This window comes from Streptomyces sp. NPDC057253, assembly GCF_042669125.1.
Classification (GTDB): Bacteria; Actinomycetota; Actinomycetes; order Streptomycetales; family Streptomycetaceae; genus Streptomyces.
The window spans coordinates 1-57671 of record NZ_JBHUXV010000021.1 but is presented as its reverse complement, the minus strand read 5'-3'; the positions used below and the strand labels follow the sequence as shown (position 1 = coordinate 57671).

At 71.2% G+C, this 57671-nt stretch carries 42 protein-coding genes and 1 tRNA gene (1 of these 43 running past the window's edge); 25 read left to right on the top strand and 18 right to left on the bottom strand.

What is annotated here, in order from left to right; translation table 11 throughout:
- Nucleotides 1-149, bottom strand: partial view of a 30S ribosomal protein S1 gene (gene rpsA, locus ACFULQ_RS14365; protein WP_055718046.1) — the 5' portion only. The gene continues 1348 nt to the left of window position 1, outside the view; the window shows 149 of its 1497 coding nt (coding positions 1-149); the start codon lies at nucleotides 147-149; its stop codon lies off the left edge, out of view.
- A gap of 367 nt (nucleotides 150-516) precedes the next feature.
- Here rpsA and ACFULQ_RS14360 point away from each other — a divergent pair, with 367 nt between their 5' ends.
- Nucleotides 517-1365: a class I SAM-dependent methyltransferase gene (locus tag ACFULQ_RS14360; RefSeq protein WP_383543030.1), complete on the top strand. Its 849-nt coding sequence runs from the start codon at nucleotides 517-519 to the stop codon at nucleotides 1363-1365.
- A 39-nt stretch (nucleotides 1366-1404) separates the two neighbouring features.
- Entirely contained in the window at nucleotides 1405-3930 is a 2526-nt protein-coding gene (hrpB, locus tag ACFULQ_RS14355) for an ATP-dependent helicase HrpB (protein ID WP_383542881.1), read from the top strand.
- On the opposite strand, the gene ACFULQ_RS14350 is transcribed toward hrpB, so the two are convergent.
- The 3 genes from ACFULQ_RS14350 to ACFULQ_RS14340 all read right to left on the bottom strand — a co-directional run bounded on the left by ACFULQ_RS14350 (nucleotide 3920) and on the right by ACFULQ_RS14340 (nucleotide 6960).
- Nucleotides 3920-4903 carry a DUF3068 domain-containing protein gene (locus ACFULQ_RS14350; RefSeq protein ID WP_383542878.1) on the bottom strand — a complete coding sequence of 328 codons (984 nt, stop codon included), beginning with the start codon at nucleotides 4901-4903 and terminating at the stop codon, nucleotides 3920-3922. The genes hrpB and ACFULQ_RS14350 overlap by 11 nt on opposite strands.
- Nucleotides 4904-4924: 21 nt before the next feature.
- Entirely contained in the window at nucleotides 4925-5059 is a 135-nt protein-coding gene (locus ACFULQ_RS14345; protein ID WP_107121043.1) for an SPW_0924 family protein, read from the bottom strand.
- 149 nt (nucleotides 5060-5208) lie between these two features.
- On the bottom strand, nucleotides 5209-6960 hold the full coding sequence (locus tag ACFULQ_RS14340; RefSeq protein WP_383542874.1) for a lytic transglycosylase domain-containing protein: 1752 nt from the start codon (nucleotides 6958-6960) through the stop codon (nucleotides 5209-5211).
- A gap of 309 nt (nucleotides 6961-7269) precedes the next feature.
- On the opposite strand from ACFULQ_RS14340, the gene ACFULQ_RS14335 reads away from it, so the two are divergent.
- Nucleotides 7270-8115, top strand: coding sequence for a DUF4184 family protein (locus ACFULQ_RS14335; RefSeq protein WP_383542871.1), 846 nt, complete (start codon nucleotides 7270-7272; stop codon nucleotides 8113-8115).
- Between the two features lie 900 nt (nucleotides 8116-9015).
- Here ACFULQ_RS14335 and polA read toward each other — a convergent pair.
- Nucleotides 9016-11745, bottom strand: coding sequence for a DNA polymerase I (gene polA / locus ACFULQ_RS14330; RefSeq protein WP_383542869.1), 2730 nt, complete (start codon nucleotides 11743-11745; stop codon nucleotides 9016-9018).
- 392 nt (nucleotides 11746-12137) lie between these two features.
- Here polA and ACFULQ_RS14325 point away from each other — a divergent pair, with 392 nt between their 5' ends.
- From ACFULQ_RS14325 to ACFULQ_RS14290, 8 genes are all read left to right on the top strand, one after another.
- Nucleotides 12138-14417: an FdhF/YdeP family oxidoreductase gene (locus ACFULQ_RS14325; protein WP_383542866.1), complete on the top strand. Its 2280-nt coding sequence runs from the start codon at nucleotides 12138-12140 to the stop codon at nucleotides 14415-14417.
- Nucleotides 14418-14472: 55 nt separating this feature from the next.
- Nucleotides 14473-14934: a PaaI family thioesterase gene (locus tag ACFULQ_RS14320; protein WP_383542863.1), complete on the top strand. Its 462-nt coding sequence runs from the start codon at nucleotides 14473-14475 to the stop codon at nucleotides 14932-14934.
- Between the two features lie 779 nt (nucleotides 14935-15713).
- A complete protein-coding gene (locus ACFULQ_RS14315; protein ID WP_383542860.1) occupies nucleotides 15714-16430 on the top strand; it encodes a hypothetical protein in 717 nt (238 codons plus the stop codon).
- A 201-nt stretch (nucleotides 16431-16631) separates the two neighbouring features.
- On the top strand, nucleotides 16632-17861 hold the full coding sequence (locus ACFULQ_RS14310) for a branched-chain amino acid ABC transporter substrate-binding protein (protein WP_383542857.1): 1230 nt from the start codon (nucleotides 16632-16634) through the stop codon (nucleotides 17859-17861).
- 132 nt (nucleotides 17862-17993) lie between these two features.
- Nucleotides 17994-18923, top strand: coding sequence for a branched-chain amino acid ABC transporter permease (locus ACFULQ_RS14305; RefSeq protein ID WP_330267610.1), 930 nt, complete (start codon nucleotides 17994-17996; stop codon nucleotides 18921-18923).
- A 5-nt stretch (nucleotides 18924-18928) separates the two neighbouring features.
- Nucleotides 18929-20698 (top strand): branched-chain amino acid ABC transporter permease, encoded by a 1770-nt coding sequence (locus ACFULQ_RS14300; protein WP_383542854.1) that lies wholly within the window; start codon nucleotides 18929-18931, stop codon nucleotides 20696-20698.
- 5 nt (nucleotides 20699-20703) lie between these two features.
- A complete protein-coding gene (locus ACFULQ_RS14295) occupies nucleotides 20704-21549 on the top strand; it encodes an ABC transporter ATP-binding protein (RefSeq protein WP_383542851.1) in 846 nt (281 codons plus the stop codon).
- A complete protein-coding gene (locus ACFULQ_RS14290) occupies nucleotides 21546-22262 on the top strand; it encodes an ABC transporter ATP-binding protein (protein WP_383542849.1) in 717 nt (238 codons plus the stop codon). Before ACFULQ_RS14295 ends, ACFULQ_RS14290 begins: the two co-directional genes overlap by 4 nt.
- A gap of 74 nt (nucleotides 22263-22336) precedes the next feature.
- Here the strand turns inward: ACFULQ_RS14290 and ACFULQ_RS14285 are convergent, their stop codons facing one another.
- Nucleotides 22337-22990 (bottom strand): ANTAR domain-containing response regulator, encoded by a 654-nt coding sequence (locus ACFULQ_RS14285; protein ID WP_383542846.1) that lies wholly within the window; start codon nucleotides 22988-22990, stop codon nucleotides 22337-22339.
- A 101-nt stretch (nucleotides 22991-23091) separates the two neighbouring features.
- Between ACFULQ_RS14285 and ACFULQ_RS14280 the strand changes: the two genes are divergently transcribed.
- A tRNA-Leu gene (locus ACFULQ_RS14280) sits at nucleotides 23092-23166 on the top strand.
- 105 nt (nucleotides 23167-23271) lie between these two features.
- Nucleotides 23272-24018: a helix-turn-helix domain-containing protein gene (locus ACFULQ_RS14275; RefSeq protein WP_383542844.1), complete on the top strand. Its 747-nt coding sequence runs from the start codon at nucleotides 23272-23274 to the stop codon at nucleotides 24016-24018.
- 4 nt (nucleotides 24019-24022) lie between these two features.
- On the opposite strand, the gene pyk is transcribed toward ACFULQ_RS14275, so the two are convergent.
- Nucleotides 24023-25459, bottom strand: a complete 1437-nt coding sequence (pyk, locus tag ACFULQ_RS14270; protein ID WP_383542841.1) for a pyruvate kinase — start codon at nucleotides 25457-25459, stop codon at nucleotides 24023-24025.
- A 143-nt stretch (nucleotides 25460-25602) separates the two neighbouring features.
- On the bottom strand, nucleotides 25603-26295 hold the full coding sequence (locus ACFULQ_RS14265; protein ID WP_383542838.1) for an SIMPL domain-containing protein: 693 nt from the start codon (nucleotides 26293-26295) through the stop codon (nucleotides 25603-25605).
- Nucleotides 26296-26422: 127 nt separating this feature from the next.
- On the opposite strand from ACFULQ_RS14265, the gene ACFULQ_RS14260 reads away from it, so the two are divergent.
- On the top strand, nucleotides 26423-28222 hold the full coding sequence (locus ACFULQ_RS14260; protein WP_383542835.1) for a bifunctional metallophosphatase/5'-nucleotidase: 1800 nt from the start codon (nucleotides 26423-26425) through the stop codon (nucleotides 28220-28222).
- A gap of 42 nt (nucleotides 28223-28264) precedes the next feature.
- Here the strand turns inward: ACFULQ_RS14260 and ACFULQ_RS14255 are convergent, their stop codons facing one another.
- From ACFULQ_RS14255 to ACFULQ_RS14230, 6 genes are all read right to left on the bottom strand, one after another.
- A complete protein-coding gene (locus ACFULQ_RS14255; RefSeq protein WP_383542832.1) occupies nucleotides 28265-29686 on the bottom strand; it encodes a lysine N(6)-hydroxylase/L-ornithine N(5)-oxygenase family protein in 1422 nt (473 codons plus the stop codon).
- The gene (locus tag ACFULQ_RS14250) at nucleotides 29683-31041 is read right to left on the bottom strand and encodes a pyridoxal phosphate-dependent decarboxylase family protein (RefSeq protein WP_383542829.1); all 1359 of its coding nucleotides are present in this window, start codon (nucleotides 31039-31041) and stop codon (nucleotides 29683-29685) included. The genes ACFULQ_RS14255 and ACFULQ_RS14250 overlap by 4 nt, the downstream gene beginning before the upstream one ends.
- Nucleotides 31042-31157: 116 nt before the next feature.
- Nucleotides 31158-33644 (bottom strand): aminopeptidase N, encoded by a 2487-nt coding sequence (gene pepN / locus ACFULQ_RS14245; protein WP_383542826.1) that lies wholly within the window; start codon nucleotides 33642-33644, stop codon nucleotides 31158-31160.
- 56 nt (nucleotides 33645-33700) lie between these two features.
- Nucleotides 33701-34249: a two-component system response regulator gene (locus ACFULQ_RS14240; protein ID WP_383542824.1), complete on the bottom strand. Its 549-nt coding sequence runs from the start codon at nucleotides 34247-34249 to the stop codon at nucleotides 33701-33703.
- A 138-nt stretch (nucleotides 34250-34387) separates the two neighbouring features.
- Entirely contained in the window at nucleotides 34388-34738 is a 351-nt protein-coding gene (locus tag ACFULQ_RS14235; RefSeq protein ID WP_383542822.1) for a chorismate mutase, read from the bottom strand.
- A 1077-nt stretch (nucleotides 34739-35815) separates the two neighbouring features.
- The gene (locus tag ACFULQ_RS14230; protein ID WP_383543028.1) at nucleotides 35816-36688 is read right to left on the bottom strand and encodes a helix-turn-helix domain-containing protein; all 873 of its coding nucleotides are present in this window, start codon (nucleotides 36686-36688) and stop codon (nucleotides 35816-35818) included.
- A 166-nt stretch (nucleotides 36689-36854) separates the two neighbouring features.
- Between ACFULQ_RS14230 and ACFULQ_RS14225 the strand changes: the two genes are divergently transcribed.
- Both ACFULQ_RS14225 and ACFULQ_RS14220 read left to right on the top strand, forming a co-directional pair.
- Nucleotides 36855-38624 carry a beta-galactosidase family protein gene (locus ACFULQ_RS14225; RefSeq protein WP_383542819.1) on the top strand — a complete coding sequence of 590 codons (1770 nt, stop codon included), beginning with the start codon at nucleotides 36855-36857 and terminating at the stop codon, nucleotides 38622-38624.
- Between the two features lie 37 nt (nucleotides 38625-38661).
- Nucleotides 38662-39546, top strand: coding sequence for a hypothetical protein (locus tag ACFULQ_RS14220; protein ID WP_383542816.1), 885 nt, complete (start codon nucleotides 38662-38664; stop codon nucleotides 39544-39546).
- A gap of 18 nt (nucleotides 39547-39564) precedes the next feature.
- Here the strand turns inward: ACFULQ_RS14220 and ACFULQ_RS14215 are convergent, their stop codons facing one another.
- Complete coding sequence (locus ACFULQ_RS14215; protein WP_383542813.1) at nucleotides 39565-40287, bottom strand: vWA domain-containing protein; 723 nt, start codon at nucleotides 40285-40287, stop codon at nucleotides 39565-39567.
- 97 nt (nucleotides 40288-40384) lie between these two features.
- On the opposite strand from ACFULQ_RS14215, the gene ACFULQ_RS14210 reads away from it, so the two are divergent.
- On the top strand, nucleotides 40385-41302 hold the full coding sequence (locus ACFULQ_RS14210; RefSeq protein WP_383542810.1) for a rhomboid family intramembrane serine protease: 918 nt from the start codon (nucleotides 40385-40387) through the stop codon (nucleotides 41300-41302).
- Nucleotides 41299-42231 (top strand): chitosanase, encoded by a 933-nt coding sequence (locus ACFULQ_RS14205; RefSeq protein WP_383542808.1) that lies wholly within the window; start codon nucleotides 41299-41301, stop codon nucleotides 42229-42231. The genes ACFULQ_RS14210 and ACFULQ_RS14205 overlap by 4 nt, the downstream gene beginning before the upstream one ends.
- Before the next feature lie 99 nt (nucleotides 42232-42330).
- Here ACFULQ_RS14205 and ACFULQ_RS14200 read toward each other — a convergent pair whose 3' ends face one another.
- From ACFULQ_RS14200 to ACFULQ_RS14190, 3 genes are all read right to left on the bottom strand, one after another.
- A complete protein-coding gene (locus ACFULQ_RS14200) occupies nucleotides 42331-43791 on the bottom strand; it encodes a glutamate synthase subunit beta (protein ID WP_383542805.1) in 1461 nt (486 codons plus the stop codon).
- A complete protein-coding gene (gene gltB / locus ACFULQ_RS14195; protein ID WP_383542803.1) occupies nucleotides 43784-48379 on the bottom strand; it encodes a glutamate synthase large subunit in 4596 nt (1531 codons plus the stop codon). Before gltB ends, ACFULQ_RS14200 begins: the two co-directional genes overlap by 8 nt.
- Nucleotides 48380-48759: 380 nt before the next feature.
- Nucleotides 48760-49491 carry a VIT1/CCC1 transporter family protein gene (locus ACFULQ_RS14190; protein WP_383542800.1) on the bottom strand — a complete coding sequence of 244 codons (732 nt, stop codon included), beginning with the start codon at nucleotides 49489-49491 and terminating at the stop codon, nucleotides 48760-48762.
- 256 nt (nucleotides 49492-49747) lie between these two features.
- Here ACFULQ_RS14190 and ACFULQ_RS14185 point away from each other — a divergent pair, with 256 nt between their 5' ends.
- The 7 genes from ACFULQ_RS14185 to ACFULQ_RS14155 all read left to right on the top strand — a co-directional run bounded on the left by ACFULQ_RS14185 (nucleotide 49748) and on the right by ACFULQ_RS14155 (nucleotide 57589).
- Nucleotides 49748-50764: an ADP-ribosylglycohydrolase family protein gene (locus ACFULQ_RS14185; RefSeq protein ID WP_383542797.1), complete on the top strand. Its 1017-nt coding sequence runs from the start codon at nucleotides 49748-49750 to the stop codon at nucleotides 50762-50764.
- A complete protein-coding gene (locus ACFULQ_RS14180; protein ID WP_383542794.1) occupies nucleotides 50761-52059 on the top strand; it encodes an ADP-ribosylglycohydrolase family protein in 1299 nt (432 codons plus the stop codon). Before ACFULQ_RS14185 ends, ACFULQ_RS14180 begins: the two co-directional genes overlap by 4 nt.
- Nucleotides 52060-52067: 8 nt before the next feature.
- Nucleotides 52068-53234 (top strand): ADP-ribosylglycohydrolase family protein, encoded by a 1167-nt coding sequence (locus tag ACFULQ_RS14175; protein WP_383542791.1) that lies wholly within the window; start codon nucleotides 52068-52070, stop codon nucleotides 53232-53234.
- Nucleotides 53222-54577 (top strand): ADP-ribosylglycohydrolase family protein, encoded by a 1356-nt coding sequence (locus ACFULQ_RS14170; RefSeq protein WP_383542788.1) that lies wholly within the window; start codon nucleotides 53222-53224, stop codon nucleotides 54575-54577. The genes ACFULQ_RS14175 and ACFULQ_RS14170 overlap by 13 nt, the downstream gene beginning before the upstream one ends.
- A 101-nt stretch (nucleotides 54578-54678) precedes the next feature.
- Nucleotides 54679-55572, top strand: a complete 894-nt coding sequence (rbsK, locus tag ACFULQ_RS14165; RefSeq protein WP_383542785.1) for a ribokinase — start codon at nucleotides 54679-54681, stop codon at nucleotides 55570-55572.
- Nucleotides 55569-56759 carry a CaiB/BaiF CoA transferase family protein gene (locus tag ACFULQ_RS14160; protein WP_383542783.1) on the top strand — a complete coding sequence of 397 codons (1191 nt, stop codon included), beginning with the start codon at nucleotides 55569-55571 and terminating at the stop codon, nucleotides 56757-56759. The genes rbsK and ACFULQ_RS14160 overlap by 4 nt, the downstream gene beginning before the upstream one ends.
- Entirely contained in the window at nucleotides 56756-57589 is an 834-nt protein-coding gene (locus ACFULQ_RS14155; protein ID WP_383542780.1) for an HpcH/HpaI aldolase/citrate lyase family protein, read from the top strand. Before ACFULQ_RS14160 ends, ACFULQ_RS14155 begins: the two co-directional genes overlap by 4 nt.
- The last annotated feature ends 82 nt before the right edge of the window (nucleotides 57590-57671 follow it).

Here is a 57671-nt window from a genome sequence, read left to right as displayed (position 1 = left end):
TCGACCTTCACGATGACGCCGTCGACGATGTCGCCGTCGTTGAAGTACTTGATCGTCTCGTCGATCGCGGCGAGGAAGGCTTCCTCGTTACCGATGTCGTTGACCGCTACCTGCGGGGTGGTGGCGGTGGTCTCGGTGCTGCTCGTCATGTGGGAAAGGGCTCCGGTACGGACATTGAAGTCGTAGGTACTGCTACGCCGGGAGCCCGTGTCGCTCTGAAGAAGCCGGACAGCCAAGGAAGCGCCCCACCGGAATCCGGTGATGGCGCCTCGACAACCGAGGGGACATACGACAGATGCGAGCGCAGCCTGCTACGTCTGAGGTGCGCAGGCTCGCAGCGCAACTTGTAGCATACGGGGGCAGCCGGACAGGGTCAATGCGCGAAGGCGCACACCCGGGGCGGATCGCCGCATACCCGGCACAAAACCTGTCTCACGAGGCCACGCGCGCGTGACGGCGCCCCATTTATGACGGCCGCCGCGACGGGTTGGACGGAAGAGTACGACGAGGGAGCCGATCATCCAAGGGCCCGCATCACACCCGCAGGACACCGCGCAGGACACCGCGCAGGAATCCGAACCCGAGGCCACCCGCCGCGACGCCGACGTCACCGAGAGCGCCCGCGCGAACCGGGGCTGGTGGGACCGCAACGCGGACGAGTACCAGGTCGAGCACGGCACGTTCCTCGGCGACGACCGCTTCGTGTGGGGCCCCGAGGGCCTCGACGAGGTGGAGGCCGAGCTGCTGGGCCCGGCCGAGGACCTCAAGGGCAAGGAAGTCCTGGAGATCGGCGCGGGCGCGGCCCAGTGCGCGCGCTGGCTGGCCGCCCAGGGCGCCCGCCCGGTCGCCCTCGACATCTCCCACCGCCAGCTCCAGCACGCCCTGCGCATCGGTACGTCCTTCCCCCTGGTCTGCGCCGACGCGGGCGCCCTGCCCTTCGCGGACGGCTCCTTCGACCTGGCGTGCTCGGCGTACGGCGCGCTGCCGTTCGTCGCCGACCCGGTGCTGGTCCTCAGGGAGGTGCGCCGGGTCCTGCGCCCGGGCGGCCGCTTCGTCTTCTCGGTCACGCACCCGATCCGCTGGGCCTTCCCGGACGAGCCCGGCCCCGAGGGCCTGTCGGTCTCCGCGTCCTACTTCGACCGCACGCCCTACGTCGAGCAGGACGAGGAGGGCCGCGCGGTCTACGTCGAGCACCACCGCACGATCGGCGACCGGGTCCGTGACGTGGTCGCCGGCGGCTTCCGCCTGGTCGACCTGGTCGAGCCGGAGTGGCCGGCCTGGAACACCTCGGAGTGGGGCGGCTGGTCCCCGCTGCGCGGCAACCTGATCCCGGGCTCGGCGATCTTCGTGTGCGAACGGGACTGACGTACGCGCGCGTTCGGGCGGTCGTACGACACTAGGGGCGTGATCCGTTACGACGCCCTGGACGCCCTTCCCGTACGCGGTGCCCTGCCCGCGCTGGGCGACGCCCTGGAGGGACACGGCACGGCGGTCCTGGTGGCGCCGCCCGGCACCGGCAAGACGACCCTCGTCCCGCTGGCCCTTGCGGGTCTGCTGGACCCGGGGGCGCCCGCGCGGAGGGTCGTCGTCGCCGAGCCCCGCCGGATCGCCGCCCGCGCGGCCGCCCGCCGGATGGCGTGGCTGCTGGGCGAGAAGACCGGCGCGAGCGTCGGCTTCACGGTGCGCGGCGAGCGGGTGGTGGGACGGCACACACGCGTGGAGGTCGTCACGACGGGCGTGCTGCTGCAACGGCTCCAGCGCGACCAGGAACTGGCGGGCGTCGACGTCGTGGTGCTCGACGAGTGCCACGAACGGCATCTGGACGCGGACACGACCGCGGCCTTCCTGTGGGACGTACGGCAGACCCTGCGCCCGGAGCTGCGCCTGCTGGCGGCGTCCGCGACGACGGACGCACAGGGCTGGGCCCGGCTGCTGGGCGACGCGCCCGTGGTGGAGGCGGCGGGCGTCTCGTATCCCGTGGAGGTCGTCTGGGCGCCGCCCGCCCGTCCGGTACGGCCGCCGCACGGCATGCGGGTCGATCCCGCGCTGCTCGCGCACGTGGCGTCGGTCGTCCGGCGGGCCCTGTCCGAGCGGGACGGGGACGTGCTGTGCTTCCTGCCCGGCGTGGGCGAGATCGCGCGCGTGGCGGGGCAGTTGGGCGGCCTCGGTGACGTGGAGGTGCTCCAGGTGCACGGCCGGGCGCCCGCCGCCGTGCAGGACGCGGTGCTGGCGGGCGGGGAGCGGCGCCGGGTGGTGCTCGCGACCTCGGTGGCCGAGTCGTCCCTGACCGTGCCCGGGGTGCGGGTGGTCGTCGACTCGGGGCTCGCGCGGGAACCGCGGGTCGACCACGCGCGCGGGTTGAGCGCGCTGGCGACCGTGCGTGCCTCGCAGGCGGCCGGGCGGCAGCGGGCGGGCCGGGCCGGGCGGGAGGCGCCAGGTGCGGTGTACCGGTGCTGGGCGGAGGCCGAGGACGCCCGTCTGCCGCGTTTCCCGGCCCCGGAGATCAAGGTGGCCGACCTGACGGCGTTCGCGCTCCAGGCGGCCTGCTGGGGCGATCCCGACGCCTCCGGGCTCGCGCTGCTGGACCCACCGCCGGGCGGGGCGATGGCGGCCGCCAGGGCCGCCCTCGCGGCGGTGGACGCCGTGGACCCGGCCGGACAGGCCACACCGCGGGGCGTCCGGCTGGCCCGGCTGGGGCTGCACCCGCGGCTGGGGCGGGCGCTCCTGGACGCGGCGGCCTCGGTCGGGGACGAGCGTGCCGCAGAGGTCGTCGCGCTGCTGAGCGAGGAGGCGCCGCGGGAGTACGGGGACGATCTCGTGGGCGCCCTGCGCACCGCCCGCCGCGGCGGAGACGCCTACGCGGGGCGATGGCGGGCGGAGGTGCGTCGGCTGCGGGCCGTCGCGACGGAGTCCGCGGACGCGCCCGCCCCCGGTGGCCCCCGGCCGGCGGTCGCCGGCGAGGACGGCGTCGCCGGGCTCGTGGCCGCCCTGGCCTTCCCCGAACGCGTGGCCAGGAAGGACGGCGGCTCCTACCTCATGGCCTCCGGCACCCGCGCCGAGCTCTCCGACTCCTCTCCGCTGCGAGGCGCCCCCTGGATCGCCGTCGCCGTCGCGGACCGTCCCGTCGGCAAGGGGCACGCACGCGTGCAGCTCGCCGCCGTGATCGACGAGGACACGGCCCGGTCGGCGGCCGCCTCCCTGCACTCCGAGCGCCAGGAGGTCCACTGGGCCGAAGGGGACGTGGTGGCGCGGCGGGTGGAGCGGCTCGGGGCGATCGAGCTGGCGGTGCGGCCGCTGAGGAACGCCGACCCCGTCCTCGTACGCGAGGCGCTTCTCGAAGGGCTGCGCGACGACGGTCTACGACTGCTGCGCTGGACGCCCGACGCCGACGTCCTGCGGCAGCGGCTCGCGTTCCTGCACCACCACCTCGGCGACCCGTGGCCCGAGGTCACCGACGAAGCCCTCCACGCGCGCGTGGACGAGTGGCTGGAGCCCGAACTGAGCCGCGCCCGGCGGCGGGCCGACCTCGCGCGCGTGGACGCCGGAGAGGCGCTGCAAAGGCTCCTCCCGTGGGCCTCCGGCGAGGCCGCGCGGCTGGACGAGCTGGCGCCCGAGCGGATCGCGGTACCGAGCGGGTCCAGGATCCGGATCGACTACGGGGATCCCGAACAGCCGGTCCTGGCGGTGAAGTTGCAGGAGATGTTCGGGCTGGATGCCTCGCCCCGGGTCGCCGGTGTGCCCCTCCTGGTCCATCTGCTCTCCCCGGCCGGGCGCCCCGCGGCCGTCACGGCCGACCTGGCGTCCTTCTGGAAGGACGGCTACAAGGGCGTGCGGGCGGAGCTGCGGGGCCGGTATCCGAAGCATCCGTGGCCGGAGGACCCGGCGGGCGCCGAGCCGACGCGGCACACCAACGCGCGGCTCAGGCGGTGACCGGTTCCGGCTGCTCGGCCTTCGCCGGAGCCGGGCGGCGGCTGCGGGCCTCCAGCCACAGGGCGAGGACCAGGAGCAGGACGCCCAGGGTCAGGAAGCCCCAGGGGAGGTAGGAGGTCATCAGCAGGACGAGCAGGCGGTTGGACTTCACCAGGTCGACGGTGTGCTCGATGTAGTCCTCGCGCATCTTCACGTGGCCGGCGAAGGCGGTGACCTTCTCGCGGCCGCCGAGGAGGGTGCCGCCGCGCAGCTCCTCCTTGTGGATCTCCTCGCCGTAGACGGGGGCTCCGGTGACCGGTTCGACCCAGAACTTGCGGACCGTGGTGTACCAGCGGGTGGTGCCGGTCTTGGCGACGGTCTCGGGGGTGATGCCCTTGACCGGCATGGTCTTCGGGAAGGGCACCTTGGTCCAGGGGATGGTCTGTTCGAAGTAGTAGACCTTCACTCCGCGGAAGGTCTGGGTGCCCTGGTAGTGGATGGGGTTGGTGGTGCGGGTCTGCGCGTCGAAGTACTGGTAGTCCCGTTTCTCCGTCAGGAAGGGCCACTTGAACTCGATGCCGGTGCGTTTGACGGGGTCGCCGTCGACCATCTCGCCGGGGGCGTGGACGGGGTCCTGGGTGTGGGCGTCGAAGATGTAGCGCTCGGGGATCTCGGAGACCATCTTGCCGTCGGGCCCCTGGACGTAGGACAGCCCGTCCCAGACGACGACATCGCGACCGACCGTCTTCTCGATCTTGTCGGAGGCCGCCACATCGCCCTTGAGGGTCTGCACGATGGTGACCTTCGGGACCTTCTTGGCGGTCATCGTGCCGTAGTCGAGGAGGGTGGCGTCCTTCGCCTCCAGGACCATGTCCTGGTACTGGTTCGCGGGGATCTTGGCCAGGCGCGGGAAGGCGTACCAGCGCAGGAGCGGGGACAGCGCCGCGAAGAACACGGCGAGGGCGAGCAGGACCAGGCTGGTCTTGCGGCGCATCTCGGCCTCCCGGGCGGACGGTTACGGGTGGGCGGGCACTGTCGTCAGCAGGGGCTTGGGCGATGTCCGGCCCGTCTGCTGTCCCATCGCGGTGATCGCGAGGACCAGGGCGAACGCGAGGACGAGACCGGTCGTGGCGGCGATCAGGGCGCGCATGCCTGCCTCCCTGCGGACGGGAACTGATACATCGTCAGGTCCGGCACCGTAGCAACGCCCGGGCGAGATGAGAACAGGTCGCACACGGACGGAGGGCGCCCTGTCCGCCGTAGCGGAAAGGACGCCCTCCGGGGTGGGTTCGCTGCCGGTTACGAACTCGCGCTGGGACTCGGGCTCGGCGCGGGGCTCGCGGAGGTGTCCGTGGTGGGTGCCGCCACGGTCAGGGTCACGTCGAGGGTGGCGCCGCCCGCGGTGGTGATGCGGAGCAGGAAGGTGCCGGTGGTGTCGTCGGAGTAGAGCTGCGGCAGCTTCAGCAGGCCGTCCGCGTCCGTCGCGAGGCCCGTCAGGGTGCGCACGGTCTTGCCGTCGGCGTCCTTGAAGTAGGGGCCCTTGGCGTTCTCGGTGGCGTCGTCGGCCGATGTGATCAGGGTGGCGGTGGCGGCGACCTTGTCGGCGACCGCGCCCTTGTAGGTGGCCTTCACCTGGACCGCTTCGGCGAACTCACCGCTCGGGGCGCAGGTCAGGTCGGTGGTCGTGGTGCGGACGAGGGTGTCGGCGACGCGCTCGGTGACGGTGGCCGTGTAGTCGGGGGCGGTCACCGTACGGCCGATGAGGGTCGTGCGGACGGTGAAGGTGCCGGTGGTCTCGCCGGCCTGGAGCGCGGGCGCGGTGGCCACGCCGGAGGCGCCGGTGAGCGCGGTGGCGACCTTCTCGCCGCCTACGAACGTGGCGTCGGTGTCGCCGACGATCGTGAAGCGGATCCGCACCTTGGGGACGCCCATGCCGGCGGCGTTCTCGGCCCTGGTGCTGATCTTGTCGCTGAACGCGTCGCCCGCCATGGCGGTGAGCTTCGCGGTGCCCGAGTCCTCCAGGTGGTCCACCGACTGGGTGGGCGTGACGGGAGGCGTCGACGGCGGGGTGGTGGGGCCGCCCGACGGGGGCGGGGTGGTCGCGGGCGGCGTCGCGGGCGGCTTCGGCTTCGTCGGGCCGGTGCCGGGCGCGCTCGGCGAGGCGCTGCCCGGGTTCGACGTCGACGGCGCCGAGGGGGTCGAGCCGCCGGTGCTGCCGTCGCTGCGGCTGCCCGGGACGGTGCCGGTGCCGTCGGGGATCTCGTGGGTGCCCTTGCGGTAGTACTCCAGCCACGACAGGACGGTGTTCAGGTAGTGCCGCGAGGGGTTGTAGCTGAGGATCGCGTCCTCGAGGCCCCCGCTGGTCGACAGGTCCCAGTTGTTGCGGCACAGGTAGTGCCCGGCGGCGAGGGAGGCGTCGTAGATGTTGTTCGGGTCCTTCACCCCGTCGCCGTTGCCGTCGCGGCCGGCCCACGCCCAGGTGGACGGGATGAACTGCATGGGTCCGACGGCCGAGTCGTAGGTGCTGTTGCCGTCGTAGGCGCCGTGGTCGGTGTCCTTGATGAGCGCGAAGCCGTTGCCGTCGAGCTGCGGGCCGAGGATCTTGGAGGTCGTGGTGCCGTCGGCGTCGACGCGGCCGCCGCGCGCCTGGCCCGACTCGACCTGACCGATGGCGGCGAGCAACTGCCACGGCAGGTTGCAGCCGGGCTTGGACTGCTGGAGCTCGGCCGCGGCCTTCTTGTAGGCGTCGAGGACGGTCGCCGGTATGCCCGCCTCGCTCTCCACCGGGGAGATGGACGGGGTGCTGCCGTCGGTCGGCGCGGGGCTCGGGGTGTTCAGCGGCGGCAGGTCCGTGTAGTACGGCGAGTTGCCCGTCGCGCCGTTCCCGGCGGTCGGGTCGGGAGAGGCCTCGGCACCCGTGGCGGTCGATCTGCCGTTGTCGTCGGCCGTGACCCCAGGAGCCTGGGAGGCGGACAGTGCCGCGACCGCGAGTGCTGCCACGGCGGTGGTCGTCGCCCCTTTGGCCAGCCTCCTGCCGAATTGCGCCGCCATAAAGTGAACCCCTCCTGTGGACGCCCGAACGCCCGTCTCCGTCTGTCGCTCTCGTCCAGTTGTGACGGTCGAAACACCCTGGAGGTTGCCCCTGTGACGCGCGGCAATTCCTTGTTCGCACGTTCGACCGAGCTCCCCGGCGCGGCGACCCGTGCGACCCTACGACAACTTCCTTTCCATGGACACCGGTTCGTGCCCGATATTCACCGGTTGGCCATGTTCGATCGATGGCGGCCCGCGTCACCCATACTGGACGGAAGCGATCACCCGCACCGCCGTCCCGGCCAACACCCTTCGTAAGGAGCCCCGTTGCCGTTCACCCTGAGCCACGCGGCGGCGGCGCTGCCCGCACTGCGCCCCGACGGAACCGGCCGGGGCGGACTGGTTCCGGCCGTGCTCGTGGCGGGAACCTTCGCACCGGACATGACCTACTTCGCGGCAAGTGTCCTGTCCGGAGCAATGGAGTTCGGCACCGTCACACACTCCCTGCCGGGCCTCCTCACCATCGACGTACTGATCGCCTGGACCCTGGTGGGCCTGTGGCTGCTCCTGCGCGAGCCACTGGTGGCCCTGCTGCCCCGCTCCCGGCAGGCGGCTCCGGCGACCCTGCTGCGCTGCGGAACCCCCCGCGAGCCGCTCCGCCCGGCGCTGGCCCTGCGCTGGTACGTCTCCGCCGCGCTGGGAGCCCTCACCCATGTCGTGTGGGACGCGTTCACCCATCACGACCGGTGGGGTCTACGACTCTTCCCAGCCCTGGACCGAACCGTGGCGGGCTTCCCCCTGTACTGGTACCTCCAGTACGGCAGTTCGGCGGTGGCGGCCCTGCTCATAGCGGCGTTCTGCGTGCGCGCCCTGCGCCGAACGCCGGCCTCGGCCCACCCGGTGGGCGTCCCCGTCCTTTCGACGCGGGACCGGTGGTGGGCGCTGGCCGTAATCGGCGGCTGTGTGACGGTGGGCGCGCTGGCGCGGGCCTCGCGGTGGTGGGCGTACTGGGGCTCCACCGCGAAACCCTGGGAACTGATCCCCACGCTGTGCTTCGGAGCGGGCGCCGGTCTGGTGCCGGGGGTCCTCGCCCACACCGCGTTCGTCAGACTGCGCCGCCCGGCCCCGACACCGGATGCTCCGCGGGAGACCGACGTCCCGCTCCCTCGCTGACGGTGCCGGTGCCGGTGGTCGCGACGAACACCGTCATGGTGGACACGGGGCGGGACGTGGGCAGCAGCGTGAGAACGAGCGCCAGATAACGCAGGGCCAGCTCGGGGAGCCGCCCCTGCCATGCCTCCCCTCGCCACAGCTTCACGCTCCCCCGCCGCAGGCGTGTCGCAAGCCGGACGGGAACGCGGGGGGTGCTGGCGCCGGCCGCGTGGGCTGGCACCGGGTGCCGCAGGGGGGACGGGGCCTGACCGACGTGCACCTGTGCGGGGGTCCTCCGGCGGTGGAGCATGCGTATACCCATGAGCGCATCCTGGCGGGGGGTGGGGTGGGGGGCGCTGTGGCGACGTCCACGCGAGTGACGCCCCGCTGCTCTGGGCTTGGGCCGGGCGCCTCAGGGGGTGCCGGGTTCTGTTGTCGGGCGGGTGCGGGTTCGTCGTGGCTGGTCGCGCAGTTCCCCGCGCCCCCGCTGCGCTGGACCTGGGCCGGACGCCTGCTGGAGTGCCGGGTCCTGTTGTCGGGCGGGTGCGGGTCCGTTGTGGCTGGTCGCGCAGTTCCCCGCGCCCCTAGGGGGTTGCAGTCACGCCCGCCCCACCGGACCGTTGGACGCGTACGGCGCGAAGGGGACGGGGTGGGGGGTGTCCGCCCGCAGCGGCCGGCGTCCAGAACAGGGCACTGTTGAAGCGACCTAGCCGCCGGACCGAGGACGGATACCCCCCACCCCGGCACCGACCCAACCACCGGACCGCACGCGCTACACACGCCCCCACCGAAGACGAGCGGGCCGCCGCAGGCATCCAGGGGCGCGGGGAACTGCGCAAAAACGCCCGCCCCCACCGAACCCGCACCCGAACCTCACGCCCCCACCCCACCCGCACCCAGAAACGGCCCAACCGCCGGAGGCTAATGCGCTGCGGACTCCCAGTCCGCCCCATCCCCCACCGAAACCCCCAACGGCACCCGCAACCGCACCGCCTCCGACATCTCCCGCCGCACGATCGACTCCGCGGCCTCCCGCTCCCCCGGCGCCACCTCCAGCACGATTTCGTCGTGGACCTGGAGCAGCATCCGGGAGGCGAGCCCCGCTTCCCGCAGCGCCCCGTCCACCTTGAGCATCGCGATCTTCACGATGTCCGCCGCCGTGCCCTGGATCGGCGCGTTCAACGCCATCCGCTCGGCCGCCTCACGTCGCTGACGGTTGTCGCTGTTGAGGTCGGGGAGATACCGCCGGCGCCCGAACAGCGTCGCCGTGTACCCCGTGGCCCGCGCCTCGTCGACCGCCCGCCGCAGATAGTCCCGCACCCCGCCGAATCGCTCGAAGTACGCGTCCATCAGGGCCCGCGCCTCACCCGCCTCGATGTTCAGCTGCTGCGAGAGCCCGAACGCGGACAACCCGTACGCCAGCCCGTACGACATCGCCTTGATCTTGCGCCGCATCTCCGCGTCGACCGCGCCGGGCTCGACCGCGAAGACCTGCGAGGCGGCGGTCGTGTGCAGGTCCTCCCCCGAGGTGAACGCCTCGATGAGCCCCTCGTCCTCGGAGAGGTGGGCCATCACCCGCAGCTCGATCTGGCTGTAGTCCGCGGTCATCAGGGACTCAAAGCCCTCGCCGACCACGAACCCGCGCCGGATCGCCCGCCCCTCGTCCGTGCGGACCGGGATGTTCTGGAGGTTCGGGTCGGTCGACGACAGACGGCCCGTCGCCGCGACCGTCTGGTTGAACGTCGTGTGGATACGGCCGTCCGCGGCGATCGTCTTGATCAGGCCCTCCACGGTCACCCGCAGCTTGGCCTGCTCCCGGTGCCGGAGCATGATCACCGGCAGTTCGTTGTCGGTCTGGCCGGCGAGCCAGGCCAGCGCGTCGGCGTCCGTGGTGTAGCCGGTCTTCGTCTTCTTCGTCTTCGGCAGGCCAAGCTCCCCGAAGAGGACCTCCTGGAGCTGCTTGGGCGAGCCGAGGTTGAAGTCGTGCCCGGCCGCCGCGTGCGCCTCCTTCACGGCCTGCTGGACCGCCCCGGCGAACATCTGCTCCATGGCCTCCAGGTGGGCCCGGTCGGCGGCGATGCCGTGCCGCTCCATGCGGGCCAGCAGCTCGGAGGTGGGCAGTTCCATGTCCCGCAGCAGGTCCGCCGCGCCGACCTCCTCCAGGCGGCCCGCGAAGGCCGTGCCCAGGTCGAGCACGGCCCGCGCCTGGACCATCAGCGCCTCGGCCTCGGCCCCGTCGTCCGCCCCGAAGGCCAGCTGTCCGTCCGCCGTCGCGGCGGGCGCCAGCTCCCGGCCCAGGTACTCCAGGGACAGCGCGTCCAGGTCGAAGGACCGGCGTCCGGGCTTGACGAGGTAGGCGGCGAGCGCGGTGTCCATGCCGACCCCGGCGAGGGACCAGCCGTGCTCGGCGAAGACCCGCATGGCGCCCTTGGCGTTGTGCAGGACCTTGGGCCGGTCGGCGTCGGCGAGCCAGGCCACCCACGCGCTCTCGTCGGCCTCGTCCAGCTCGGACGGGTCGAACCAGGCGGCCGCCCCGCCGGCCGCGGCGAGCGCGACCTCGGCGACCGATCCGGTGCCGAGCGCCCAGGTGTCGAGCGTGGCGACGCCGAGGGGCTGCTGCGCGCCGTGCTCGGCGAGCCAGGGGGCCAGCTCGCCGGTGCCGAGCACCTGGCCGTCCAGCTCCACGCCCGGCGCGACGACCGGGGCCCCCTCGGCCTCCTCGGCGCCCGGGTCCACGGCCAGCAGCCGCTCCCGCAGGGAGGGGTTCCTGATCTCCAGGGTGTCGAGGATCATCGCGAGGGTCTTGCGGTCGTACGGCAGGCGCTCCAGGTCGGTGACCGCCTTCGGCAGCTCCACCGTGCGCACCATCTCGGTGAGGCGGCGGTTGAGCTTGACGGCCTCCAGGTGGTCGCGGAGGTTCTGTCCGGCCTTGCCCTTGACCTCCTCGACCCGCTCGACGAGCTCCGCGAACGAACCGAACTGGTTGATCCACTTGGCCGCGGTCTTCTCGCCGACGCCGGGGATGCCGGGGAGGTTGTCGGACGGGTCGCCGCGCAGGGCCGCGAAGTCGGGGTACTGGGCGGGCGTCAAGCCGTACTTCTCGAAGACCTTCTCCGGAGTGAACCGGGTCAGCTCGGAGACGCCCTTCGTCGGGTAGAGGACGGTGGTGTGCTCGGAGACCAGCTGGAAGGAGTCGCGGTCGCCGGTGACGATCAGCACCTCGAAGCCCTCGGCCTCGGCCTGGGTGGCGAGCGTGGCGATGACGTCGTCCGCCTCGAAGCCGTCGATCGCGAACCGCGAGACGTGCATGGCGTCCAGGAGCTCGCCGATCAGCTCGACCTGGCCCTTGAACTCGTCCGGGGTCTTGGAGCGGTTGGCCTTGTACTCCGTGAACTCCTCGGAGCGCCAGGTCTTCCTGGACACGTCGAAGGCCACCGCGAAGTGGGTGGGCTCCTCGTCGCGCAGGGTGTTGGCCAGCATCGACGCGAAGCCGTAGATCGCGTTGGTCGGCTGGCCGGTCGCGGTGGTGAAGTTCTCCGCGGGCAGCGCGAAGAACGCGCGATAGGCCAGCGAGTGCCCGTCCATGAGCATCAGGCGCGGGCGGCTGCCGCCGGGGCTGTTGTCGGTCTTCTTCGCTGCTGTCTCTGCCACGCCCCCGATCCTGCCACGCGCCACTGACACTCGGGTGCCACGCACTCCGCCGGGTTCGACCAGCGCCCCCGAGGCGAGGAAGCCGACGGACACCGGTGCGCCCACCGCTGGACACGGATCAGCCCCTCGACACAGAACCCGGCCCCCGCCGACGGACGCAGACCTGCCCCTCGTCAGAACTTCTCCGCGCCGCGGAAGACAGCCGTGGCCCTCGACGGACACCACTCGCCACCCGTGGACACGGACACACCCGCGCCTGGACGCAGAACCGCCCGAGCCGCCGGAGACCGCACGCTCGGCTCCCGTTCCGCCCCCGCCCGGGGGTGATCGTTGTCAGTGGCGCGTGCGAGGATCGGGGCGTACTCGCACGTGTAGGCGAAGGAGAGTGCGCGATGGCATCGAAGCCGCCCAAGGCCGACCCGGTTCAGGACGCGCCGCAGGTGGCGCAGCCGAAGCACGCGGCCGCCGGGCTCCCCGCCGTCGGGCACAGCCTGCGGATCGCCCAGCAGCAGATGGGCGTGAAGCGCACCGCGCTGACCCTGCTGCGGGTCAACCAGAAGGACGGCTTCGACTGCCCGGGCTGCGCCTGGCCGGAGCCGGACCACCGGCACGCGGCGGAGTTCTGCGAGAACGGCGCGAAGGCGGTCGCCGAGGAAGCCACCCTGCGCCGGATCACCCCGGAGTTCTTCGCCGCGCACTCCGTCGCCGACCTCGCGACCCGCAGCGGCTACTGGCTGGGCCAGCAGGGTCGGCTCACCCACCCCATGTACGTCCCCGAGGGCGGCACGCACTACGAGCCGGTCTCCTGGGAGCGCGCCTTCAACATCGTCGCCGAGGAGATCGCCGCCCTCGACTCCCCCGACGAGGCCGTCTTCTACACCTCGGGCCGCACCAGCAACGAGGCCGCGTTCCTCTACCAGCTCTTCGCGCGCGAACTCGGCACGAACAACCTGCCGGACTGCTCCAACATGTGCCACGAGTCGTCCGGTTCGGCGCTCAGCGAGACCATCGGCATCGGCAAGGGCAGCGTCCTGCTGGAGGACCTCTACAAGGCAGACCTGATCATCGTCGCCGGGCAGAACCCGGGCACCAACCACCCCCGCATGCTCTCCGCCCTGGAGAAGGCCAAGGCGAACGGCGCGAAGATCATCAGCGTCAATCCGCTGCCCGAGGCCGGCCTGGAGCGCTTCAAGAACCCGCAGACCCCGCAGGGCATGCTCAAGGGCGCCTCGCTCACCGACCTCTTCCTCCAGATCCGCATCGGCGGCGACCAGGCCCTGTTCCGTCTCCTCAACAAGCTGATCCTGGAGACCGAGGGCGCGGTCGACGAGGCCTTCGTCGCCGAACACACCCACGGCTACGAGGAGTTCGCCGAGGCCGCCCGCGCCGCCGACTGGGACGCGACGCTCACCGCGACCGGTCTCACGCGCGCGGAGATCGAGGAGACCCTGCGGATGGTCCTCGCCTCGGAGCGGACCATCGTCTGCTGGGCCATGGGCCTCACCCAGCACAAGCACTCCGTGCCGACCATCCGTGAGGTCGTCAACTTCCTTCTCCTGCGCGGCAACATCGGCCGCCCGGGCGCCGGCGTCTGCCCGGTCCGCGGCCACTCCAACGTCCAGGGCGACCGCACCATGGGCATCTTCGAGCGCCCCGCGCCCGCCTTCCTGGACGCCCTGGAGAGGGAGTTCGGCTTCGCCCCGCCACGCGAGCACGGCTTCGACGTCGTCCGCGCCATCCGCGCCCTGCGCGACGGTGAGGCCAAGGTCTTCTTCGCCATGGGCGGCAACTTCGTCTCCGCCTCCCCCGACACCGAGGTCACCGAGGCCGCCATGCGGCGCGCACGGCTGACCGTCCACGTGTCGACCAAGCTCAACCGCTCGCACGCGATCACGGGCGCGCGTGCCCTGATCCTGCCCACGCTCGGCCGGACCGAGCGCGATCTCCAGGGCAGCGGCGAGCAGTTCGTGACCGTCGAGGACTCCATGGGCATGGTGCACGCCTCCCGGGGCCGCCTGGAGCCCGCGAGCGGACAGCTGCTGTCCGAGCCCGCCATCGTGGCCCGGCTGGCCCGCCGGGTCCTCGGCGAGGACAGCGCCACGCCCTGGGAGGAGTTCGAGAAGGACTACGCCACCATCCGCGACCGCATCGCCCGCGTGATCCCCGGCTTCGAGGACTTCAACGCGCGCGTGGCCCGCCCCGGCGGCTTCACCCTGCCGCACGCCCCGCGCGACGAGCGGCGCTTCCCCACGGCCACCGGCAAGGCCAACTTCACCGCCGCGCCCGTCGAGCACCCCGAGCTGCCCGAGGGCCGGCTGCTGCTGCAGACGCTGCGCTCGCACGACCAGTACAACACCACGATCTACGGCCTCGACGACCGCTACCGGGGCATCAGGAACGGCCGCCGGGTCGTGCTGGTCAACCCCGAGGACGCGCGCGGGCTCGGGCTCGCCGACGGGTCGTACGTGGACCTCGTCGGCGAGTGGAAGGACGGGGTGGAGCGGCGGGCGCCGGGGTTCCGGGTCGTGCACTATCCGACGGCCCGGGGCTGCGCGGCCGCGTACTACCCCGAGACCAACGTCCTCGTGCCGCTGGACGCCACCGCGGACACCAGCAACACCCCGGCCAGCAAGTCCGTCGTCGTACGTCTGGAACAATCGGCGACCGACTGAGCGTTTGCTCAGCCGTAGGCAGCCGTAGCGCACACGATGAACGGAGCCCGGGCCCATGGGTGAACAGCAGCACGTCACGTTCCCGCAGGAGGTCATCGACGAGTACGCCGCCCTCGGCGTCGACCTCGTCGCGATGTTCTCGGCCGGTCACCTGGGCACCCGCATGGGCGTCGAGATCATCGAAGCCTCCGCCGAGCGCGTCGTGGGGACCATGCCCGTGGAGGGCAACACCCAGCCGTACGGGCTGCTGCACGGCGGCGCCTCCGCCGTCCTCGCCGAGACCCTCGGATCGGTCGGCTCGATGCTGCACGCGGGCAGCTCCAAGATCGCCGTGGGCGTGGACCTGAACTGCACCCACCACCGCGGCGCCCGCTCCGGCCTGGTCACCGGTGTGGCCACGCCCCTGCACCGGGGACGCTCCACCGCCACGTACGAGATCGTGATCACCGACGAGCAGGACCACCGCGTCTGCACAGCCCGCCTGACCTGCCTCCTCCGCGAGGCCCCCACCCGCTAGGTGCGTCCGCGGCGCCCGCCTGATCTGCCTCCCCTGCGCGAGGCCCCCGCCTGCCGACGCCCATCCGGTCGCTGATCACGATCGCGGCGGATCAGGCGGCCGGAGGGACTGCGCCGGCCGGCATGGGTGAGCCGAGGGGCTGGGGCATCGAGCCGCAAGGCGGAGAACGTCTGCACCACCCGCCTGACCTGCCTCCTCCGCGAGGCCCTCACCCGCTGACGCCCGTCCGGTGGATCAGGCGGGCGCGGGGCAGCTGCGCCGGCCGGTACGGGTGAGCCGGAGTTCGAGCTGGTCCCTGGTGAGCCGGGAGGCGGTGGGCGGCGGTTCATGCGTGGTCGCGGTCGCGAGGCAGTCCGGCCGCCACCGCTCCGGCGCCGGCGGACGCCCGTCCCTCTCCCAGTCCCGCTCGAACCACAGCACCGAGTCGGCCGCAAGGTGGAGCAGGGGAAGAGCGACATGCGCCCACGTCGCCCGAGCCCGGGGAAATCGGCCAACCGACGCCCACCCGCGGACCGGCGCGCAAGCCCCGCGCGAACGCGCACGATCCGCCGGACACGCCCCGCAACGCCGACACGCCCCCGCGACGCGACGCCGACACGACCCACCGCATACGCCCCACCCCAGCCGCACGGGCAGGCAACGCCGAGACGCCCCGCAACGCTGACCCGCCCCGCCGCACACAACCCCCCACCCCGGCCGCCCACCCGCCCCACCCGCGACAGACACCAACTGGGCACCAGCCCCCCGCTCCCCTACCGTTTCCCCATGAGGTCGGCCTCGTGAGCGGGATCGGGCCCGTCGAGCCGGTCGGGTCGGCGGAGACGGGGGAGAGCCAGGACGTCATCGGTGCCGACAGGCCCCGGTTGACGGACCGCTGGAGCGCGTGGTGGGGCGGGCTGCCGCCTCGCGCCCGCAAGGCCCTCACCGGCACGGCGGCCGCCCTGCTCGCCGCCGCGGTCCTCACAGTCCTCCTCCCCCGCGCCCTGACCGAGGACCCCCGTCCCGAGCCGCCCCCCACCCTCGTCCCCTGGCCCGCCAACGTCACCTCCTGGCGCTACCTCGGACCCGCCGGACTCCCCGAGCCCACCGGCGCCCACCCCACCAGCGGACGCTTCCGCTTCGCCGTCGACGTCGCCCACGGACCGCCCGTCACCCTCCGGGTCACCGGCGCCGCCTTCCCCGGCCTCACCGCCCACGCCGTACCCGAGGCCTTCACCGTGCACGCCGGCACGACACACCGCGTCACCGTCGAGATAGCGGTTTCCGACTGTTCGGGACTGCCCCGGAATGCCGACCTACCCTTTCTTGACGTAACGCTCCGTAACACGCGCGCAATACAGCATCACAGCTTCATCTTCGGCCGGGCGTACTCCCGCGACCTTTTCCGGCTTCTGGCGGGCGCCTGCGCCCCGATATCACCGGATAGGGCGGACGGCCAACCGGAAGTGCAGGTTCTCAAAATGCGGACCGGGGGGAAAATCCGCCAAACCGGCTGAGAGCCCCCTTCCCGGAAGCCCACCATCCACCACGTCATAACAAGAAAGTCACAAGCCCGCGCACAGCGATGCCGCTGCCTGCAAACCGGGCTTAGAGTCACGGCCAGTCACCGCTCCATCGGGAGTTCGGTACCAGCGCGGCACCAGCCGTACCCACAAGGGCGGGCGTGCCTGCGGAGAGGACTGATTGTGCGACGTTCTTTGGTGATTCTGACCTCCGTCATGGCGACGGGGGCTCTGACGCTCACCGCCTGCGGCTCCCGAGACGACAGTGGCGGCGACAGCAGCGACAACGGGAGCAACAAGACCCTGACCATCGGCGTGGACGCCCCGCTCTCCGGCGAGAACTCCACCACCGGTCTCGGTATCCAGTACGGCGCCCAGATCGCCGTCGACGACGCCAACAAGAACAAGCTCGTTCCCGGCGTCACCTTCAAGCTGAAGGCCTACGACGACAAGGCACAGCCGGCCACCGGCCAGTCGAACGCCACCGCGATCACCGGCGACAAGACCGCCGTCGGCGCCGTCGGCCCGCTGAACTCCGGCGTCGCCCAGTCGATGCAGCAGGTGTTCGCCTCGGCCAACATGGTCGAGATCTCCCCCTCGAACACCAACCCGGCCCTGACCCAGGGCAAGGACTGGCAGACGGCCAAGAAGCGTCCCTACAAGACGTACTTCCGTACCGCCACCACCGACGAGCTCCAGGGCAGCTTCGCCGCCGACTACGCGTACAACGGCCTGAAGAAGAAGAAGGTCTTCGTCGTCGACGACAAGCAGACCTACGGCGCCGGCCTCGCCAAGATCTTCAACGAGCAGTTCAAGAAGCTCGGCGGCACCGTGGTCGGCACCGACCACGTCAACACCGGCGACAAGGACTTCGGCTCCCTCGTCACCAAGGTCAAGACCTCCGGCGCCGACCTGCTCTACTACGGCGGCCAGTACGACGAGTCCTCGCTGATCACCAAGCAGCTCAAGGACGGCGGAGTCAAGATCCCGCTCTTCGGCGGCGACGGCATGTTCGCCTCCACCTACATCGAGACCGCGGGTGCCGCCTCCGAGGGCGACCTCGCCACCGCCGTCGGTGTCCCCGCCGACACCCTGCCGGCCGCCAAGACGTTCATCGAGACGTACAAGGCCAAGGGCTACAAGGGTGACTACGGCGCCTACGGCGCGTACTCCTACGACGCCACCACCGCCATCATCAAGGCCGTGAAGGCCGCGGTCGACGCCAACGGCGGCAAGGTCCCCAGCGACATCAACGCCCTGCGCTCCTCCGTCGTCGACAACGTCCAGAAGTCCGACTTCGAAGGCATCTCCGGCAAGGTCTCCTTCGACGAGTACGGCGACACCACGAACAAGCAGCTCACCGTCTACCAGGTCACCAAGGGTGCGTGGAAGGCTGTGAAGACCGGCACCGCCGACCTCGGCTAGTCCAGGCCCCAGCAGCAACAGCACCACCACACGGGCCGCGCGGGAGGGGACCCCGACCGCGCGGCCCTTGCCACACCCCACCCCTGCACACCACCAGTGCACACGACCACCAGCGACAATGGAGGCCACGCGGTGAACACCCTGCCGCAGCAGCTGGCCAACGGGCTGCTTCTGGGCTCGATGTACGGGCTGATCGCCATCGGCTACACGATGGTGTACGGCATCGTCCAGCTCATCAACTTCGCGCACGGCGAGATCTTCATGACCGGCGCCTTCGGGGCCTTCACGGTCTACTTCTACATCCTTCCCGACGGCGTCTCGATGGCCGTCGCCGTCCCCCTGATGCTGGTCGGCGGCGGCATCGTCGCGATCCTCATCGCGGTCGGAGCGGAACGGTTCGCCTACCGGCCCCTGCGCGGAGCACCACGGCTCGCACCGCTCATCACCGCGATCGGCCTGTCCCTGGCCCTCCAGGAAGTCGTCCGCAACTTCTACCCGCACGCGGACCGCGCCGTCGCCTTCCCCGGCCTCGACGCCACCCACGAGATCGGCTCCGTCACCATCAAGGACGCCGACATCTTCCTGATCGTCGCCGCGATCGTCTGCATGTCCGCCCTCGCCTTCTTCGTCCGCAAGTCCCGCACCGGCCGCGCCATGCAGGCCACCGCCCAGGACCCGGACACCGCACAGCTCATGGGCATCGACACCAACCGCATCATCGTGATCGCCTTCGCCATCGGCGGTTTCTTCGCCGCGGTCGCCGCCGTCGCCTACGGCCTCAAGTACGGCAACATCGACTACCGCATGGGCTTCCTGATGGGCCTCAAGGCCTTCACCGCCGCCGTCCTCGGCGGCATCGGCAACATCTACGGCGCCATGCTCGGCGGGCTCGTCCTCGGCGTCGCCGAGACCCTCGCCTCCGCCTACATCGACGGCATCCCCGGCATGGACAAGCTCGGCGGCCAGAGCTGGGCCAACGTCTGGGCCTTCGCGCTGCTCATCATCGTTCTCCTCGTCAGGCCACAAGGCCTGCTCGGCGAACGCGTCGCGGACAGGGCGTGATCACGATGACCGACACCACCACCCGCGGCCTGATCCCGCTGCCCCTGGCGGCCGCCCGCGCACTCCTGCTCGTCGGCGGCATCGCCACCGCGGCCTCCGCCTTCCTCGCCTGGACCTGGACCAGCGAGTTCCCCGGCGACCTCACCATCACCGGCTACCCCGGCGGCCTCCAGTGGCTGACCTTCATCGCCGGCCTCCTCACCACGCTGTTCGCCCTCTCCGCGTACGGCATCCGGGGCCTGGGCTGGCTCATCCCCGCCCGCAACAACGCCCCCCTCGCCCTGACCGCCCTGGGCGGCTTCGGCGTCACCTGGTACACGATCGTCTCGATCGCCGCCGAACTCGGCGGACTCGCCAACCTCGAACCAGGCGGCTGGATCGCGGCCATCGCCTCCCTCCTCCCCGTCCTCGGTGCCTTCGCCCTCCCCGAGCCGCGCACCGAGAGCACCAAGGAGAACCTCAAGGCGTACCTCGCCAAGCCCGACGGCATCCCCGCCCCCGCACCCCTCAGCCCCTGGGTGGAGCGCGCGCTCATCACCGTCGTCACGATCATCGGCCTCGCCGTCTTCACCTACGGCATCGACACCGAGTACGGCGAGCTCTTCGTCGGCTACCTGATCGTCGTCGTCTTCGGCGTCTGGGCCCTGCACACCGCAGGCCTCATGGACCGCTTCTCCCGGCTCGTCGCCCACAACCGCAGCTTCACGCTCGCCATGGGCTTCGCCGCCGCCATCGCGTTCCCCTTCACCCAGACCGACGACCACTACGCCAACATCGGCGTCAACATCCTGATCTTCGGCACCGTCGCCCTCGGCCTCAACATCGTCGTCGGCCTCGCGGGCCTCCTCGACCTCGGATACGTCGCCTTCCTCGGCGTCGGCGCCTACACCGCCGCCCTCGTCTCCGGCTCCGAGTTCTCCCGCTTCTCCGGCGTCCACTTCCCCTTCTGGGCCGCCGCCCTGGCCGGCGCCGCCGCATCGCTGATCTTCGGCGTCCTCATCGGCGCCCCCACCCTGCGACTGCGCGGCGACTACCTCGCCATCGTCACCCTCGGCTTCGGAGAGATCTTCCGCATCGCCGTCAACAACATGGACGGCGAATCCGGCCCGGACATCACCAACGGCCCGAACGGCATCCCGTCCATCCCGGACCTCAACTTCTTCGGGTTCAACCTCGGCGAAGCCCACGACATCGCAGGCTTCACCATCGGCCGGTTCGCCAACTACTACCTGCTGATGGTCCTCATCATGGCGATCGTGGTCCTCGTCTACACCCGCGCCGCCGACTCCCGCATCGGCCGCTCCTGGATCGCCATCCGCGAGGACGAGACCGCCGCCACCGCCATGGGCATCAACGGCTTCCGCGTCAAGCTCATCGCCTTCGCCCTCGGCGCCGCCCTCGCCGGCCTCGCCGGCACCGTCAGCGCCCACGTCACCTACAGCGTCGTCCCGACGCCGTACCAGTTCGCGGGCTCCACGCCCCCCAACTCGGCCTTCCTCCTGGCCGCGGTCGTCCTCGGCGGCATGGGCACGGTGGCGGGACCGATCCTCGGCGCGGCACTGCTCTACCTGCTCCCGGAGAAGCTCGTCTTCCTCCAGGACAAGTCGCTGCTGGCCTTCGGCATCGCCCTCATCCTGCTGATGCGCTTCCGCCCCGAAGGCATCATCGCCAACCGCCGCCGCCAACTCGAGTTCCACGAGACCGGCCAGCTCGACGTACCAGAGACAACAACACTGTCCGGCGAACCGACCGCCGTCACCAAGGCCGGGGCGTGAGCACCATGACGACACCAGTACTCGAGGCACGCAACGTCACCATGCGCTTCGGCGGCCTCACCGCCGTCCGCTCGGTCGACTTCACCGTCAACGCGGGCGAGATCGTCGGCCTCATCGGCCCCAACGGCGCCGGCAAGACGACCTTCTTCAACTGCCTCACCGGCCTCTACGTCCCCACCGAGGGCCAGGTCTCCTACAAGGGCACCGTCCTTCCGCCCAAGCCCCACCTGGTGACCAAGGCCGGCATCGCCCGCACCTTCCAGAACATCCGCCTCTTCGCCAACATGACGGTCCTCGAGAACGTCCTCGTCGGCCGCCACACGCGGACCAAGGAAGGCCTCTGGTCGGCGCTGCTCCGCGGCCCCGGCTTCAAGAGGGCGGAGAAGGCCAGCGAAGAACGCGCCATGGAACTCCTGGAGTTCATCGGCCTCGCCGGCAAGCGCGACCACCTCGCCCGCAACCTCCCCTACGGCGAACAGCGCAAGCTGGAGATCGCCCGCGCCCTGGCCTCAGAGCCCGGCCTGCTGCTCCTCGACGAGCCCACCGCCGGCATGAACCCCCAGGAGACCCGCGCCACCGAGGAGCTGGTCTTCGCCATCCGCGACAAGGGCATCGCCGTCCTCCTCATCGAGCACGACATGCGCTTCGTCTTCAACCTCTCCGACCGCGTCGCCGTCCTCGTCCAGGGCGAAAAACTCGTCGAAGGCACCTCCGAGGTCGTCCAGGCCGACGAGCGCGTCATCGCCGCCTACCTCGGCGAACCCTTCGAAGGCGACCCCGGCGCGGCAGAGACCGCCGAGGTCGACGCGGCCGAAGCGGGCACCACCAGCACCAAGGGAGAAGGCCAGTGACCGCACTCCTCGAAGTCGAGGACCTCCGGGTCTCCTACGGCAAGATCGAAGCCGTCAAAGGCATCTCCTTCAGCGTCGAAGCCGGCCAGGTCGTCACCCTCATCGGCACCAACGGCGCCGGCAAGACGACGACCCTGCGGACGCTCTCGGGCCTCCTGAAGCCGACCTCCGGAAAGATCACGTTCGACGGGAAGCCCCTCAGCGGCATCCCGGCCCACAAGATCGTCTCCTTCGGCCTGGCCCACTCCCCCGAAGGCCGGCACATCTTCCCCCGGCTGACCATCTTCGAGAACCTCCAGCTCGGCGCCTTCCTCCGCAAGGACAAGGAAGGCATCGACAAGGACATACAGCGCGCCTACGACCTCTTCCCGATCCTCGGAGAGCGCCGCAACCAGGCCGCGGGAACCCTGTCCGGCGGCGAGCAGCAGATGCTCGCCATGGGCCGCGCCCTCATGTCCCAGCCGAAACTCCTCATGCTCGACGAGCCCTCCATGGGCCTCTCCCCGATCATGATGCAGAAGATCATGTCGACCATCGTCGAACTCAAGTCCCAGGGCACGACGATCCTCCTGGTCGAACAGAACGCCCAGGCGGCGCTCTCCCTGGCCGACCAGGGACACGTCATGGAGGTCGGCAACATCGTCCTCTCCGGCACCGGCCAGGACCTGCTGCACGACGAGTCGGTCCGCAAGGCGTACCTCGGCGAGGACTGAGGTCCTCCGGCCGTACGACGAGGCCCGCGCCCCCTGCTGGGGACGCGGGCCTCGGTCTTTTGTGAGCCTTGAGGTCAGCCCTTGGCCTTCTTCTCGTCGGCGTCCAGGATGACCGCCTCCGCGACCTGCTGCATCGACATACGACGGTCCATCGACGTCTTCTGGATCCACCGGAACGCGGCGGGCTCGGTCAGACCGTACGACGTCTGAAGGATCGACTTCGCCCGGTCGACGAGCTTGCGGGTCTCAAGACGCTGGGTCAGGTCGGCGACCTCGTTCTCCAGCTCCTTCAGCTCCGTGAACCGGGAGACAGCCATCTCGATCGCCGGCACGACGTCACTCTTGCTGAAGGGCTTCACGAGGTACGCCATGGCACCGGCGTCCCGCGCCCGCTCGACGAGGTCGCGCTGCGAGAAGGCGGTGAGCATGAGCACGGGCGCGATGCGCTCCTCGGCGATCTTCTCGGCGGCGGAGATCCCGTCGAGCTTGGGCATCTTCACATCGAGGATCACGAGGTCCGGCTTGTGCTCACGGGCGAGCTCGACGGCCTGCTCACCGTCACCGGCCTCGCCGACGACGCTGTAGCCCTCTTCCTCCAGCATCTCTTTGAGGTCGAGCCGGATCAGGGCCTCGTCCTCGGCGATGACGACACGGGTCGTCAGCGGAGGCACGTGCGACTTGTCGTCGTCGGGCACGTCTACGGGCTGGGGCGACTCGGGGGCGGTCACGGGGGCTCCTCGTTCAGGGGCAGGGGTACTGCTGACAAGAGCGTACCTAGCTGCGGTAAGGTGGGTGCGCGCAGGGTCACAGGAAACCTTTGATTCTGCGGGCCCCGGTAGCCCAATTGGCAGCAGGCAACGGATTCAAAACCCGTACAGTGTCGGTTCGAGTCCGACCCGGGGCACTTTTCCTTTAATTCGAAGGTCACTACCAGAAGCGGATGTCCACGTTCTCGTGAACATCCGCTTTTTGCTGCGCGTCTTAGCGATCACTCGCTCAAAGTGGCCGCATGTACGACATGAGCACACGCAGGCGAGCCCTCGCACTGGTGGCGCAGGGACGAAGCCTGAATTCGGTCAGCCAGCAAACGGGAATCTCACGAGCCGCGATCCGGTCCTGGCAGCAGCGCCTTGAGCCTCTGCCACGCATGACATCCCCGGACCCTGGACCGCCGGCTGACAACCAGGCCTACTCCTACCTGCTTGGCCTCTATCTGGGCGACGGCTGCATCAGCGGACACCCTCGCAGCGGCGGCTACTACCTCCGTATCGCGTGCGCCGATGCATGGCCTGGCCTCATCCAGGAGTGCGGCGAGACCATCGCGAAGGTGCGCCCAGGTATCGGGGTCTACAACCTACAGAAGGTGGGCTACACAATGGTGACCAGCTATTCCCGCCATTGGCCCGCCCTCTTCCCCCAACACGGCCCCGGCAAGAAGCACGAGCGCGCCATCGCCCTCGAACCTTGGCAGCAAGCGATCGTCGACACGCATCCTTGGGACTTCATCCGCGGCCTCATCCACTCCGACGGCTGCCGCATCACCAACTGGACCACCCGCGTCGTACTCGGTGAGCAGAAGCGCTACGAATATCCCCGGTACTTCTTCACCAACCTGTCCGGCGACATCATCCGGCTCTTCACCTCCACCCTCGACAAGGTGGGCGTCGACTGGAAGCAGGCGAACAGCCGCAACATCTCCATCGCCCGCAAAGCCTCAGTCGCCCTCATGGACCCCCACGTAGGCCCCAAACACTGACCGCCTACTTCGGGCTGTCGTCCTCCCCGATGTGGTGGACCCGAACCAGGTTCGTCGAGCCGGACACCCCGGGTGGGGAGCCGGCCGTGATCACGACCACGTCGCCCTTCTCGCAGCGGCCGTACCGCAACAGGAGCTCGTCCACCTGGTCGACCATCGCGTCCGTGGAGTCCACCTCCGGGCCCAGGTACGTCTCCACGCCCCACGTCAGGCTCAGCTGCGAGCGAGTCGCCGGCTCCGGGGTGAAGGCCAGGAGCGGGATCGGGGACCGGTACCGGGACAGCCGCTTCACCGTGTCGCCGGACTGGGTGAAGGCGACCAGGAACTTCGCGCCGAGGAAGTCGCCCATCTCCGCGGCGGCCCGGGCGACAGCCCCTCCCTGGGTGCGGGGCTTGTTGCGTTCGGTCAGCGGCGGGAGGCCCTTCTCGAGGATGTCCTCCTCCGCCGCTTCCACGATCTTCGCCATCGTCCGGACGGTGTCGATCGCGTGCTTGCCCACGCTCGTCTCGCCGGACAGCATCACCGCGTCGGTGCCGTCGATGACCGCGTTGGCCACATCGGACGCCTCCGCCCTCGTGGGACGGGAGTTCTCGATCATCGAGTCCAGCATCTGGGTCGCGACGATCACCGGCTTGGCGTTCCGCTTGGCCAGTTTGATCGCGCGCTTCTGGACGATCGGCACCTGCTCCAGCGGCATCTCCACGCCCAGGTCTCCGCGGGCCACCATGATGCCGTCGAAGGCCGCCACGATGTCCTCGATCGCCTCGACCGCCTGAGGCTTCTCCACCTTGGCGATCACGGGAACCCGGCGCCCCGCCGAGTCCATGATCCGGTGGACGTCCTCGATGTCGCGCCCCGACCGGACGAAGGACAGGGCGATGACGTCGAAGCCCATGCGCAGCGCCCAGCGCAGGTCCTCCTCGTCCTTCTCCGAGAGCGCGGGGACGGAGACGGCCACGCCGGGCAGGTTGAGGCCTTTGTGGTCGGAGATCATGCCGCCTTCGACCACGCGGGTGTGGACGCGGGGGCCGTCGACGGAGGTGACCTCCAGGCAGACCTTGCCGTCGTCGACGAGGATGCGTTCGCCGGCGGTGACGTCCGAGGCGAGCCCCTTGTACGTCGTCCCGCAGGACCGCTGGTCGCCCTCGGCGCCGTCCTCCACGGTGATGGTGAAGGTGTCGCCGCGTTCAAGGAGTACGGGTCCTTCGACGAAGTGACCGAGGCGGATCTTCGGGCCCTGAAGGTCGGCGAGGAGGCCCACGCTGCGGCCGGTCTCGTCGGAGGCCTTGCGGACGCGGTGGTACCGCTCCTCGTGTTCGGCGTAGCTGCCGTGGCTGAGGTTGAAGCGGGCCACGTCCATTCCGGCGTCGACCAGGTCTTTGATCTGATCGTAGGAGTCGGTGGCGGGGCCCAGGGTGCAGACGATTTTTGCTCGGCGCATGTTTCGACATTAGGCCTTACCGGCGGGTAGGGAATTGGTCGCACATGACGACTCAACAACCTCCGGGTGAAAGCCTCTTGACAAGTGTTGAAGTGTGCGGGGGCCTGCTCTGATGAGCATCGCAGGAGCAAATCCGGCGGCCGTCAGAGCCTCGGCGGCGCCATCGTGAAACGTGCGTTGACGTGGGCGTAGACGTGTTGACGCTGGGGTTCGAGGTCGAGGGGGGCGGCGGCGGCTTCGGCTGCCTGGGCTCCGTCGAAGGATGCGAGGCGGGCGCTTCTCGCCTGGCCGGCATAGCGGGGTTCGGGGTTCTCGGCGCCGATGTCGGCGAGTTCCAGCAGGGAGGACAGGGAGGTGCCCAGCGCCTCGGCGTACTCCCGTGCCCGCTGGACGGCTTCCCGTACCGCCTGTTGGCGGGCCTCGCGGTAGGCGGGTGAGTCGCGGCGCAGGGCCCACCAGGGTCCGTCGACCCGCGTCAACTCCTGGTCGGCCAGTCGGGTCGTGAGTTCGCCCAGTGCGGTGAAGTCGGTGAGTTCCGCGGTGATGTGGACGCGGCCGTGGTACGCGTGGACGCGTTCGCCGCGGCCGTGTTCCTTGAGTTCGGGGGTGACGGAGAAGGAGCCGGTCTCCAGGCGTTCGACGGCGTCGCCGTAGGACTTGAGGAGGTCCAGGACGGTGGCGTTGCGGCGGGTGAGGTCGTCGAGGGCGGTGCGGCGGTCCTTGCCGCGGGAGGCGACGGAGACGCTGATGCGGGCGAGTTCGGGGTCGACTTCTAGGTGGGCTTCGCCGCGGACGGCGATGCGGGGTGCGTCGGGGGTGCCGTAAGGAACGGTCATAACGACTCACTGTGTCAGTTTTCGCGGGTCGAGTCACCAGATCGAAACCTGTGGGGTCTGTTGCCGTTCGACATGACCGGGTCAGAATCTACGCGCGTTGTTGACCTTTCCCCGAGGAGATCAAGACATGCCCTTGAACCGCAGGAAGTTCCTGGAGAAGTCCGCCGTGACCGGAGCGGGGGTCGCGCTGGCGGGTGCCGTGGGAGCTCCTGCCGCACAGGCGGCGGAAACCGGGAGGAAGCCCGTGAAGCGGTACTCGCTCACGGTCATGGGCACCACGGACCTGCACGGTCATGTCTTCAACTGGGACTACTTCAAGGACGCGGAGTACAAGGACGCGGCGGGCAACGCGCAGGGTCTGTCGCGGATCTCGACGCTGGTGAACCAGGTCCGCAAGGAGAAGGGCCGCTGCAACACGCTGCTCCTGGACGCGGGCGACACGATCCAGGGCACGCCGCTGACGTACTACTACGCGAAGGTCGACCCGATCACCGCGAAGGGCGGTCCGGTCCATCCGATGGCGGCGGCGATGAACGCCATCGGGTACGACGCGGTGGCGCTCGGGAACCACGAGTTCAACTACGGCATCGAGACGCTGCGGAAGTTCGAGGAGCAGTGCCACTTCCCGCTGCTGGGCGCGAACGCGCTGGACGCGAAGACGCTGAAGCCCGCTTTCCCGCCGTACTTCATCAAGAAGTTCCACGTGAAGGGCGCGCCGCCGGTCAAGGTCGCGGTCCTCGGCCTGACCAACCCGGGTATCGCGATCTGGGACAAGGCGTATGTGCAGGGCAAGTTGACGTTCCCGGGTCTTGAGGAGCAGGCCGCGAAGTGGGTGCCGAAGCTGCGGTCGATGGGTGCGGACGTGGTGGTGGTGTCGGCGCACTCGGGGTCGTCGGGGACTTCCTCGTACGGTGATCAGCTGCCGTACGTGGAGAACTCGGCGGCGCTGGTGGCGCAGCAGGTGCCGGGGATCGACGCGATCCTGGTGGGCCACGCGCATGTGGAGATCCCGGAGTTGAAGGTCACCAACGCGCAGACCGGGAAGACGGTGGTGCTGTCGGAGCCGTTGGCGTACGCGGAGCGGCTGTCGCTGTTCGACTTCGAGCTGGTCTTCGAGAAGGGCCGCTGGTCGGTCGAGTCGGTGTCGTCGAAGGTGCTGAACTCGAACTCGGTGGCCGACGACCCGAGGATCACCAAGCTGCTGAAGGACGATCACGACGTGGTCGTGAAGTACGTCAACCAGGTCGTGGGGACGGCCACTCAGACGCTGACGACGGTGGAGGCGCGCTACAAGGACGCCCCGATCATCGACCTGATCACGAAGGTCCAGGAGGACGTGGTCAGGGCGGCGCTGGTGTCCACGGAGTACGCCTCGCTGCCGGTGATCGCGCAGGCCTCGCCGTTCTCGCGCACCTCGGAGATCCCGGCCGGCGAGGTGACGATCCGGGATCTGTCGAGCCTGTACGTGTACGACAACACGCTGGTGGCGAAGCTGCTGACGGGTGCGCAGGTCAGGGCGTACCTGGAGTACTCGGCGGCGTACTTCGTGCAGACGGCGGCGGGTGCGGCCGTGGACGTGGAGAAGCTGACGAACGCGGGCAACCGTCCGGACTACAACTACGACTACGTGTCGGGGCTGTCGTACGAGATCGACATCGCGCAGGCGGTGGGTTCGCGGATCAAGAACCTCACGTACAACGGTGCCGCGCTGGACGACGCGCAGAAGTTCGTGTTCGCGGTGAACAACTACCGTGCCAACGGCGGCGGCGCGTTCCCGCATGTGGCCTCGGCCACCGAGCTGTGGTCGGAGTCGACGGAGATCCGCACGCGGATCGCGGAGTGGGTGACCGCGAAGGGTGTGCTGGACCCGAAGGACTTCGCGTCGGTGGACTGGAAGCTCACGCGGGACGGCACGCCGGTGTTCTAGGGGTGCGCGCCGGCGACGGGCTTCGGTGCCGTCGCCGGCGTCTCACCGTCCTTCGACCAGGGGTGTCAGTGCGGGGGCCTTGCGGGCCGACGGGATCTGGGGGCGGGGTTCGAGGCCGAAGGTGGTGAAGGCCGTGCGCGTCGGCAGGGGGTAGGCGTCCTTGCCGGTGACCGTGTTGAGGATGGTGGCGCTGCGCCAGGCGGCGAGGCCGAGGTCGGGGGCGCCGACGCCGTGGGTGTGGCGTTCGGCGTTCTGGACGTACACGTGACAGTCGGCGCCGGTGACGGAGGGGTCGAGCACGAGCCTGAACTGCTCGTCGACGCGGGGACGTTCGCGGCTGTCGCGGCGCAGGTAGGGGTCGAGTCCGGCGAGGATGCGGTCGAGGGGGCGCTCGCGGTAGCCGGTGGCGAGGACGACGGCGTCGGTGGTGAGCCGGGAGCGGCTGCCCTGCTGGATGTGTTCGAGGTGGAGTTCGACCTTGGTGGTCGCGATGCGTCCGGCGGTGCGGACGCGGACACCGGGGGTGAGGACGGCGTCGGGCCAGCCGCCGTGCTGGGTGCGGCGGTAGAGCTCGTCGTGGATGGCGGCGATGGTGTCGGCGCCGATGCCGCGGTGGAGCTGCCACTGGGTGGTGCCGAGGCGGTCGCGGACGCTTTCGGACAGGGCGTGGAAGTAGCGGGTGTAGTCGGGGGTGAAGTGTTCGAGGCCGAGCTTGGAGTACTCCATGGGCGCGAACGCTTCGGTACGGCCGAGCCAGTGCAGTTGCTCGCGGCCGGCGGGGCGGTTTCTGAGCAGGTCGAGGAAGACCTCGGCGCCGGACTGGCCTGAGCCGACGACGGTGACGTGGTCGGCGGCGAGGAGGCTCGCGCGGTGGTCGAGGTAGCCGGCGGCGTGGATGACGGGCACGCCGGGGGCTTCGACGAGGGGCTTCAGGGGCTCCGGGACGTAGGGCTCGGTGCCGATGCCGAGGACGACGTTCTTGGTGTACGTACGGCCGAGGGCCTCGGCTTCTCCGTCGCTGTCGAGCTGGGTGAAGTCGACCTCGAAGACGTCGCGTTCGGGGTTGAAGCGGACGGCGTCGACCTGGTGGCGGAAGTGGAGTCCGGGGAGGTTCTCGGCGACCCAGCGGCAGTAGGCGTCGTACTCGGCGCGCTGGATGTGGAAGCGCTCGGCGAAGTAGAAGGGGAAGAGGCGTTCGCGGGCCTTGAGGTAGTTGAGGAAGGTCCACTGGCTGGCGGGGTCGGCGAGGGTCACCAGGTCGGCGAGGAACGGGACTTGGACGGTGGCGCCGTCGATGAGCAGGCCGGGGTGCCAGTCGAAGGCGGGGCGCTGGTCGTAGAAGACGGTGTCGAGCGTGGTGAGGGGCTGGGCGAGGGCGGCGAGGGAGAGGTTGAAGGGGCCGATGCCGATGCCGACGAGGTCGCGGGGTGCGTCGGGCTCGTGGTGTGGGGGGTGGGGGTTCATCGGGGGGTGGTTCCTTCCACGAGGTTCAGGAGTGCGGTGAGGTCGGTCGGCCGGGTGGTGGGGTTGAGGAGGGTGACCTTGAGCCAGAGCCGGTCGGCCGCGCGGGCTCGGCCGAGGACGGCGCGGCCGTCGGTGAGGAGTTTTCGGCGTACGGCGGCCACGGCGTCGTCGGTGGCGGCCGCGGGGCGGAACAGGACCGTGCTGATGGTGGGCGGGGCGTGGAGTTCGAAGCCGGGGTGTTCGTCCACGGCTTTCGCGAACTCCCGCGCCTGTGCGCAGACCTGGTCGACGAGGGCGCCGAGTCCTGTGCGGCCGAGGGTTTTCAGGGTGACGGCGATCTTGAGGACGTCCGGGCGGCGGGTGGTGCGCAGGGAGCGGCCGAGGAGGTCGGGGAGGCCGGCTTCGGTGTCGTCGTCGGCGTTGAGGTAGTCGGCGCGGTGGTGGAGGGCGGCGAGGTTTCTTTCGTCGCGGACGGCGAGGAGTCCGGCGGCGACCGGCTGCCAGCCGAGTTTGTGCAAGTCGAGGGTCACGGTGTCGGCGCTGTCGATGCCGGTGAGCTTGGCTCGGTGCCGGGGGCTGAAGAGGAGGCCTCCGCCGTAGGCCGCGTCTACGTGCAGGCGGGTGCCGTGTTGTGCGCACAGGTGCGCGATCTCGGGTAGCGGATCGATGTGGCCGGTGTCTGTCGTGCCTGCGGTGGCCGCGACGACGAGCGGGCCCTGGAGAGTGGTGAGGGCGGTTTCCAGGGCTGTGGAATCGAGGGTGGGGAGAGTGACGGGGTGGGGCATCCCCAGCAGCCAGGCCGCGCGGGGGAGGGAGTGGTGGGCGCTTTCGGCGCAGACCAGGCGGACGCCGGGGCCGAGTGTCTCTCTGGCCAGGAGGAGGGCGAGGTGGTTGGATCCCGTGCCACCGGTTGTGATCAAAGCGTCTGGCCGGTGGGGGCTTGTCGCGCAGTTCCCCGCGCCCCCAGGTGTCTCGGCGTAGACCTCTCTCGCCAGTTGCCGTGTCACCAGTGACTCCAGCTCCGATGCCGCCGGAGCCTGGTCCCACGAGTCCATCGAAGGGTTCAAGACGCTGACGGCCAGGTCTGCTGCCGCCGCCACCGGAAGCGGCGGGCAGTGGAGGTGGGCCGCGCAGAGGGGGTGGGCCGGGTCCGCTGCGCCTTCTGCCACGGCGCGGACCAGGTGGCGTAGGGCGTCCGGGTCGCCCTCGTCCGGGAATACGTCCCCCACCGCGGCCCGCATCCGCTCGGCCACCTTCGGCGGGCCTCCGGCCGGCAGGGGCCCGCCCCTCAGGCGGGTCCCCTCCTCCAGCGCGTCCAGGACCGTGTCGAGCAGCGGACGCAGTGGCGTGTGCATCGTCGACCTCCGGGGGCGCTGGGGGCTTCCAGCTTGGACGCGGCTGGCTGGGCGCGCCCGGAGAGTTCAACGATCCTGACCCGAAAGGGGGTACTGCCGTGCGGGGAAAACCCGCTCTATGCCTGCCTCACCCGCAACGCCCGCCCCAGGTCGTCGAGTTGGTCGACGAGTTTGCGGCGCAGGGCGGGGATGGGGTCGGCGTCGTTCAGGCAGGTCCGGCCGAGGTTCAGGTTGTCCTCGTCGATGGCGTAGTCGGGGAAGGCCCAGCGGCCGACGGCGTCGGCGATGGCGGGGCCGCGGCGGGCGGCGAGGGCGACGGCGTCCTGGTAGTAGCGGGGCACGTACTGCCGTACGAGATCGGTCTGTTCGGGTTGCCAGAAGCCCTGGGCGGTGGCGGTGAAGAGGTAGTTGGAGAGGTCGTCGCGGGTGAACATGGCGTCCCAGGCGGCGGCCTTGGCTTCCTCGGTGGGGAGTGCGGCGCGGCAGCGGGCGGCGCCTTCCTGGCCGGTGGCCGAGGGGTCGCGGGCCAGTTCGGCGGCGATGGCGGTCTCGTCGGTGGCGCCGAGGACGGCGAGGCGGGCGAGGACGCGCCAGCGCAGTTCGGGGTCGAGTTCGGGTCCGCCGGGGACGGTGCCGTCGGCGAGCCAGGCGGCGATGGTGTCGGGGTGGGCGGCGACGTTGATGCAGTGGCGTACGGCGATCAGGCGCAGACCGGGGTTGTCGCCGTCCTCGGTGCGGCGGATGAGGTCGCGGCACAGGGCGGTGAGGAGCGACTGGGCGGCGGGGCGTTCCTCGGGGGTGATGTAGCGGTCGGCGACGTAGGTGGCGGCGAAGGCGAGGACGCCCTGGACGAGGGCGAGGTCGGTCTCGTGCGGGAGGTGGGCGCGGGCGGCCTCCAGGTAGGCGGAGGGGGCGAGTTCGCCGTCGCGGACGGCGTCGCGCAGGGCGTTCCAGACGACGGCGCGGGTCAGCGGTGAGGGCAGCCCGGAGAGGCACTCGGTGACCGTCTTGAAGGACTCGGCGTCGAAGCGGACCTTGGCGTAGGTGAGGTCGCCGTCGTTGAGGAGCAGGAGGGCGGGGCGCTTGCCGATGGGGAGGGGCTCGGTCTGCGGGACGTCGAGGTCGAGGCGGTGGCGCAGGACCAGGTGGCGGCCCTCGTCGGTGACGTCCTGGTCGTAGAGGCCGACGGCGATGCGGTGCGGGCGGCTGCCCTGGTGCTCGACCTGGAGGGTGTACGTGCCCTCCTCGCCGCGGGTGACGACGGGCCTGAGGGTGTCGACGCCGGTGGTGCGCAGCCAGGCGTCGGCCCAGGCGTGGACGTCGCGTTCGGTGGCGGAGGCGAGGGAGTCGATGAAGTCGGCGAGGGTGGCGTTGCCGAACCTGTGCCGGGCGAAGTGGGTGTTGATGCCGGCGAGGAAGTCCTTCTCGCCGAGCCAGTGCACGAGTTGGCGCAGGGCGGAGGCGCCCTTGGCGTAGGAGATGCCGTCGAAGTTGAGGAGGGCGCTGGCGGTGTCGTCGACCTTCTCGGGGGCGACGGGGTGGGTGGAGGGGCGCTGGTCGGCGTCGTAGCCCCAGCCCTTGCGCATGACGCCGAAGTCGACCCAGGTGTCGGTGAAGCGGGTGGCCTCGGTGAGGGTCTGGTAGCCCATGTACTCGGCGAAGGACTCGTTGAGCCAGATGTCGTCCCACCAGCGCAGGGTGACGAGGTCGCCGAACCACATGTGGGCCATCTCGTGGGCGATGACCATGGCGCGGGTCTGGCGCTCGGTGTCGGTGACGGCGGAGCGGTAGACGAACTCGTCGCGGAAGGTGACCAGTCCGGGGTTCTCCATGGCGCCGGCGTTGAACTCGGGGACGAACGCCTGGTCGTAGGAGTCGAAGGGGTAGGGCTCCTCGAACTTCTCGTGGTAGCGGTCGTAGCACTGCTTGGTGATCTCGAAGATCTCGTCGGCGTCGGGGTCGAGGTAGGGCGCGAGGGAGCGGCGGCAGTGGATGCCGAAGGGCAGGCCGCGGTGTTCGGTGCGTACGGAGTGCCAGGGGCCGGCGGCGACGGCGACGAGGTAGGTGGAGATGAGGGGGGTGGTGGCGGCCTGCCAGCGGCCGTCGCCGAGGTGTTCGGTGATGCCGTTGGCGAGGACGCTCCAGCCTTCGGGGGCGGTGACCGTCAGGTCGAAGACGGCCTTGAGGTCGGGCTGGTCGAAGGCGGCGAAGACGCGCTGGACGTCGTCCATGAACAGCTGGGTGTAGACGTACGATTCGCCGTCGCTGGGGTCGGTGAAGCGGTGCATGCCCTCGCCGGTGCGGGAGTAGCGCATGACGGCGTCGATCCGCAGTTCGTGCTCGCCGGTGGTCAGGCCCGTCAGGGGCAGCCGGTTGCCGTCGAGGGTCTCCGGGTCGAGGGGGCGGCCGTCCAGGGTCGCCGCTCGCAGTTCGGCCGGCTTGAGCTCGACGAAGGTGTCCGCCTCCGCGCGCGCGGTGAACCGGACGACGGTCTGGGACGCGAAGGTCTCGTCGCCGGTGGTGAGGTCGAGCGCGATGGTGTAGCGGTGAACGTCGAGGAGCTTGGCACGGGTCTGCGCTTCGTCGCGCGTCAGTACGGACATGCAGGACATGCTGCCTGATGGCACGGCCAACTCACAGAGGCGGATCGGTACACGCCTTATGTCCGGTCCTGTTCGAGCTCCTCGGTGTGCGCCCCCTGTCCGCGCTGCACCGGGACGCGGGCGTCGGGGTGGGGCAGGGCCGGGCGGGCCGCGCTCACGTCGTCGGGGTGGTCCTTGACGAGGGCGCGCAGCTCGCGCACCTCGTGTTCGAGGGCGAGGCGGCGGCGGTGGGCGTCGTAGAGGTAGCGGACCTTGGTGCGCAGGGCCCAGGGGTCGATGGGCTTCATCATCAGGTCGGCGACGCCGAGGCCGAAGGCGGCGGAGGTGAGTTCGTGGTCGGGGCCGAAGCCGGTGAGCAGGATGACGGGGATGTGCTGGGTCTGTTCCAGGCGGCGCATGTAGCGGACCACGTCGAGGCCGCTGACGCCGGGCATCCGCACGTCGAGGAGCAGGAGGCCGACCTGGCCCCGGAGGACCTGCTTGAGGGCCTCGTCACCGCTGGTGGCGCGGCCGAGCTGGTAGCCCAGCGGGGCCAGGGCGCCCTCCAGGGCGTAGAGCGTGTCCTCGTGGTCGTCGACGATGAGGATCCTGGCATCCGACGGCATGGCCCGACGTCCCTCCCTCGCGGAGAACCAGCCTACGCCCGCGTCCTGACGGGGAGTGCTCGCAGGCTGACAAGGAGTGCACGGGGCAGCATGCCGGGTGCGGGCCGCCGTGTCACGTCCCTGGGGAGTTCTACGAGGTCAATCGGCCACGGGGGTGCTGCCGTTGACGGTGTCCTCGGCGATGCGCTCGTGGTGCCGGATGACTTCGGCGATGATGAAGTTCAGGAACTTCTCAGCGAAGGCCGGGTCGAGCTTGGCGTTCTCGGCGAGGGTGCGCAGCCGCTCGATCTGGCGGGCCTCGCGGTCCGGGTCGGCGGGGGGCAGCTGGTGGCGGGCCTTGAGGTGGCCGACCTGCTGGGTGGCCTTGAAGCGCTCGGCGAGCATGTGGACGACGGCCGCGTCGATGTTGTCGATGCTGTCCCGCAGCCGCGCGAGCTCCGCACGGACCGCGGGGTCGACGTCACCGGTTCCGGTGTTGCTGGTGGTCATGGTCACCAACCCTACGGGGCGGGGCGTAAGGAGATCATCGCCACCCGCCCCGGACCGCTACCCGACCGGGCTACGGTCTCCCACCGGCCGGGCCGGGCCGATCCCACGGTGCCAGATCCCCCGCGGATCGCCCCGCCCGGACCCACGGCCCAGCAGCCAGCGCCCGATCCCCACCGGGCCCACGGCCCGGCACCCAGCAGCCGATCCGCGCCGGGACCTCGACCCAGATCCCGGAACCCATCCCCGCCAGGTGTACCGACCCAGCACCCCGTACGCCCCCCCCGCCCAGCCCACCGGCCAAACCCCCATAAGCCACTCCCGCCAGGACCACCAGCCCAGAACTCCGGCAAGCCACAGGCCGCCGGGACCTCGGCCCGGATCCCCGTAAACCGCCCCCCCGTCTAACCCACCGGCTCAAACCCCGGGAGCCCGCCCCCGCCTGGAACACCGGCCCAGAACCCCGGCAGCCCCCCTCCAGGACCATCGCCCCAGAACCCCGCAGCCCACCTGCGTCGGGACCTCGCCCCAGCTCCCCGGAAGCCATCCCCGCCGGGGACACCGGCCCAGCACACCGAACGCCCCCGCCCGACCTACCGGCCCAACCCGCAGCAGACCACCCCCGCCGGGACCACCGGTCCAGAACTCCGGCAGGCCACCTCTCCAGCACCACCGCCCCGGAACCCCGCAGCCACCTGCGTCGGGACCTCGGCCCAGCTCCCCGGAAGCCATCCCCGCCGGGGACACCGGCCCAGCACCCCGTACGCCCCGCCCCGGCCTACCGGCCCGCCCCCCAGCAGGCCACCCCCGCCGGGGACGCCGGCCCAGAACTCCGGCAGGCCACACGCTGGGACCTCGGCCCCGATCTCCCAGAACCCCCGCCCGACCCCCGCTCCAAGACCCCGCAGCCCACCCCACCGGGACCACCCGCCCAAACCCCCCGGAGGCCCCCACTCAACCCACCGGCCGGCGCCCCGGGAGCCCACCCCCACCTGGCCCACCACCTCAGGCCCCCGCAGCCCACCCCCACCAGACCACCGACCCACCGCCCCCAGAACCCGGAACCCCCACCCACCCGGCTCAGACCCGCGGTGGGTCGTCCGGATCCGGGACCTGGTTGCTCCAGCCCCCCGGGACCGTTCGGGACTCCTGGGTTCGGAAGTGGATCGGGGGCATGCCTACGCGGCGGGTGAAGAGGCGGGAGAAGTAGGCGGGGTCGTCGTAGCCGACGCGGCGGGCCACGGAGGCGACGGGGAGTTCGGTCGCGGCGAGGAGTTCCTTGGCGCGGCCGAGCCGGATGCCGAGGAGGTAGTCCTTGGGGCTGCACCCGGCACCCCGGCGCACGGCGGTGCGCAGTTCGGCGAGGGTCATGCCGTGCCGGGCGGCATGGTCGGCGACGGACATCGGCTTGAAGGCGTCCCGGGCGAGGGCCTTGAGGACGGGGTCGCCGTCGGGCGCGAGGTCGGCACGGGCGCGGCGCAGCGCGACGAGGAGTTCGTGGACCGCGGCTCCCGTCTCCACCTCCAGCAGCGGGTTGTCGCGACGCGCGGCCCGCGCGATCCGGGCGATCACCGCGCGCGGGCCGGTGGCGTCGGACAGGGCCACGACGGGCCGGTCCGGCTCGATGTAGCCGAGTTCGGTGTACGTCGCGGTCGCGGGCCCGGTGAACCCGACGAACCCCTCGTCCCAGCCGGCCCCGGGGTCGGGCGCGTAGTGGTGCGGGACGCCGGGCGTGAGCCACAGCAGCGCCGGCGCGGTGACCGTCCGGCGCCGCCCGTCGGGGGTCTCGTACCACCCGCTGCCGGTGCTGATGACGACGGCGACATGGCTGTCGAGGGTGCGGGGCCCGACGGTGGGCAGCGCGCCGTACTGGAGGCCGACGCCGAGGCAGACGAGGCCGAGGCGCTGGTGGACGGGGCCGGGTGAGAAGAACCGCATCCAGGTGTGGTACATCGCCGCGCCTTCCACGGTTCGCTCCGTTCCAAGACCTTCGCCCGGTCCGCCGACGTTCCCGCCCGGCCCGCCGACCGTCACCCGGTGCGACGACCGTCGCTTCGGTCCAAGCAGCGCCGATCTTTGTCCATGGACGTGGTCGCCGCCAGTCGCGAGGGTGGAGCCCATGAGCGAGTTCTCGACGGGTGACACCGATTTCCTGCTGGACGGACGGCCGGTGCGGCTGCTGTCCGGCGCGCTGCACTACTTCCGGGTGCACGAGGCGCAGTGGGGGCACCGGCTGGCGATGCTGCGGGCGATGGGCCTCAACTGCGTGGAGACGTACGTGCCGTGGAACCTCCACGAGCCGCACCCCGGCGAGTTCCGGGACGTGGCGGCGCTGGGCCGGTTCCTGGACGCGGCCCGGGAGGCGGGGCTGTGGGCGATCGTCCGCCCGGGCCCCTACATCTGCGCGGAGTGGGAGAACGGCGGCCTGCCGCACTGGCTCCAGGGGCGGGCGCGCACGAGCGACGCGGTGTACCTGGGCGAGGTGGAGCGCTGGTTCCGGCGGCTGCTGCCGCAGGTCGTGGAGCGGCAGATCGACCGGGGCGGCCCGGTGCTGATGGTCCAGGTGGAGAACGAGTACGGCAGCTACGGCTCGGACGCGCGCTATCTGGCCCGCCTCGCCGAACTCCTGCGCGCGGAGGGCATCACGGTCCCGCTGTTCACCTCCGACGGCCCCGAGGACCACATGCTCACCGGCGGCTCGGTCCCCGGTGTGCTCGCCACGGTCAACTTCGGCTCCGACGCCCGTACGGCCTTCGAGACGCTGCGCCGGTTCCGCCCGGACGGTCCGCTGATGTGCATGGAGTTCTGGTGCGGCTGGTTCGACCACTGGGGCGGCGAGCACGTCGTACGGGACGCCGGGGACGCGGCGGCGACGCTGCGGGAGATCCTGGAGCAGGGCGCCTCGGTGAACCTGTACATGGCGCACGGCGGCACGAACTTCGCGGGCTGGGCGGGCGCCAACCGCGGCGGGGGCGCGCTGCACGACGGCCCGCTGGAGCCGGACGTGACGTCGTACGACTACGACGCGCCGATCGACGAGTACGGCAGGCCGACGGAGAAGTTCTGGCGTTTCCGGGAGGTGCTCGCCGAGTACGGCCCGGTGGCCGAACCGCCGCCCCCGCCCGAGGTGTTGGGGACGCCGGACGAGGTGCGCCCGGGCGACTGGGCGCCCCTGTCCGCCGTACTGGAGGAGCGCGGTGGGGCACCCTTCGAAGGGCCCGTCCCGCCGACCTTCGAGGAGCTGGACGTCGACCGGGGGCTGGTGCGGTACGAGGTGGACGTGCCGGGGCCGCGGCAGCCGTACCCGCTGATCGCGCGCGGCCTCAGGGACCTCGCCGTGGTCTACGTCGACGGGGAGCGGGCCGGGGTGCTCACCGAGGACGAGGTCCGGCTCAAGGAGCCGGTGGCGGGGCCCGCGCGGGTGGAGCTGTGGGTGGAGTCGCTGGGGCGGGTCAACTACGGGCCGCGGAGCGGGGAGGCGAAGGGGATCACGGGGGGTCTGCTGCACGAGCGGCAGTTCCTGCACGGGGTGCGGGCGCGCGGGCTGCGGCTGGACGCGCTGGACTCCCTGGCGGGGCTCGGCTTCGAGCAGGTCCCGGGGGACGGCTCTCCGGGTCTGTACCGGGGCGAGCTGAGGGTGCGTGGCGCGGGGGACGCGGTGCTGGAACTGCCGGGGTGGACCCGGGGGTTCGTGTGGATCAACGGTTTCAACCTCGGCCGGTACTGGTCCGTGGGCCCGCAGCGGTCGCTGTACGTGCCCGGTCCGGTACTGCGGGAGGGCGGCAACGACGTGTGGGTGCTGGAGCTGGAGGAGGCCCCGGCCGACGGACCCGTACTGCGTCTGCGCGCTCCGGATGCGACCCACGTGGATCGGCTCACGACCTCGTAGAGTGGAATCGGGTTCAGGGCGTCTTGGGGGTACGGGCGTGACGAACGACGGACCGGTCCAGCACGGCTACCCGCACCTGGAGACGGTGCGGGCGGCGATCACCGCGCTCTACAAGCGGCTCTCCTACGACACCGTGCGGACCTTCGCGACGAGCGTGGCGCCGGTGGACGTGGCGTTCTGCGACACCGACGACCTCTATCTGGGCGCCCAGCGGGTGGCCCGGGAGCTGGTGCGGCACTACCGGCTGCCGGACGCGCGGCTCGTGGTGAGCTTCCGGGAGATGACACACGCGGCGAACGTCGAACTCACCGCGGGGCCCGAGTACTTCGTCGAGCTGAACGACCGGTTCCGCACGCACCGGCGGGACATCGGTGCGGCGCTGGCCCACGAGGTCATGCATGTGTATCTGCACCGGCTGGACCTCTCCTTCCCGGGGGTGCGCGAGAACGAGATCCTCACGGACACGGCGACGACGTATCTGGGGGCGGGGTGGCTGCTCCTGGACGCGTACCGGGAGGACGCGGCGTCGTCCCAGAAGCTGGGGTACCTGACGCCGGAGGAGTTCGGGTACGTCCTGGCGAAGCGTTCCCTGGTGTTCGGCGAGGACCCGTCGGTGTGGTTCACCAGCCCGCAGGCGTACACGGCGTACGGGAAGGGCCTGGCCCTGGCCCGGGAGGACGAGCAGCAGCCGCCGCTGACGGCCGCGGGCTGGGCGGGCCGGCGCCGCTACGCCCGCGACCGCCGGCACGGCGGCCCCGGCCCCCGGCCCGGCGTCCCCTACACCTTCACCCCGGACGGCGTCGGCCACCTGCGGGTGTCGTTCCCCTGCCCGACCTGCCGGCAGCGGATCCGGGTGCCGGTGCGGGGCCGGGTACGCGCCCGGTGCGCGCTGTGCCGGACGGTCCTGGAGTGCGACACGTAGGCCCCCAGGGGCCCCGGCCTACCTCCGCACGATCCCCGCGGCCCGCGCCGCCACCAGCCACTTCGGGAACTCGCCCACGAGGCGGTCGTACAACTCGCTGTCGGGGACCGTGCGAGGGGTCTCGCCCGCGTGGAAGAAGCCGGCGTTGTCCACCGCCCGCCGGTCCGGTACGGGGAGCTCGTCGAGCCTGCGCAGGAAGTCGAACTGCTTGCTGTCCGGGTCGCCGAAGCCGACGAACTGCCAGAACAGCGGGAGCTTCGCCGCCTTGCACAGGTACCGTTCCGCGGCGAGCTTGTTGATCGGGCCGCCGTCGGTCTGGAAGACGACGAGGGCGGGGGCCGTGCTGCCGCTGTCGAGGTAGTGGTCGAGGACGGCGTCCATGGCCAGGTGGTAGCTGGTCTTGCCCATGTGCCCGAGGCCGGCCACGATCCGGTCGACGCGCCCCTGGTGAGCGGCGAGTTCGATGTCCGTCACGGCGTCCACGTCGGTGGAGAAGAACACCACGGGCACCCGCCCGTCGTCGTCGAGGTGCGCGGACAGCCCGAGCACCCGGTCCGCGAGGGCCTGCACACTGCCGTCCCGGTAGTACGGCCGCATGGAGCCCGAGTAGTCGACCACGAGGTAGACCGCGGCCCGCAGCCCGTCCAGCCCGTGCTTGACCAGGGACACCCCGGCACTCCTGTACAGGTCGACCAGCGCGGGCGCCGTCTCCTCCACCTTGCTGAGACTGATCGCGACCATGACCCCTCCGCTCTCCGCAGTCCCCGGCGTTCGATATTTTGTTCGCCGCCGTCCCCACCGGCTCAATGATCGCCCCTGTCACTCCGAGGAGCCGGACGTGGAACCCGAATCCACCCTCACGACCTGCTATCGCCACCCGAAGGTGGAGTCCCACGTCCGCTGCACCCGCTGTGAGCGGTTCATCTGCCCGGACTGCATGCGGGAGGCGGCCGTCGGCCACCAGTGCCCGGAGTGCGTGCGGGAGGGGGCCCGGTCGGTACGGCAGGCGCGGACCGCGTTCGGCGGACGGATCTCGGCCGTACCCCTGGTGACGTACGTCCTCATCGGCCTCAATGTGCTCGCCTACCTCGGCGAGTTGGTGCGCCCGGCGCTCGTGGACCGGTTCGAGATGCTGGGGGCCGGTCTGGTGGGCCCGGACGGCGGCCACTACCTGTGGCAGGCGGCCTACCCCGCCGACTTCCACGTCGACGGGGTCGTCGACGGCGAGTGGTACCGGCTGCTGACCGGCGCGTTCCTGCATCTGCCGCCCACCGAGGGCACGTTCGGGATCCTGCACATCGTGATGAACATGGTGTCGCTGTGGAACATCGGCCGGGTGGTCGAGGCCCAGCTGGGCCGGGTCCGCTACCTCGCCCTGTATCTGCTCTCCGCGCTCGGCGGCTCGGTTCTCGTCCTGCTGATCGCCCCCCACGAGCCCACGCTCGGCGCGTCCGGCGCGATCTTCGGGCTCGGTGCCGCGTACTACGTGCTGGCCCGGCGGCTCGGCGCCGACATGGCCCAGGTCAACCGCTTCATGGCGGGTCTGCTGCTGTGGCTGGTGATCTCCGCGGCCTTGACGTCCTGGGAGGGCCACCTGGGCGGTCTGCTCACCGGGGCCGCGGTCACCGTGGCCTACGCGTACGCTCCCCGGGACGGCCGTCGCGCCCTCGTGCAGGCCGGAGTCTGCGCCGCGCTGCTGGTGCTGCTCGTGGTGTGCGCCTGGGCGAAGGCCGCCGAGCTGACGGGAGCCCGGTGAAACGCGCCGGAGTGCTGCTCTTCGCCGCCGTCCCCGTGATCGTCACGGCGTCGGCGTACTTCCTCGCGCCCGAGGACACCGACGCGAGCCGGGCCGGGCCGGACCTCTCCTCCGCCTACCGGGCGCAGGCGGCCGAGGACACCGAGGACGCGCAGGGCGCCAAGGACTGGGCGGAGCAGTCGGGGAGCTCGGCGAGCTACAAGGTCCTCGGGGGCCTTCCGCCGGGCCTCGCGGCCCCCGCCGAGAAGGACCTCGCGCAGCAGCTGGTGGCCAGTGCCGAGAACTCCACCCTGGACTGGCGCAGCGCCTACGCGTACATCGAGGACATCGGCGACGGCCAGGGCTACACGGCCGGCATCATCGGCTTCTGCACCGGCACCAACGACCTGCTCACCCTCGTGGAGGGCTACACGAGGGCCCACCCGGACAACGGCCTCGCGCGCTACCTCCCCGCCCTGCGCGCGGTCGACGGCACGGACTCCCACGAGGGCCTGGACCCGGGCTTCACGGCCGCGTGGAAGGCGGAGGCCGAGGTGCCCGCCTTCCGCAGGGCCCAGGACGCGGCGCGCGACCGCGTGTACTTCGACCCCGCGGTCCGCCTCGCCAAGCTCGACGGGCTCGGCGCCCTGGGCCAGTTCGTCTACTACGACGCCATGGTCTTCCACGGCCCCGGCACCGACGCCACCAGCTTCTACGGCCTGCGCGAACGCGCCCTCGCCGAGGCCGACAGCCCGACCGGGGGCGGCTCGGAGAAGGCCTACCTGGACGCCTTCCTGGACATCCGCGAGGACGCCATGCGCACCAGGCACCCCGGCATCGACACCACCCGCGTCGACACCGCGCAACGGCGCTTCCTCGACGAGGGGAACCTGGGCCTGCGGACTCCGCTCACGTGGCAGGTGTACGGGGAGACGTTCAAGGTGCCGTAGGGCACATGCGACGGCGCCCGCCTCGGTCCGGTCGGGGACATGAGGCAGGCGCCACCACTGTTCCGTACGCCTTTGTACGGGACGTCTATTGAGGTGTGATCACACCATCAGCGAGCGGTCCGTCGGCCGGATCGGCGCCGGCAGCTCGCTCGCGCCGGTCAGGAACCGGTCGCAGCCGCGGGCGGCCGAGCGGCCCTCCGCGATCGCCCACACGATGAGCGACTGGCCGCGGCCCGCGTCACCGGCGACGAAGACGCCGGGCACGTTGGTCTGGAAGTCGCCGTCGCGGGCGATGTTGCCGCGCTCGTCGAGCTCCAGGCCGAACTGCTCGACCAGGCCGTTCTCCCGGTCGGTGCCGGTGAAGCCCATGGCGAGGGTGACCAGCTGGGCGGGGATCTTGCGCTCGGTGCCCGGCTTCGGGGTCAGCTTGCCGTCGATGAACTCGACCTCGCTGAGGTGCAGCCACTGGACGTTGCCGTCCTCGTCGCCCTCGAAGTGGGTCGTGGAGACGGAGTAGACCCGCTCGCCGCCCTCCTCGTGCGCGGAGGTGACCTTGTACAGCATGGGGAAGGTCGGCCAGGGCTGGTTCGGGTTCCGCTCCTCGCCCGGCCGGGGCATGATCTCCAGCTGCGTCACCGAGGCCGCGCCCTGGCGGTGGGCGGTGCCCACGCAGTCCGCGCCGGTGTCGCCGCCGCCGATGACGACGACGTGCTTGCCCTCGGCGGAGATCGGCGAGGTGACGTAGTCGCCCTCCTGGACCTTGTTCGCGAGCGGCAGGTACTCCATGGCCTGGTGGATGCCCTTGAGCTCGCGGCCCGGCACCGGCAGGTCACGCGCGGTGGTGGCACCGGCGGCGATCACGACGGCGTCGTACCGCTTCCTCAGGTCGGTCGCCTTGAGGTCGCGGCCGATCTCGATGCCGGTGCGGAAGCGGGTGCCCTCCGCGCGCATCTGCTCGATACGGCGGTTGATGTGGCGCTTCTCCATCTTGAACTCCGGGATGCCGTACCGGAGGAGGCCTCCGACGCGGTCCGCGCGCTCGTAGACGGCGACGGTGTGACCGGCCCGCGTGAGCTGCTGGGCGGCGGCGAGCCCCGCCGGGCCCGAGCCGATCACGGCGACGGTCTTGCCGGACAGGCGCTCGGGGGCCTGCGGCTCGACATCGCCGCCGTCCCACGCCTTGTCGATGATCGAGACCTCGACGTTCTTGATGGTCACGGCCGGCTGGTTGATGCCGAGCACGCACGCCGACTCACAGGGAGCCGGGCACAACCGACCCGTGAACTCGGGGAAGTTGTTCGTCGCGTGCAGGCGCTCCGAGGCGGCCGCCCAGTCCTCGCGGTAGGCGTAGTCGTTCCACTCGGGGATGAGGTTCCCGAGCGGACAGCCGTTGTGACAGAAGGGGATGCCGCAGTCCATGCAGCGGGACGCCTGCTTCGAGATGATCGGCAGCAGCGAGCCCGGGACGTAGACCTCGTTCCAGTCCTTCAGACGCACGTCGACGGGGCGGGACTTGGCGACCTCACGGCCGTGGTTCAGGAAGCCCTTCGGGTCAGCCATTGATCGCCGCCTCCATCATCTTCTCGGTGATCTCGGACTCGGAGAGTCCCGCCTGCTCGGCGGCGTCCTTGGCGGCGAGCACTGCCTTGTACGTGCTGGGGATGATCTTGCTGAAGCGGTCCACGGCGGTGTCCCACTCGGCCAGGAGCTTCTCGGCGACCGTGGAGCCGGTCTCCTCCTGGTGGCGGCGCACCACGTCGTGCAGCCACTGCTTGTCGGTGTCGTCCAGCGCCTCCACGGCGTCCACGTTGCCGACGTTGACGTTGTCCCGGTCGAGGTCGACGACGTAGGCGATACCGCCGGACATGCCGGCCGCGAAGTTGCGGCCCGTCGGGCCGAGGACCACCGCGTGACCGCCGGTCATGTACTCGCAGCCGTGGTCGCCCACGCCCTCCGAGACCACCAGGGCGCCGGAGTTGCGGACGCAGAAGCGCTCACCGGTACGACCGCGCAGGAACAGCTCGCCGCCGGTGGCGCCGTAGGCGATGGTGTTGCCCGCGATCGTGGAGAACTCGGCGAGGTGGTCGGCGCCCCGGTCGGGGCGGACGATCACCCGGCCGCCGGAGAGGCCCTTGCCGACGTAGTCGTTGGCGTCGCCCTCCAGGCGCAGCGTGACACCGCGCGGGAGGAAGGCGCCGAAGGACTGGCCGGCCGAGCCGGTGAAGGTGATGTCGATGGTGTCGTCGGGCAGACCGGCCCCGCCGAACTTCTTCGTCACCTCGTGGCCGAGCATGGTGCCGACCGTGCGGTTGATGTTGCGGACCTTGACCTGGGCGCGCACCGGCTGGGCGTCGGTCGCCGAGTCGGCGGCCAGCGCGTCGGCGGCGAGCTTGATGAGCTCGTTGTCGAGCGCCTTCTCCAGGCCGTGGTCCTGCTCGATGACCTGGTGCAGGGCGGCGCCCTCGGGCAGCTCGGGCACGTAGAAGAGCGGAGCCAGGTCCAGGCCCTGCGCCTTCCAGTGGTCGACCGCGCGGGTCACGTCGAGCGCCTCGGCGTGGCCGACGGCCTCCTCGATGGAGCGGAAGCCCAGCTCGGCGAGGATCTCGCGGACCTCTTCGGCGATGAACTTGAAGAAGTTCACCACGTACTCGGCCTTGCCGGAGAACCGGTCGCGCAGCACCGGGTTCTGGGTGGCGATGCCGACCGGGCAGGTGTCCAGGTGGCAGACGCGCATCATGACGCAGCCGGAGACGACGAGCGGCGCGGTCGCGAAACCGAACTCCTCGGCGCCGAGCAGCGCGGCGATGACGACGTCACGGCCGGTCTTGAGCTGGCCGTCGGTCTGCACGACGATCCGGTCGCGCAGGCCGTTGAGCAGGAGGGTCTGCTGGGTCTCGGCGAGGCCCAGCTCCCAGGGACCACCGGCGTGCTTCAGCGAGGTCAGCGGCGACGCACCCGTACCACCGTCGTGTCCCGAGATGAGCACGACGTCCGCGTGGGCCTTGGAGACACCCGCGGCGACCGTGCCGACGCCGACCTCGGAGACCAGCTTGACGTGAATCCGCGCCTGCGGGTTCGCGTTCTTCAGGTCGTGGATCAGCTGGGCCAGGTCCTCGATGGAGTAGATGTCGTGGTGCGGCGGCGGGGAGATGAGGCCCACGCCCGGCGTCGAGTGACGCGTCTTCGCGACCCACGGGTAGACCTTGTGGCCGGGCAGCTGGCCGCCCTCGCCGGGCTTGGCGCCCTGGGCCATCTTGATCTGGATGTCGTCCGCGTTGACCAGGTACTCGGAGGTCACACCGAAGCGGCCGGAGGCGACCTGCTTGATGGACGACCGGCGCGCCGGGTCGTACAGACGGTCCGGGTCCTCGCCGCCCTCACCGGTGTTGGACTTGCCGCCCAGCTGGTTCATGGCGATGGCGAGGGTCTCGTGCGCCTCCTTGGAGATGGAGCCGTACGACATGGCGCCGGTGGAGAAGCGCTTGACGATCTCGGAGACGGGCTCGACCTCGTCGACGGAGATCGGCTGACGGTCCGACGTGAAGCCGAAGAGCCCGCGCAGGGTCATCAGCCGCTCGGACTGCTCGTTCACGCGGTCCGTGTACTTCTTGAAGATGTCGTAGCGGTTCGCACGCGTCGAGTGCTGGAGGCGGAAGACCGTCTCCGGGTCGAACAGGTGCGGCTCGCCCTCACGGCGCCACTGGTACTCGCCGCCTATCTCCAGCGCGCGGTGCGCCGGCGCGATGCCGGAGGCGGGGTACGCCTTGGCGTGCCGGGCGGCGACCTCCTTGGCGATGACGTCGATGCCGACGCCGCCGATCTTGGAGGCGGTACCGCTGAAGTACTTCTGGACGAAGCCCTCCTCGAGACCGACGGCCTCGAAGACCTGGGCGCCGCGGTAGGAGGCGACGGTGGAGATGCCCATCTTCGACATGACCTTGAGGACACCCTTGCCCAGGGCGTAGATCAGGTTCCGGATGGCCTTCTCGGCCTCGATGCCGGAGAGGAAGGTGCCGGCGCGGACCAGGTCCTCCACGGACTCCATCGCCAGGTACGGGTTCACGGCCGCGGCGCCGAAGCCGATCAGCAGGGCGACGTGGTGGACCTCGCGGACGTCACCGGCCTCGACCAGCAGGCCCACCTGGGTGCGCTGCTTGGTGCGGATGAGGTGGTGGTGGACGGCCGCGGTGAGCAGCAGCGACGGGATCGGCGCGTGCTCGGCGTCGGAGTGGCGGTCCGACAGGACGATCAGGCGGGCGCCGTTCTCGATGGCCGCGTCGGCCTCGGCGCAGATCTCCTCGATGCGGGCGGCGAGGGCGTCGCCGCCGCCGGAGACCCGGTACAGACCGGAGAGGGTCGCGGCCTTGAAGCCGGGCATGTCGCCGTCGGCGTTGATGTGGATGAGCTTGGCCAGCTCGTCGTTGTCGATCACCGGGAACGGCAGGGTGACCGTACGGCAGGACGCGGCGCTCGGCTCCAGGAGGTTGCCCTGCGGGCCCAGCGAGGAGCGCAGCGAGGTGACGAGCTCCTCGCGGATCGCGTCCAGCGGCGGGTTGGTGACCTGCGCGAACAGCTGGGTGAAGTAGTCGAAGAGCAGCCGCGGGCGCGAGGAGAGCGCGGCGATCGGCGAGTCGGTGCCCATCGAACCGATCGGCTCGGCACCGGCCTTGGCCATCGGCGCGAGGATGACGCGCAGCTCCTCCTCGGTGTAGCCGAAGGTCTGCTGGCGGCGGGTGACCGAGGCGTGGGTGTGCACGATGTGCTCGCGCTCGGGCAGGTCGGAGAGCTCGATCTCCCCGGCCTCCAGCCACTCGGCGTAGGGCTGCTCGGCGGCGAGACCGGCCTTGATCTCGTCGTCCTCGATGATGCGGTGCTCGACGGTGTCGACGAGGAACATCCGGCCCGGCTGGAGCCGGCCCTTGCGGACCACCTTGGCGGGGTCGATGTCGAGGACGCCGACCTCGGAGCCGAGGACGACGAGGCCGTCGTCGGTGACCCAGTAGCGGCCGGGACGGAGGCCGTTGCGGTCGAGGACCGCGCCGACCTGCTTGCCGTCGGTGAAGGTGACACAGGCCGGGCCGTCCCAGGGCTCCATCATCGTGGAGTGGAACTCGTAGAACGCGCGGCGGGCGGGCTCCATGGAGTCGTGGTTCTCCCACGCCTCCGGGATCATCATCAGCACGGAGTGCGGCAGCGAACGGCCGCCCAGGTGCAGGAGTTCGAGCACCTCGTCGAAGGACGCCGAGTCGGAGGCGTCCGGCGTACAGATCGGGAAGACGCGCTCGAGGGCGTCCTGGTCCCCGAAGAGGTCCGAGACGAGCTGGGACTCGCGGGCCGCCATCCAGTTGCGGTTGCCCTTGACGGTGTTGATCTCACCGTTGTGCGCGACGAACCGGTAGGGGTGCGCGAGCGGCCACGACGGGAAGGTGTTGGTGGAGAACCGGGAGTGCACGAGCGCGATCGCGGAGGCGAAGCGGCGGTCGGACAGGTCCGGGAAGAAGGGCTCCAGCTGACCGGTGGTCAGCATGCCCTTGTAGACGATCGTCCGCGCGGACAGCGACGGGAAGTAGACGTCGACCTCGCGCTCGGCGCGCTTGCGCAGCACGAAGGCCTTGCGGTCGAGGTCGATGCCCTCCGAGGAACCGTCGGTCACGAAGACCTGGCGGAAGGCGGGCATCGTCGAGCGGGCGGTGGCGCCGAGCAGCTCGGGAGCGACGGGAACCTCACGCCATCCCAGAACCGTCAGGCCCTCTTCCCCGGCGATCGTCTCGATCTTCGAGACGGCGTCCTGGGTGCCCTCCTCGGGCAGGAAGGCGATACCTACGGCGTACGCACCGGCCGCGGGCAGTTCGAAGCCGGCCACCTCGCGGAGGAAGGCGTCCGGAACCTGGGACAGGATGCCCGCGCCGTCACCCGAGTCGGGCTCGGAGCCGGTGGCACCGCGGTGCTCCAGGTTGCGCAGAACCGTGAGCGCCTGCTCGACCAGCGCATGGCTCGCCTCGCCGGTGAGGGTGGCCACGAAACCGACGCCACAGGCGTCCTTCTCGTTGCGGGGGTCGTACATACCCTGCGCAGCAGGGCGAGCATCCATGAACGACCACTTCTGGCCATCCGTGGAGTGCTGGGACGGCTGGCGCGGCGTACGCATCGGCTCTCCCGTCGTCGTCAACTGGCATATGCAGATTGCCGAGGGACGACGTTGGCCCTCTGCGTGTGTGTGCAAAATTTCGTGCAGGTTACATGATGGAGCGGTTCTCGGAAACTGGATATTCCGTTCCAGCATGCGGACGCCACGGGGGTGCGAGGGGGGTGTCGCACACGTGGCTGGAAGTTTGTGGTTCCGGACCGGACTGATCGGTCAGATCCATGTCCATCGGTCCGGGGGCGGAGGGGGCGTCGTCGCCCATCCCGCGAGTGCGCCGCAAGCGTCATTGCCCACAGCGCTTACGGCTCATGCCCAGTGGTTAAGCATTCGAAACCAGCGAGTAACGGCTACTTATGCGGCCCGACGCATAAGTAGCGGCCCGCCTATCCTACGGCCGTTCCGAACAAGCTGCCCAGGGCGTACGTCACACCGGCCGCCGCTCCTCCCAGGGCGAGCTGCCGCAGCCCGCTGTACCACCAGGTGCGCGCGGTCACCCTGGCCACGACGGCACCGCAGGCGAAGAGCCCGAACAGGGCGAGCAGCAGGGCGGGCCAGAGCGCGGTCGCGCCGAGCAGATAGGGCAGCACGGGAAGCAGTGCGCCCAGCGCGAAGGAGCCGAAGCTGGAGACGGCGGCAACGAGCGGCGAGGGCAGGTCGCCGGGGTCGATCCCCAGTTCCTCGCGGGCGTGGATCTCCAGGGCCTGCTCGGGATCCTTGGACAGCTGCCGGGCGACCTCGCGCGCCAGCTCCGACTCGACGCCCCGCCCCTCGTACAGGGCCGCGAGCTCGGCCTCCTCGTCCTGCGGGTGCTTGCGCAGCTCGCGCCGCTCCACGTCCAGTTCGGCCTCGACCAGCTCGCGCTGGGAGGCGACGGAGGTGTACTCGCCGGCGGCCATCGAGAAGGCACCGGCGGCGAGCCCCGCGAGTCCGGTCAGCACGATGGTGTGCTGACCGACGGCCCCACCGGCGACACCGGTCATCAGCGCGAGGTTGGAGACCAGTCCGTCCATGGCCCCGAAGACGGCGGGCCTGAGCCAGCCGCCGTTGACGTCCCGGTGCGTGTGGTTGTCGCGGTGCGCCTCGTGCAGTGGTGCGTCGATGTCGATGATGGCCATTCCGGTCCCCCAGGGAAGCTAAGCCAAAGCTAACTTTGGACAGGTTCTAATTCTCAACAACGCCCACAGTACGTCGGGGCATTCCCGTCCGCCAGCAAGGAAAGGCTGGGCTAACCTGCGGTTTTACCATCGAGCGCTCATTCGATAGCAGGGCTGCACAGATGTCGACCGGGTGACGTTGGGGCCGAGGAGGCTCCGGTCAACCGCCGATGGTGGGACACATCCGCAAAAGGTGTCTCTGTGGAAAGGCCCGCGTATGACATCGATCGCCTGCGTTCCCCAGGTCCCCGCCCCCCAGGGCGCCGCCGAACTCCGCGAACGGGCCCGCGGCGCCCTGCTGGGCCTGGCGGTCGGGGACGCCCTCGGCGCCCCCGCCGAGAACCTGAAGCCGTCGCAGATCCGCGCCCGCTGGGGCCGCATCGAGGGCTTCGTGGCCGAGACCCCCTCGGGCACGGACGACACGGAGTACACGATCTTCTCCGGGCTGCTGCTGGCCCGGCACGGCTCGGCCCTCACCCCCGCACATGTGGAGGCGGCCTGGCACGAGTGGATCGCGGACCGCGACGAGGGCCCGTTCCGGGGTGCCGGCTTCAGCGAGCGGGGCACGCTGGAGAACCTCCGCCGCGGCCTCGCGGCCCCCATCTCCGCCCAGCACCGGCACGCCTGGAGCGACGGCCTGGCCATGCGCGCGGCCCCCTTCGGGGTCTTCGCCGCGGGCCGCCCCGCGGAGGCCGCCCGGCTGGTGGCGATCGACGGCTCGGTGAGCCATGACGGCGAGGGCATCTACGGCGGCCAGGCGGTCGCGGCGGGAGTGGCGGCGGCGATGGCGGGCGCCCCGACGATCGCCGTGGTCGCCTCCGCGCTGGCGGTGATCCCGGACGACAGCTGGACGGCGAGGTCCTTGCGGCGGGCGGTGGCGGTGGCCCACCGGGGCGAGAAGGCGGTCCGCTCCGCGGTGGTGATCGGCGGCTACCCGTGGACCGACCTGGCCCCCGAGGCGGTGGCCCTCGCCTTCGGCGCGTACGCGGCGGCCGACGGCGACTTCCGCGAGGCGGTCCTGACGGCGGTGAACATGGGGCGGGACGCGGACACGACGGCGGCGGTGGCGGGAGCACTGGCCGGCGCGACGAGGGGGATCTCGGCGATCCCACCCCACTGGGCCACGGCGATCGGCCCGGCGAGAGGCAGCTGCCTGCCGTCGATGGCGGGCCGACACGTGCTGGACGTGGCGGAGTCCTTGCTGCCGGGCACGGACGCGGAGGCCCTGTCGTGACCCCGCCGGCCCCTTGGGACCAACCGACCACGCCGACGACGACGGCAACGGCAACGGCAACGGCGTATGCACCCGCGGCCGCCGACGGCGGGACCGCCCTACAGGGGCCACCCGCACCCGACCACGAAAGCGAAACGGGTGGTGCGGGTGGGAACACACAGGCCGAAGGCGAAGCCGAGGCCGTTCAAAGAGTCACCGGCCTCCTCCTCGGCCTGGCCGCAGGCGACGCCGCCGGCTGGCCCTCCGCCCGCCACCGAGCCACCCGCCTCCCCGACTGGACCCGCCGCCTCACCCGCGAACTGGACACCTTCGCCGAGCAGAACGCCACCACCACCCTCCCCGTCCCCATCGCCCTCAACCAACCCCCCGAACCCCTCCGCCTCGGCCCCTCCGACGACGCCGAATGGGCCGCCCTCACCGCCGAGGCCCTCCTCAGGGCAGCCGACGACACCGCCCTCGGCGACCTCCCGAGGGACCGCCGTACAAGAACCGCGATCGACCTCACCTGGAACAGCCTCGCCGACGAAGTCGCCGCCGCGACGGACAGGGCCCCGGAGATCGAGTCCGCCGAGATCCCCCTGCGCGCCCGCATCTCCGTGCGCGCGGGCCTCGGCAACCTCGCCACCGGCCTGCGCCCACCCGCCACCGGCCACGACAACCCCCACTACTTCGACGACGCGGCCTGCGTCAGGGCCTGCGTCCTCGCCGTCGCCCACCCCGGCGCCCCCCGACTCGCCGCGGACCTGGCCGAGTTCGACGCCCGCTACACCCAGGACGGCGACGGAGTGCACGGCGCCCGCGCGATGGCCGCGGCCGTGTCCCTCGCCCTGACCGGCGCCCCCGTCGACACCTGCGTACGCGCGGCCCTCGCCGAACTCCCGGACGGCACCGAGATCGCCCGCAACGCCCACCACGCCCTCCAGCTCGCCCGGTCCGCCGACAGCGCCTTCGCCCTGATCCCCGCCCTCGAACACGACATCGTCGACCACGTCTACAGCTACGGCATCGCGGCCGCCGAGACGGTCCCCGTGGCCCTCGCCCTCACCACCGCCGCCCAGGGCCGGATCGCCGAGGCGATCCCCGCGGCGGCCTGTCTGTCCCGGGTGGCGGACTCCGCCCCGGCCCTGGTCGGCGCCCTGACCGGAGCGCTGGGAGGCAGCGGAGCGATCCCCGCCACCTGGCAGGCCGCCTGCCGCACCCTCTCCGGCTGCGCCCTCCCCCGCCTCACCGGCACGGACCTCGTGGAACTCGCCGGACTCCTGGAAGCCGCACAACCACCCCTCCCAGGAGGATGATTCCGGGCATGACGCCCAAAAACCAAGAAAGCAGCCTTGAGGAACGGATCGCCGGAGCCCTCGTGGGCGCGGCGGTGGGCGACGCCCTCGGCGGCCCCGTCGAGGGCTACTCCCCCGACCAGATCCTCGAGCGTCACGCCGGCCGCGTCCACGGCATCGTCGGTCCCTGGAACGGCGACGACTGGCGCACCGCTCGCCCCATCGCGCCGTACCACAAGGGCGACGGCCACGTCACCGACGACACCTTGATGACCCATGCCCTGATCAGGGTCTACGACCGGGTCAAGGACCACCTCGACGCGTACGCGATCGCCGACCACCTGGTCCCCGACCTGATGACGACCCCGCGCTGGATCCCCGAACTGGAGGCGGAGGCGCTGCCCCTGCACCGCCTCTTCCTCGCGGAGAAGTGGCTGGTCACCCGCCTCCACTACGGCCATGTCGACCCCCGGGAGGCCGGCGTCGGCAACATCGTCAACTGCGGTGCGGCGATGTACATGGCCCCGGTCGGCCTGGTCAACGCGGCGAACCCGGCCGCCGCCTACGCCGAGGCCCTGGACATCGCGGGCGCCCACCAGTCGTCGTACGGCCGGGAGGCGGCCGGGGTGTTCGCGGCGGCGGTGGCGGCGGCGAGCACCCCCGGCGCCACCCCGGACTCGGTCGTCGCGGCCTGTCTGTCCCTCGCCAAGGACGGCACCCGCACCGCCGTCGAGAAGGTCTGCGAAGTGGCCTCCCGGCACACGGACTTCGAATCGGCGCTACGGCCCCTGCGCGCGGCGGTGTCCCCCTACGACACCGTCGGCGACGACTACCGCGCCCCCTCGCTCGGCGCCCGCCGCCCCTCCCGCCTCCACTCGATCGAGGAACTGCCCGTCGCGCTCGCCATGCTGCTCGTGGCCGGCGGCGACTACCGGCACGCGGTCCTGGGCGCGGTGAACTACGGCAGGGACTGCGACTCGATCGCCACCATGGCGGGCGCGCTGGCCGGCGCCCTGGGCAACCCGGTGCCGGACGACTGGTCCAAGGAGGTCGCGGAGGCCAGCCGCCTGGACCTCTGGGGGCCGGCCACGACCCTGACCGCCGTCACCCGGCAGATCTTCGAACAGGACGTACGCCGCCGCAGGGCCCACGAGTCGGCCTTCACCGCGCTCGGAGGCCCGAGATGCTCCGACTGACCTGGGTCCAGCCGGAGGACCTGCTCGGCCATGAACTCCGCCAGGCCCGCCAGGACGGCCGGGAGCCGTCGGCGATCGCGGCCAGGTGGCGGGCCGCCGGTGGCGCGGAGGCGCCGGTCCGGGCGGGCGCCTCGGCCGAACCCACGTCCAGGTACCTGCGGCAGCTCGCCGAGGACCTCCTGGACGAACTGGCGGACCTGCCGAGCCGGTTGGCGGACGACGAACCCACCGACCTCGCGAGGATCAGGGCCCGCTGCCCGGCGTGGCCCTCGCCCGCCCCGGCCGCGCTCACCCGGTCCGCGCTGGAGGCGGCCTGGCTGGGCCGGGCCGTCGGCTGCCTCCTCGGCAAACCGGTGGAGAAGCTTCCGCTGCAAGCCATCCGCGACCTCGCCCGCTCCACCGGCAACTGGCCTCTGAGCACCTACTTCACGGCGAAGGGCGTGCCCGCGGACCTCCTCGCCGCGCACCCCTGGAACCGCCGCTCGGCCCCCACGTCCCTCGCCGAGAACATCGACGGCATGCCCGAGGACGACGACCTCAACTACCCGCTGCTGAACCTGCTGTTGCTGCAACGCCACGGCCGGGGCTTCACCACCGCGGACGTGGCGCGGCTCTGGCTCGACGAGCTCCCCGCGGGCCGCACCTTCACCGCGGAACGCCTCGCCTACCGCAATCTCCTCCAGGGCCTCGAACCCCCGCGGACGGCCCGCCACCGCAACCCCTTCCGCGAATGGATCGGCGCCCTGATCCGCGCCGACGTCCACGGCTGGACCAACCCCGGCGACCCGGCCGCGGCCGCCGCACAGGCCCACCGGGACGCCACCCTCACCCACACCGCGAACGGCGTCTACGCGGCGATGTTCACGGCCGCGGTCATCGCGCAGGCGGCGGCGACCCCCGACATCCACGCCTGTCTGAGCACCGGCCTCACCGTGATCCCGCCGGGCTCCCGGCTGGCCGGGGCGATCACCCACGCGATCCGGCTGGCCCGGCGGCACGACGACTTCGACACCGTCGTGGACGAACTCCACGCCACCCACGCCGAGACCCACCACTGGGTGCACGCGATCCCCAACACCGCTCTCCTCGCCGCCGCGCTCACCCACGCGAACGGCGACTTCACCGGCTCCCTGTCCCGGGCGGTGGGCGGCGGCTGGGACACCGACTCCAACGGCGCCACGGCCGGGAGCATCGCCGCCCTGCTGGCCGGCGCCCCCGAACGCCTCCCCGACCACTGGACCGCCCCGCTCAAGAACCGGCTCGCCACCTCCGTCGCCGACTTCGACGGCGTCGGCTTCGACACCCTGGCCCACCTCACCCACCGGGAGGCTGCCCGCCCATGACCGCCATCGTCCACCGGGAGGCTGCCCGCCCATGACCGCCATCACCCACCGGGAGACCGCCCGCCCATGAACCGCATCGCCCATCGGGAGACCGCTCGCCCATGACCCACATCGCCGTGCTCGGCAGCACGAACATGGACCTGGTCGCCTACGTCGACAAGGCACCCCGGCGCGGAGAGACCGTCACCGGCAGGGAGTTCCGTACGATCCCCGGCGGCAAGGGAGCCAACCAGGCGATCGCCGCGGCCCGCGCCGGTGCCACCGTCTCGATGATCGGCGCGGTCGGCAACGACGCCTTCGGCCCCCGGCTGCGCTCCACCCTCGAACACTCCGGCGTCACCACCGACCACCTGCGCACCGTCGAGGGCCCCACCGGCACCGCGCACATCGTCGTGGACGACGAGGGCGGCAACGCGATCGTCGTCGTCCCCGGCGCCAACGGCACCGTCGACCACCTCGTCCCCGGCGACGAGGGCCTGATCGCCTCCGCCGACGCCCTGCTCCTCCAGCTGGAGATCCCCCTGGAGGCGGTCCTGGCCGGCGCCGAGACCGCCCGCGCCCACGGCGTCCGGACGATCCTGACACCCGCCCCGGCCCGGCCGCTGCCGCCCGAACTCCTCGACGCCACGGACCTGTTGGTCCCCAACGAGCATGAGGCCGCCACCCTGACCGGCATCGCCGACCCGTTCGCCGCGGGCGCCGCCCTCCTCGACCGGATCCCCCGCGTGGTGATCACCCTCGGCGCGGCGGGCAGCCTCTATCTGACCCGGGACGCCGAACCCCTCGCCGTCCCCGCACCGCGGGTCACCGCGGTGGACTCCACGGGCGCGGGCGACACCTTCGTCGGCGCGCTCGCCGTCGCCCTCGGCGAGGAACGGCCCATCCGCGAGGCGATGGCCTGGGCCGCCGCGGCGGCCGCCCTCTCCGTCCAGCGGGAAGGCGCCTCGGCGTCGATGCCCTACCGCTCCGAGATCGAGGCCCGGTACACGTCATGACCGAGACCCCCCTCAAGGGCCTGCGCGTGCTCGACACCGCCACCCTCTTCGCCGGCCCCCTCGCCGCCACCATGCTCGGCGACTTCGGCGCGGAGGTCGTCAAGATCGAGCACCCGACGAAGCCCGACCCCTCCCGCGGACACGGCCCCTCGAAGGACGGCATCGGTCTGTGGTGGAAGCTGCTGGGCCGCAACAAGCGCACCCTCACCCTCGACCTGTCGAAGCCGGGCGGCCGGAGCACCTTCCTCAGGCTGGCCGGGACGGCGGACGTCGTCATCGAGAACTTCCGCCCCGGCACCCTGGAGAAGTGGGACCTCGGCTGGCCGGAGCTGTCCGCCGTCAACCCCCGCCTGGTCCTCGCCCGTGTCACCGCGTTCGGGCAGTTCGGCCCCTACTCCCGCCGCCCCGGCTTCGGCACCCTCGCCGAGGCGATGAGCGGCTTCGCGGCGATCACCGGCGAACCGGACGCGCCCCCGGTCCTGCCGCCCTTCGGCCTGGCCGACTCGATCGCGGGGCTGGCCATGGCGTACGCGGTGATGACGGCCCTCGCGGCCAGGGACCGCACCGGCGAGGGCCAGGTCGTCGACATGGCGATCATCGAGCCGATCCTGGCGGCCCTCGGCCCCCAGCCGACCTGGTACGACCAGCTCGGTCACGTCCAGGAGCGCACCGGCAACCGCTCCGCCAACAACGCCCCGCGCAACACCTACCGCACGGCCGACGGCACCTGGGTCGCCGTCTCCACCTCGGCCCAGTCGATCGCGGAGCGGGTGATGCACCTGGTCGGCCGCCCGGAGCTGATCGACGAGCCGTGGTTCGCGACGGGCGCGCAACGGGCGGAACACGCCGACGTCCTCGACGCGGCGGTCGGCTCCTGGATCGCCGCACGCACCCGCACCGATGTCCTCGCGGCCTTCGAGAAGGCGGAGGCGGCCATCGCCCCGGTCCAGGACATCCGGGACGTGATGGCCGACCCGCAGTACCAGGCCCTCGACACCGTCACCACGGTCGACGACCCCGAGCTCGGCCCGCTGCGCATGCAGAACGTCCTCTTCCGGCTCTCCGCGACCCCCGGCGCGATCCGCTGGGCGGGCCGCCCGCACGGCGCGGACACCGACGAGATCCTGACGGAACTGGGCCTGACCGAGGCCGAGTTGAGGGCCCTGCGCAGGGAGGGCGCCCTGTGAGACCGCACCCCCTGACCTGGCTCTACGTACCCGGCGACCGCCCCCAGGTCGTGGACAAGGCGCTGGGCTGCGGCGCCGACGTCGTGGTGATCGACCTGGAGGACGCGGTCGCCCCGGACCGCAGGACGTACGCCCGCGAGGCGACGGCGGAACGCCTGACCGACCCCCAGCCGATGCCGGTCCACGTCCGCGTGAACGCCGTCGACACCCCCCTGGCGGCAGCGGACCTGGCGGCGCTCGCACCCCTCCCCGGCCTCTCGGGCCTGCGCCTGCCCAAGGTCACCTCCCCGGCCCAGATCACCCGCGTCGCCGAGACCACGACACCGGCCGGGCAGGGCGCCCCACCCCTGTACGCCCTCCTGGAATCGGCCCTGGGCGTCGAGCGCGCCTACGACATCGCCCTCGCCCACCCGGCCCTGCGGGGCATCGCGCTCGGCGAGGCCGATCTACGGGCCGATCTCGGCGTACGGCACGACGCGGGCCTGGACTGGTCCCGGTCCCGGGTGATCGTGGCGGCGCGAGCGGCGGCCCTGCCTCCCCCGCCCCAGTCGGTGCACCCCGACACCCGGGACCTGGAGGGCCTGAAGGCCTCCTGCGCGCACGGCCGCAGCCTCGGCTTCCTGGGCCGGGCGGCCATCCACCCCCGCCAGCTCCCCGTCATCGAGCGCGCCTACCTCCCCACGGAGGAGGAGATCGAGCTGGCGGAGTCCATCCTCGCGGCGGCCCGGACCGAAGAGGGAGCCCAGGCCCTCCCGAACGGCACGTTCATCGACACGGCGGTGACGGCCCAGGCCCACCGCACCCTCTCGCTCGCCGTCCGCACCCGGTAACCCGCCGGCAGCCAAGACCGGCACACGAGGCCCGGCACACGAAGCCCGGCACACGACGAAGGGCGCCCCACCACATTCGGGG

What these genes read in the sequence shown, in the direction of transcription:
- ACFULQ_RS14235 (WP_383542822.1), bottom strand. Translation starts at nt 34,738, where the DNA reads ATGACCACCAGCAACACCGGAACCGGTGACGTCGACCCCGCGGTCCGT.
- ACFULQ_RS14295 (WP_383542851.1), top strand. Translation starts at nt 20,704, where the DNA reads ATGACGACACCAGTACTCGAGGCACGCAACGTCACCATGCGCTTCGGC.
- ACFULQ_RS14350 (WP_383542878.1), bottom strand. Translation starts at nt 4,903, where the DNA reads ATGCGCCGCAAGACCAGCCTGGTCCTGCTCGCCCTCGCCGTGTTCTTC.
- ACFULQ_RS14230 (WP_383543028.1), bottom strand. Translation starts at nt 36,688, where the DNA reads ATGTACCACACCTGGATGCGGTTCTTCTCACCCGGCCCCGTCCACCAG.
- rbsK (WP_383542785.1), top strand. Translation starts at nt 54,679, where the DNA reads ATGACCCACATCGCCGTGCTCGGCAGCACGAACATGGACCTGGTCGCC.
- ACFULQ_RS14225 (WP_383542819.1), top strand. Translation starts at nt 36,855, where the DNA reads ATGAGCGAGTTCTCGACGGGTGACACCGATTTCCTGCTGGACGGACGG.
- gltB (WP_383542803.1), bottom strand. Translation starts at nt 48,379, where the DNA reads ATGCGTACGCCGCGCCAGCCGTCCCAGCACTCCACGGATGGCCAGAAG.
- ACFULQ_RS14240 (WP_383542824.1), bottom strand. Translation starts at nt 34,249, where the DNA reads ATGCCGTCGGATGCCAGGATCCTCATCGTCGACGACCACGAGGACACG.
- ACFULQ_RS14215 (WP_383542813.1), bottom strand. Translation starts at nt 40,287, where the DNA reads ATGGTCGCGATCAGTCTCAGCAAGGTGGAGGAGACGGCGCCCGCGCTG.
- ACFULQ_RS14185 (WP_383542797.1), top strand. Translation starts at nt 49,748, where the DNA reads ATGACATCGATCGCCTGCGTTCCCCAGGTCCCCGCCCCCCAGGGCGCC.
- ACFULQ_RS14255 (WP_383542832.1), bottom strand. Translation starts at nt 29,686, where the DNA reads ATGAACCCCCACCCCCCACACCACGAGCCCGACGCACCCCGCGACCTC.
- ACFULQ_RS14160 (WP_383542783.1), top strand. Translation starts at nt 55,569, where the DNA reads ATGACCGAGACCCCCCTCAAGGGCCTGCGCGTGCTCGACACCGCCACC.
- ACFULQ_RS14265 (WP_383542838.1), bottom strand. Translation starts at nt 26,295, where the DNA reads ATGACCGTTCCTTACGGCACCCCCGACGCACCCCGCATCGCCGTCCGC.
- ACFULQ_RS14340 (WP_383542874.1), bottom strand. Translation starts at nt 6,960, where the DNA reads ATGGCGGCGCAATTCGGCAGGAGGCTGGCCAAAGGGGCGACGACCACC.
- ACFULQ_RS14300 (WP_383542854.1), top strand. Translation starts at nt 18,929, where the DNA reads ATGACCGACACCACCACCCGCGGCCTGATCCCGCTGCCCCTGGCGGCC.
- ACFULQ_RS14345 (WP_107121043.1), bottom strand. Translation starts at nt 5,059, where the DNA reads ATGCGCGCCCTGATCGCCGCCACGACCGGTCTCGTCCTCGCGTTCGCC.
- ACFULQ_RS14260 (WP_383542835.1), top strand. Translation starts at nt 26,423, where the DNA reads ATGCCCTTGAACCGCAGGAAGTTCCTGGAGAAGTCCGCCGTGACCGGA.
- ACFULQ_RS14175 (WP_383542791.1), top strand. Translation starts at nt 52,068, where the DNA reads ATGACGCCCAAAAACCAAGAAAGCAGCCTTGAGGAACGGATCGCCGGA.
- ACFULQ_RS14200 (WP_383542805.1), bottom strand. Translation starts at nt 43,791, where the DNA reads ATGGCTGACCCGAAGGGCTTCCTGAACCACGGCCGTGAGGTCGCCAAG.
- pepN (WP_383542826.1), bottom strand. Translation starts at nt 33,644, where the DNA reads ATGTCCGTACTGACGCGCGACGAAGCGCAGACCCGTGCCAAGCTCCTC.
- ACFULQ_RS14275 (WP_383542844.1), top strand. Translation starts at nt 23,272, where the DNA reads ATGTACGACATGAGCACACGCAGGCGAGCCCTCGCACTGGTGGCGCAG.
- ACFULQ_RS14320 (WP_383542863.1), top strand. Translation starts at nt 14,473, where the DNA reads ATGGGTGAACAGCAGCACGTCACGTTCCCGCAGGAGGTCATCGACGAG.
- pyk (WP_383542841.1), bottom strand. Translation starts at nt 25,459, where the DNA reads ATGCGCCGAGCAAAAATCGTCTGCACCCTGGGCCCCGCCACCGACTCC.
- ACFULQ_RS14190 (WP_383542800.1), bottom strand. Translation starts at nt 49,491, where the DNA reads ATGGCCATCATCGACATCGACGCACCACTGCACGAGGCGCACCGCGAC.
- ACFULQ_RS14170 (WP_383542788.1), top strand. Translation starts at nt 53,222, where the DNA reads ATGCTCCGACTGACCTGGGTCCAGCCGGAGGACCTGCTCGGCCATGAA.
- ACFULQ_RS14250 (WP_383542829.1), bottom strand. Translation starts at nt 31,041, where the DNA reads ATGCACACGCCACTGCGTCCGCTGCTCGACACGGTCCTGGACGCGCTG.
- ACFULQ_RS14325 (WP_383542866.1), top strand. Translation starts at nt 12,138, where the DNA reads ATGGCATCGAAGCCGCCCAAGGCCGACCCGGTTCAGGACGCGCCGCAG.